At 73.3% G+C, this 56,859-nt stretch carries 49 protein-coding genes, 1 tRNA gene and 1 pseudogene (1 of these 51 only partly in view); 23 read left to right on the top strand and 28 right to left on the bottom strand.

Annotated features, from left to right (window positions below):
- Positions 1-335, top strand: partial view of a histidine phosphatase family protein gene (locus B073_RS0132225; protein ID WP_018542207.1) — the 3' portion only. Its footprint begins 259 nt before the window's first position; only the last 335 of its 594 coding nucleotides appear in the window; the start codon falls outside the window, past its left edge; the stop codon is at positions 333-335.
- A 43-nt stretch (positions 336-378) separates the two neighbouring features.
- Here the strand turns inward: B073_RS0132225 and B073_RS41880 are convergent, their stop codons facing one another.
- On the bottom strand, positions 379-1,812 hold the full coding sequence (locus B073_RS41880; RefSeq protein ID WP_018542206.1) for a hypothetical protein: 1,434 nt from the start codon (positions 1,810-1,812) through the stop codon (positions 379-381).
- A gap of 279 nt (positions 1,813-2,091) precedes the next feature.
- Between B073_RS41880 and B073_RS0132215 the strand changes: the two genes are divergently transcribed.
- Entirely contained in the window at positions 2,092-2,565 is a 474-nt protein-coding gene (locus tag B073_RS0132215; RefSeq protein ID WP_051094317.1) for a hypothetical protein, read from the top strand.
- Positions 2,566-2,638: 73 nt separating this feature from the next.
- Here the strand turns inward: B073_RS0132215 and B073_RS0132210 are convergent, their stop codons facing one another.
- The 4 genes from B073_RS0132210 to B073_RS0132195 form a co-directional block, all read right to left on the bottom strand.
- Positions 2,639-3,886 (bottom strand): glycosyltransferase, encoded by a 1,248-nt coding sequence (locus tag B073_RS0132210; protein WP_018542204.1) that lies wholly within the window; start codon positions 3,884-3,886, stop codon positions 2,639-2,641.
- Positions 3,887-3,998: 112 nt separating this feature from the next.
- Entirely contained in the window at positions 3,999-5,447 is a 1,449-nt protein-coding gene (locus B073_RS0132205) for a sugar transferase (RefSeq protein WP_018542203.1), read from the bottom strand.
- Positions 5,444-6,625, bottom strand: a complete 1,182-nt coding sequence (locus tag B073_RS0132200) for a glycosyltransferase family 4 protein (protein ID WP_106732024.1) — start codon at positions 6,623-6,625, stop codon at positions 5,444-5,446. Before B073_RS0132200 ends, B073_RS0132205 begins: the two co-directional genes overlap by 4 nt.
- A gap of 61 nt (positions 6,626-6,686) precedes the next feature.
- Positions 6,687-7,670, bottom strand: a complete 984-nt coding sequence (locus B073_RS0132195) for a hypothetical protein (protein WP_018542201.1) — start codon at positions 7,668-7,670, stop codon at positions 6,687-6,689.
- A 238-nt stretch (positions 7,671-7,908) separates the two neighbouring features.
- Between B073_RS0132195 and B073_RS0132190 the strand changes: the two genes are divergently transcribed.
- Together B073_RS0132190 and B073_RS0132185 are read left to right on the top strand one after the other, a co-directional pair.
- Positions 7,909-8,217: a chaplin gene (locus B073_RS0132190; RefSeq protein ID WP_018542200.1), complete on the top strand. Its 309-nt coding sequence runs from the start codon at positions 7,909-7,911 to the stop codon at positions 8,215-8,217.
- A gap of 154 nt (positions 8,218-8,371) precedes the next feature.
- Positions 8,372-9,232, top strand: coding sequence for a spermidine synthase (locus B073_RS0132185; protein ID WP_018542199.1), 861 nt, complete (start codon positions 8,372-8,374; stop codon positions 9,230-9,232).
- A 7-nt stretch (positions 9,233-9,239) separates the two neighbouring features.
- On the opposite strand, the gene B073_RS0132180 is transcribed toward B073_RS0132185, so the two are convergent.
- Entirely contained in the window at positions 9,240-9,833 is a 594-nt protein-coding gene (locus B073_RS0132180; protein WP_018542198.1) for a hypothetical protein, read from the bottom strand.
- 203 nt (positions 9,834-10,036) lie between these two features.
- Here B073_RS0132180 and B073_RS46865 point away from each other — a divergent pair, with 203 nt between their 5' ends.
- From B073_RS46865 to B073_RS0132155, 5 genes are all read left to right on the top strand, one after another.
- Positions 10,037-10,198, top strand: a complete 162-nt coding sequence (locus B073_RS46865; protein WP_018542197.1) for a hypothetical protein — start codon at positions 10,037-10,039, stop codon at positions 10,196-10,198.
- Positions 10,199-10,283: 85 nt separating this feature from the next.
- Positions 10,284-10,976, top strand: a complete 693-nt coding sequence (locus tag B073_RS0132170) for a response regulator transcription factor (RefSeq protein ID WP_026247925.1) — start codon at positions 10,284-10,286, stop codon at positions 10,974-10,976.
- The gene (locus B073_RS0132165) at positions 10,973-11,158 is read left to right on the top strand and encodes a hypothetical protein (RefSeq protein WP_018542195.1); all 186 of its coding nucleotides are present in this window, start codon (positions 10,973-10,975) and stop codon (positions 11,156-11,158) included. Before B073_RS0132170 ends, B073_RS0132165 begins: the two co-directional genes overlap by 4 nt.
- A complete protein-coding gene (locus tag B073_RS0132160) occupies positions 11,155-12,609 on the top strand; it encodes a sensor histidine kinase (RefSeq protein ID WP_018542194.1) in 1,455 nt (484 codons plus the stop codon). Before B073_RS0132165 ends, B073_RS0132160 begins: the two co-directional genes overlap by 4 nt.
- 151 nt (positions 12,610-12,760) lie before the next feature.
- A complete protein-coding gene (locus tag B073_RS0132155; protein ID WP_018542193.1) occupies positions 12,761-13,831 on the top strand; it encodes a chitinase in 1,071 nt (356 codons plus the stop codon).
- Between the two features lie 132 nt (positions 13,832-13,963).
- Here B073_RS0132155 and B073_RS0132150 read toward each other — a convergent pair whose 3' ends face one another.
- Entirely contained in the window at positions 13,964-14,872 is a 909-nt protein-coding gene (locus tag B073_RS0132150; protein WP_026247924.1) for a helix-turn-helix domain-containing protein, read from the bottom strand.
- A 162-nt stretch (positions 14,873-15,034) separates the two neighbouring features.
- Between B073_RS0132150 and B073_RS0132145 the strand changes: the two genes are divergently transcribed.
- Positions 15,035-15,685: an NAD(P)-dependent oxidoreductase gene (locus B073_RS0132145; protein ID WP_018542191.1), complete on the top strand. Its 651-nt coding sequence runs from the start codon at positions 15,035-15,037 to the stop codon at positions 15,683-15,685.
- 79 nt (positions 15,686-15,764) lie between these two features.
- Here B073_RS0132145 and B073_RS0132140 read toward each other — a convergent pair.
- The 3 genes from B073_RS0132140 to B073_RS0132130 all read right to left on the bottom strand — a co-directional run bounded on the left by B073_RS0132140 (position 15,765) and on the right by B073_RS0132130 (position 17,838).
- Positions 15,765-15,840: transfer RNA gene (locus B073_RS0132140), tRNA-His, on the bottom strand.
- Positions 15,841-15,946: 106 nt separating this feature from the next.
- On the bottom strand, positions 15,947-16,567 hold the full coding sequence (gene orn / locus B073_RS0132135) for an oligoribonuclease (RefSeq protein WP_018542190.1): 621 nt from the start codon (positions 16,565-16,567) through the stop codon (positions 15,947-15,949).
- Between the two features lie 5 nt (positions 16,568-16,572).
- Positions 16,573-17,838 (bottom strand): helix-turn-helix domain-containing protein, encoded by a 1,266-nt coding sequence (locus B073_RS0132130; protein ID WP_026247923.1) that lies wholly within the window; start codon positions 17,836-17,838, stop codon positions 16,573-16,575.
- A 1,023-nt stretch (positions 17,839-18,861) separates the two neighbouring features.
- Between B073_RS0132130 and B073_RS0132125 the strand changes: the two genes are divergently transcribed.
- Entirely contained in the window at positions 18,862-19,383 is a 522-nt protein-coding gene (locus B073_RS0132125; protein WP_018542188.1) for a universal stress protein, read from the top strand.
- 414 nt (positions 19,384-19,797) lie between these two features.
- Here the strand turns inward: B073_RS0132125 and glmS are convergent, their stop codons facing one another.
- Together glmS and B073_RS0132115 are read right to left on the bottom strand one after the other, a co-directional pair.
- Positions 19,798-21,624, bottom strand: coding sequence for a glutamine--fructose-6-phosphate transaminase (isomerizing) (glmS, locus tag B073_RS0132120; protein ID WP_018542187.1), 1,827 nt, complete (start codon positions 21,622-21,624; stop codon positions 19,798-19,800).
- Positions 21,625-21,697: 73 nt separating this feature from the next.
- Positions 21,698-21,973, bottom strand: coding sequence for a hypothetical protein (locus B073_RS0132115; RefSeq protein ID WP_018542186.1), 276 nt, complete (start codon positions 21,971-21,973; stop codon positions 21,698-21,700).
- Positions 21,974-22,210: 237 nt separating this feature from the next.
- Between B073_RS0132115 and B073_RS0132110 the strand changes: the two genes are divergently transcribed.
- Complete coding sequence (locus B073_RS0132110) at positions 22,211-23,812, top strand: beta-N-acetylhexosaminidase (RefSeq protein WP_018542185.1); 1,602 nt, start codon at positions 22,211-22,213, stop codon at positions 23,810-23,812.
- A 54-nt stretch (positions 23,813-23,866) separates the two neighbouring features.
- Here the strand turns inward: B073_RS0132110 and B073_RS48410 are convergent, their stop codons facing one another.
- From B073_RS48410 to B073_RS0132085, 6 genes and pseudogenes are all read right to left on the bottom strand, one after another.
- Entirely contained in the window at positions 23,867-24,220 is a 354-nt protein-coding gene (locus tag B073_RS48410; protein WP_018542184.1) for a hypothetical protein, read from the bottom strand.
- Between the two features lie 196 nt (positions 24,221-24,416).
- Positions 24,417-24,671 (bottom strand): annotated as a pseudogene (locus B073_RS48405) (methyltransferase domain-containing protein); the annotation flags it as partial.
- Positions 24,672-24,994: 323 nt separating this feature from the next.
- Positions 24,995-25,948 carry an ATP-grasp ribosomal peptide maturase gene (tgmB, locus tag B073_RS0132100; RefSeq protein ID WP_018542181.1) on the bottom strand — a complete coding sequence of 318 codons (954 nt, stop codon included), beginning with the start codon at positions 25,946-25,948 and terminating at the stop codon, positions 24,995-24,997.
- Entirely contained in the window at positions 25,945-26,256 is a 312-nt protein-coding gene (tgmA, locus tag B073_RS0132095; protein ID WP_018542180.1) for a putative ATP-grasp-modified RiPP, read from the bottom strand. The genes tgmB and tgmA overlap by 4 nt, the downstream gene beginning before the upstream one ends.
- A 128-nt stretch (positions 26,257-26,384) precedes the next feature.
- Positions 26,385-26,603 carry a hypothetical protein gene (locus B073_RS0132090; protein ID WP_078508279.1) on the bottom strand — a complete coding sequence of 73 codons (219 nt, stop codon included), beginning with the start codon at positions 26,601-26,603 and terminating at the stop codon, positions 26,385-26,387.
- Positions 26,600-26,875, bottom strand: a complete 276-nt coding sequence (locus B073_RS0132085; RefSeq protein ID WP_018542178.1) for a hypothetical protein — start codon at positions 26,873-26,875, stop codon at positions 26,600-26,602. Before B073_RS0132085 ends, B073_RS0132090 begins: the two co-directional genes overlap by 4 nt.
- Before the next feature lie 271 nt (positions 26,876-27,146).
- Between B073_RS0132085 and B073_RS0132080 the strand changes: the two genes are divergently transcribed.
- On the top strand, positions 27,147-28,379 hold the full coding sequence (locus tag B073_RS0132080; protein ID WP_018542177.1) for a tetratricopeptide repeat protein: 1,233 nt from the start codon (positions 27,147-27,149) through the stop codon (positions 28,377-28,379).
- Positions 28,376-28,897, top strand: coding sequence for an NUDIX domain-containing protein (locus B073_RS0132075; protein WP_018542176.1), 522 nt, complete (start codon positions 28,376-28,378; stop codon positions 28,895-28,897). Before B073_RS0132080 ends, B073_RS0132075 begins: the two co-directional genes overlap by 4 nt.
- Positions 28,898-28,969: 72 nt before the next feature.
- On the opposite strand, the gene B073_RS0132070 is transcribed toward B073_RS0132075, so the two are convergent.
- Genes B073_RS0132070 through B073_RS0132055 form a run of 4 tightly spaced genes read right to left on the bottom strand, consistent with a single transcriptional unit; the run spans position 28,970 to position 34,774 of the window.
- Positions 28,970-30,121: an acyl-CoA dehydrogenase family protein gene (locus tag B073_RS0132070; RefSeq protein WP_026247922.1), complete on the bottom strand. Its 1,152-nt coding sequence runs from the start codon at positions 30,119-30,121 to the stop codon at positions 28,970-28,972.
- A gap of 8 nt (positions 30,122-30,129) precedes the next feature.
- Entirely contained in the window at positions 30,130-31,101 is a 972-nt protein-coding gene (locus B073_RS0132065; RefSeq protein ID WP_018542174.1) for a hydroxymethylglutaryl-CoA lyase, read from the bottom strand.
- Complete coding sequence (locus B073_RS41870) at positions 31,098-33,137, bottom strand: biotin carboxylase N-terminal domain-containing protein (protein WP_018542173.1); 2,040 nt, start codon at positions 33,135-33,137, stop codon at positions 31,098-31,100. The genes B073_RS0132065 and B073_RS41870 overlap by 4 nt, the downstream gene beginning before the upstream one ends.
- A gap of 20 nt (positions 33,138-33,157) precedes the next feature.
- Entirely contained in the window at positions 33,158-34,774 is a 1,617-nt protein-coding gene (locus tag B073_RS0132055) for a carboxyl transferase domain-containing protein (RefSeq protein WP_026247921.1), read from the bottom strand.
- 144 nt (positions 34,775-34,918) lie between these two features.
- Between B073_RS0132055 and B073_RS0132050 the strand changes: the two genes are divergently transcribed.
- From B073_RS0132050 to B073_RS0132040, 3 genes are all read left to right on the top strand, one after another.
- Positions 34,919-35,593, top strand: coding sequence for a TetR/AcrR family transcriptional regulator (locus B073_RS0132050; protein ID WP_018542171.1), 675 nt, complete (start codon positions 34,919-34,921; stop codon positions 35,591-35,593).
- Positions 35,594-35,710: 117 nt separating this feature from the next.
- A complete protein-coding gene (locus B073_RS0132045; RefSeq protein WP_018542170.1) occupies positions 35,711-36,868 on the top strand; it encodes an acyl-CoA dehydrogenase family protein in 1,158 nt (385 codons plus the stop codon).
- A 20-nt stretch (positions 36,869-36,888) separates the two neighbouring features.
- A complete protein-coding gene (locus B073_RS0132040; RefSeq protein WP_018542169.1) occupies positions 36,889-37,785 on the top strand; it encodes an acyl-CoA thioesterase in 897 nt (298 codons plus the stop codon).
- 110 nt (positions 37,786-37,895) lie between these two features.
- Here B073_RS0132040 and B073_RS46860 read toward each other — a convergent pair whose 3' ends face one another.
- On the bottom strand, positions 37,896-38,102 hold the full coding sequence (locus tag B073_RS46860; protein ID WP_158690278.1) for a hypothetical protein: 207 nt from the start codon (positions 38,100-38,102) through the stop codon (positions 37,896-37,898).
- 444 nt (positions 38,103-38,546) lie between these two features.
- On the opposite strand from B073_RS46860, the gene B073_RS46855 reads away from it, so the two are divergent.
- Positions 38,547-39,830, top strand: a complete 1,284-nt coding sequence (locus B073_RS46855; RefSeq protein ID WP_078508278.1) for a Tat pathway signal sequence domain protein — start codon at positions 38,547-38,549, stop codon at positions 39,828-39,830.
- A 59-nt stretch (positions 39,831-39,889) separates the two neighbouring features.
- The gene (locus tag B073_RS41865; protein ID WP_018542166.1) at positions 39,890-40,345 is read left to right on the top strand and encodes a GNAT family N-acetyltransferase; all 456 of its coding nucleotides are present in this window, start codon (positions 39,890-39,892) and stop codon (positions 40,343-40,345) included.
- A 55-nt stretch (positions 40,346-40,400) separates the two neighbouring features.
- Here the strand turns inward: B073_RS41865 and B073_RS0132020 are convergent, their stop codons facing one another.
- On the bottom strand, positions 40,401-41,192 hold the full coding sequence (locus B073_RS0132020) for a phosphatase (protein WP_018542165.1): 792 nt from the start codon (positions 41,190-41,192) through the stop codon (positions 40,401-40,403).
- Between the two features lie 200 nt (positions 41,193-41,392).
- Between B073_RS0132020 and speB the strand changes: the two genes are divergently transcribed.
- Entirely contained in the window at positions 41,393-42,364 is a 972-nt protein-coding gene (gene speB / locus B073_RS0132015) for an agmatinase (RefSeq protein ID WP_018542164.1), read from the top strand.
- A gap of 77 nt (positions 42,365-42,441) precedes the next feature.
- Here speB and B073_RS0132010 read toward each other — a convergent pair whose 3' ends face one another.
- From B073_RS0132010 to B073_RS0132000, 3 genes are read right to left on the bottom strand one after another with little or no spacing between them, the layout of a single operon-like run.
- Positions 42,442-43,080, bottom strand: a complete 639-nt coding sequence (locus B073_RS0132010) for a TetR/AcrR family transcriptional regulator (protein WP_018542163.1) — start codon at positions 43,078-43,080, stop codon at positions 42,442-42,444.
- On the bottom strand, positions 43,077-45,320 hold the full coding sequence (locus tag B073_RS0132005) for a YhgE/Pip domain-containing protein (RefSeq protein WP_018542162.1): 2,244 nt from the start codon (positions 45,318-45,320) through the stop codon (positions 43,077-43,079). Before B073_RS0132005 ends, B073_RS0132010 begins: the two co-directional genes overlap by 4 nt.
- The gene (locus tag B073_RS0132000) at positions 45,292-46,059 is read right to left on the bottom strand and encodes an ATP-binding cassette domain-containing protein (protein ID WP_018542161.1); all 768 of its coding nucleotides are present in this window, start codon (positions 46,057-46,059) and stop codon (positions 45,292-45,294) included. The genes B073_RS0132005 and B073_RS0132000 overlap by 29 nt, the downstream gene beginning before the upstream one ends.
- 234 nt (positions 46,060-46,293) lie before the next feature.
- Here B073_RS0132000 and B073_RS0131995 point away from each other — a divergent pair, with 234 nt between their 5' ends.
- From B073_RS0131995 to B073_RS0131985, 3 genes are all read left to right on the top strand, one after another.
- Positions 46,294-49,143, top strand: a complete 2,850-nt coding sequence (locus tag B073_RS0131995; protein ID WP_018542160.1) for a discoidin domain-containing protein — start codon at positions 46,294-46,296, stop codon at positions 49,141-49,143.
- Positions 49,144-49,284: 141 nt separating this feature from the next.
- Positions 49,285-53,280, top strand: a complete 3,996-nt coding sequence (locus B073_RS0131990; RefSeq protein WP_018542159.1) for an ABC transporter ATP-binding protein — start codon at positions 49,285-49,287, stop codon at positions 53,278-53,280.
- A gap of 102 nt (positions 53,281-53,382) precedes the next feature.
- Positions 53,383-54,801 carry a S28 family serine protease gene (locus B073_RS0131985; protein WP_018542158.1) on the top strand — a complete coding sequence of 473 codons (1,419 nt, stop codon included), beginning with the start codon at positions 53,383-53,385 and terminating at the stop codon, positions 54,799-54,801.
- Between the two features lie 110 nt (positions 54,802-54,911).
- Here B073_RS0131985 and B073_RS0131980 read toward each other — a convergent pair whose 3' ends face one another.
- The gene (locus B073_RS0131980) at positions 54,912-56,732 is read right to left on the bottom strand and encodes a glycoside hydrolase family 3 protein (protein ID WP_018542157.1); all 1,821 of its coding nucleotides are present in this window, start codon (positions 56,730-56,732) and stop codon (positions 54,912-54,914) included.
- Positions 56,733-56,859 lie beyond the last annotated feature (127 nt).

Raw genomic sequence — 56,859 nt, 5'->3', positions numbered from 1 at the left:
TCGACTACGGCGCGTACGAGGGGCTGACGCCGGCGCAGATCAAGGCGGACCGGCCGGACTGGCTGATCTGGCGGGACGGGGTGCCGGCGGGCGAGACGCTCGCCGAGGTCTCGGCGCGGGCCGACGCGGTGGTCGACTGGGCGCGCTCGGCCGACCGCGATGTGCTGGTCTTCGCGCACGGCCACATCCTGCGGGTGCTGGGCGCGCGCTGGCTGGGCCTGGACGTCTCCTTCGCGGCGCGGCTCCGGCTGGCGCCGACGTCGCTGTCGGTGCTCGGCTGGGCCTACGGCGAGCCGGCCGTGGAGAGCTGGAACGAGACCGGCCACCTGGACTGAGCCGGCGACGCACCCGGCGGGGGCGTGGCCGCCGCCCCGGGATTCAGGCCGGCCGGCGTCCGGTGGGCCCGCTCGCTGCGGCCGCCCGGTGCCGCCGCAGGAATTCGGCGACCGGGCCGCAGCTGCGGTACGGGCGGAGCGCGGCCGCGACGCCGTCCAGCATCGTCCGGATCCGGGCCGAGCGGACCTGTTCCAGCAGGCCGAGGGTGCGCAGGGCGGCCGCGGCGGCCTCCTCGGCGGCGCCGCCGGCCGCGAGGTTGCCGGCCAGCTCGGTGCTGAACAGCGCGATGTTGCGGGTGAAGTGCGGGTCCTGCCGGGCCACCGCGTGCCGGGCGTGGTCCGCCGCGCGCCCGTGCTCGCCCAGCGCCGCCCAGCACTGCGCCGTGAGGCCGGCGAGTTCGGCCTCGCCGTAGAAGCTCATCCACTCGGGGTCGTGGTCGCCGGGGCCGGCGGCGAAGAGCCGCTCGGCGCGGGTCAGGGCCTGGGTGCAGCCGGTGCGGTCGCCGAGCCCGGCCCAGCCGCCGGCCTCGCGCAGCGCCAGCAGCGACCGCAGCCGCGGCGAGCCGAGCCGTTTGGCGGCCTGCTGGGCGGCCTGCGCGGCCCGTACGGCCTCGCGCGGTCGGCCGGCGTCGCGGGCCAGGAAGGCGGTGTTGCAGAACGCGTGGGCCTCCAGCGCGGCGTCGCCGCAGACCCGGGCGGTGGACAGCGCCTCGGCGTAGTGCGAGCGGGCGTCGTCGAAGCGGCCGGAGTCGTGCGCCAACCAGCCGACGGAGATGGCGAGTTCGCCGGCGCCGGTGTGCAGCCGGTCGTAGACGGCGCGGCGTTGGACGCCGGCGTCGAGCAGTTCGTAGGCGGCGCGCAGGGGTTGGACGGCGCGGTGGTAGAGGCCGTCGGCGCCGTGCCGGTCGTCGAGCAGGCGGATCCGGCGGACGGCTTCCTCGACGGCGGTGGCCTCGGTGGCGCCGGCCCGGGCGCCGGGTGCGGTACGGGGTCCGGGCACGGCCGCCGACGGGGGGAACGGTGCGTGCGCCGGGGGACAGAGGCCGGCCAGGCCCAGGGCGGCAGCCGGGCCGCCGGTGATGAACGCGCGACGTAGCACGTCGCTCTCCTCGCAGTTCTGGATACGGGTATCGCGGTGGTCGGGGTCGGTCGCCAGGGACGCGGCGCCGTCGGTACGCGCCCCCCGTCCGCGTACCGTCTCCCGCGGCTCGAACCCCATGTCGGGCAGCGTCAGCCCGGGGAACATGTGCCGGAACACCCGTTCGTAGGCGTAGTTCGGGCACCGGATCTCCCCGGACTCGACGCGGCCCACATAGCGGGCGTCGCACGAGACCTGCTCGCCGATCTCACGGGCGGCCCGTCGGACCGCCGCCGCGAACTCGCCGGGCGACAGCCGGCCGCGCAGCTGTCGGAAGGCGGAGTTCGGGCGGGCGGATACGGTGCGGGACGACGCTGAACGCTGAGCTTGCGACGTCATGGCGGACCTCTCCGTGCCCCAGGGCCCGCCCGGTGTTCACGGCCGGGTCCGACCCCGATCCACCGGCAGGCCCTCCTCCGTGCCATCGTGTGACCTTGCCGCGTCCTGGCGGTGCGGCGGGACGACGGTACCGGCTGTGACGGCTCCGCCACCCTGAGTTTGGCTACAAACCGGAATATCTCACCCGCGATCCGCCATGAAGTGCCATCCTTTGCAGCGTTCCGCCGCCGTAGCTGTTGACGCGTTTCTCCGTTGAAGTCGGTGTAAAGGGTGTGGCGCGTGCAGGAGGAGGGGTTCTCCGTGTGGGAGACCGGCGTCAGCAGGGGCGGCAAGGAGTCCGCGGGCCGGGCCGCGGCCCGCGAGGGGCGCACCGCCCCGGGGAGCGTCGCCCGGCCCTGTGACCTGGTCACGGTCCCGGCCCGGCAGGGGCTGGAGGCGGTGGACATCCTGCGGCTGCGGGACGGCGTCGGCCCGGTCCTGCACGACGGTGCCTGCGACACCCTCGGCTTCCTGGTCCCGCCGGGGACGGCCGACGGCTGGGACGTGCCGGGCAGCGCCTGCACGCAGACCTCGGGGCGCGGGATCTCCCTGGCCGGGCCGGACGGCGGGCCGGTGCCGGAGCCGCCGGTGCAGGGGACCGGCTGGCTGGTGCCGCCGGAGGGGGCCTACGCCGACGCCACCGACCCGGTGGTGCTGCGGGCGGCGCTGGGCGAGGCGGCCCGCACGATCGAGGCGGTCGACCGCTGCCAGTGAGGCGGCGGTGGTGTGACACGCGGCGGCGGGACGGCCCGGGGCCGTCCCGCCGCCGCGCACCGCTGCCGGCCGGTCAGCGCTGGGAGAGCGAGTGCCCGTCCGGGGCCGGCGCCGGGGAGGGGTCGGGCAGCGAGAAGCCCGGGGGCAGTCCCGGCGGGCCGGCGGGCAGGGTGGCGGGTTCCGGTGCCGGACGGTTCCGGCGGGCCGCGGCCAGGGCCTGCTCGTAGACGGCCGTCAGTTCCCGGGCGCTGCGGTCGATGTCGTAGCGGTGCACCACCGGCGGCACCGGCAGGCGGCCCGGTTCGGTACGTCGCAACTCCCTGAGCGCGGCGGTCAGTTCGTGGACGCCGTGGCCGAAGCGGCGGGCGCCGGGGGCCTGGTCCGCGGGGAGGTCGTCGACGGCCGGGCAGCTGCCGTGGAGGACGTGCAGTCCGGACGCCAGGGCCTCCAGGGCGGCCAGGCCGAACGCCTGGTCGGGGGTGGGCGAGACGAAGACGTCGATGGCCGACAGCATGCGGGGGACGCCCGGTCCGTCGCCGGGGACCGGTCCGGGCTCGCCGCCGTCGGCGCCGAGGAGGTGGATGCGGTCGCCGGAGCCGAACTGCCCGGCCATCCGCCGCAGCGGCTCCAGCTCGGGCCCGTCGCCGGCCAGCAGCAGGTGGACGCCGGGCAGCTGGGTCACCGCCCGGACCAGGACGTCGAACCGCTTGCCGGGCACCAGCCGGCCGGCGCCGCCGACCACGAAGGTGTCGGGCGCCAGGCCGAGCCGGGCCCGGAGGGTGGCCCGGGCGGCCGGGTCGTAGGCGAAGCGGTGCGCCTCGATGCCGTTGGGCACCACGTGGATCCGCCGCTCGGGGACGCCCCAGCGGCGGAGCCGGGCGGCGACGGTGTCGGAGACCGCGACGGTCGCCGAGCCCAGCCGCTCGGTGGCCCGGTACAGGGTGCGGACGCCGCGGGTCAGCCGGCGGCCCTCGATGACGGCGTCGCCCAGCGAGTGCTCGGTGGCGACGACCGCGCGGACGCCGGCCATCCGGGCGGCGACCCGGCCGTAGACGCAGGCCCGGTAGAGGTGGGTGTGGATGACGTCGGGGGCGGTGTCGCGGATCAGGGCGGACAGGCGGGGGAGTACGGACAGGTCCCGGTTGCCGGTCATTTCGAGGTGGGTGACGGGGGTGCCGTCCGCCTCGATGGCCTCGGCGAGCGGGCCGGGGGTGGTCAGGGTGACGACCTCGCAGTGGGCGGGCAGCCGGCGCAGCAGCAGCCGCAGCTGCTGTGCGGCGCCGCCCACTTCGAGGCCGGTGATGACGTGCAGGACTTTCACCGGATCCCTCCAGGGGTAGCGGCCAGGGTGGCCTGGTCAGCGGCCGGGTCGGCCTCGTCGGGGGCGGGCGCACGGCGGTGCGGCGGGGGCGGGGTGCGGGCGGCCGGCGCGGTCATCGGGACTCCCGGCGCGGCCGCGGCCGGAGCGCGGCCCGCAGCAGGATCCGCAGGTCCAGTCCCGGCGACCCGCCGTCGATGTAGAGGTTGTCGAAGCGGGCCCGTTCTTCGGCGGGGGCGCCGTCGCGCAGCCCGTGCACCTGGGCCAGGCCGGTGAGGCCGGGCGGCATCCGGTGCCGGGCCGCGTACTGGGGGTGGCGGCGGGCGAACTCCGCGGCCCGGGCGGGCCGTTCGGGGTGCGGCCCGACCAGGCTCAGGTCGCCGCGCAGCACGTTCCACAGCTGCGGCAGCCCGTCCAGGGAGGTGCGGCGCAGCCACCGTCCGAGGCGGCCGGGCCGGGCGCCGGGGCGGGCGGTGCGGAACCGCAGCACGGCGAAGCGGCGGCCGTCCCGGCCCAGCCGCTCCAGCCGGCGGATCGCACCGGGCCCGTCCGCGAGCCGCAGCGCCAGCGCACAGCCGAGCAGCAGCGGCGCCGTCAGCAGCAGTGCCGCCGCCGCCAGGACGAGGTCCCCGGCCCGCTTGGCGGGTCCGCCGGGCCGGGGCCCGGCGGTCTCCCACGGCCGGCAGGCGAAGCCCCACAGGTGGCCGGTGCCCGGTCCGGCCGGTCGGCCGTCGCGGGCCGCGGCGGCGCCGGCCAGCCAGACGGCCGTGCCCTGGCCGAGGAACCGGCGGAGCAGCGCCGCGGCGTACGGGTCGCTCTGCGGCGGCTGCAGGAAGACCGCGTCGCGGACGGTGTGGCGGATGACGGCGAGGGTGACCGCCTCGGACGAGCGGAGCGCCGGCGGCACCGCGCCCACCGGGTCGGTGTACGGGGCGGCCGGACCGGTCGGTACCACGCCCACCGGGCACAGCCCGTACTCCGGGTGCGCCCGCAGCGCCGCGGCCAGCTGCCGGGCGGCCGGTTCGGGGCCGACGAGGAGGGCCGCGCGGGGCCGGCGCCGGGCGGCGGCCCGCCGTACCCGGTACACCACGGCCCGCCCGGCCGCGGCCAGCACGGCCTGGGCGGCCACCGCGGCCGGCAGGGCGACCGGGCCGAGCGCCTGTCCGGGCCGGAGCGCGGCCAGTGCCGCGGCCGCCGCGCACCAGGTGGCGGCGGCCCGGCCGAGCAGCGGCCCCAGTTCGTCGAGGGCGGCCGGCGCCGGGCTCGGGCGGTAGTGCCCGGCGCGGAAGGTGAGCAGCAGCAGGAGCGGCACCAGCCCGGCGAGCAGTGCCGGGTCGGCGCCCACGAGGAGGGCGGCGCCGGCGGCGGCCAGGGCGTCGGCCGCGGCCGGCAGGGCGGGGGCGGCCCGGCGCGGTGCGGTCCGGGCGGGGAGGACGGGCGGGGCCGGCGGCACCGGTGGGGCGGCCGGGGCGGCGGGGCGGGGCAGCGCGCCGGCCGGCGGACCGGGGCGGCTTCCGGCGCTCCCCGTGCCGGCCGGGGGCGCGTCCGCGCGCTCGGCCGTCATCGTCCGTCCCGTGCCAGGGCCAGGGCGGGCGGCACGGCGAGCAGTTCCCGGTACAGGTTCAGCACCGCGCCCGCTGTGCGCTGCCCGTCGTGGGCCATCCGTACGTGGTCCCGCAGCCGCTCCCCGAGCGCGGTGCGCCGGTCCGCGTCGGTCAGCAGGGCGGTGACGGCCCGGGCCAGCGCGACCGGGTCGTCCGGCGGCACCAGGCAGTCGTCCGCGGCGTCGCCCGGCAGGCACTCCCGGGCTCCGCCCACGTCGCTGAGCACCACGGCCCGGCCGCAGGCCATCGCCTCCAGGGGGACCAGCGCCATCCCCTCCCACCGGGACGGCACCACCACCAGGTCCGCCGCCCGGTACCAGGTGACGGGGCTGTCGGCGGCGCCCGCGAAGACCACCCCGGGCGGCGCGGCCCGGCGCAGCGCCGCCAGGTCCGGCCCGTCGCCGACCAGCGCCAGCCGGGCGTCCGGCACCTTGGCCGCCACCGCGGGCCAGGCCCGCAGCAGCGTCGCCTGGCCCTTCTGCGGGCACAGCCGCGCCACGCACACCACCAGCGGCGCGCCGGCCGGCACCGTGTCGTGCAGTGCGGGCAGCGCGGTCCGCAGGGTCTCCCGGGCCTCGTCGTCGGCGGGCGAGAAGCGCCGCAGGTCCACGCCGTTGGGGATCACCACCCACCGGCCGGCGACCCCGGCGGCCGTGCCGCGGGTCCGCTGCGCCTCGCTGACGCACAGCATCCGGTGCGTCCAGCGCGCCGCGCGCCGCTCCCAGACCGGCGCCGCCCGGGCGATCAGCCCGCCGACCGCCTCGAACGGCCAGCAGTGCGGCTGGTGGACGGTCGGGATGCGTCCGCGCACCGCGCGCCGGACGGCGAACCCGGCCCGGGCACCGTGGACGTGCACGAGGTGCGGGCCGGTGTGCCGGACCAGCCGGGCCAGCCCGCGCGACGCGGACAGCGCCGTCGCCAGGGTGCCGCGGGCACGCCACAGCACCACCTCGGCGCCCGCGGTCGCGGCCTCGGCGTGCAGGGTGCCGCCGGGCGGCGCGGCCACCACCACCCGCAGTCCGGCCGCGACCTGGGACCGCACCAGGCCGGCGACGACCCGGGCGATCCCGCCGTCGACCGGCTGGGACACATGGAGGACCGTGAGCCGCTCCTGGGACGGCGGGTCTTGTGGCGGCACGCGCACTGCTCCCCTGATTACCGAGCTGTCAGAACTCCGCGGGAATTGCCGACGCCGCCGCTCAGCGCCCGAGATCGGCCTGGACGAAGAGCGCGCCGAGCAAATAACCCGCCTTTCGGGTGGTGAAGCGGAATGCCAGCCGATCGCCCCCGGACCGGAGCGCCGGCGTCAGGTCGAAGACCTCGGAACCGAAACCGAGGCCGTGCCGGTAAGCGGGTGCGCGGGGCGCCCGCCGACCGAAATCCAGAGCGGCCGAACGGACCGCGCGATTCACCGGACCGGCGGAATCGTGCCGCGCGACCGGAGTAATGCGACCGGCCCGGGCCGAGATTTTTCCGTGGTTTTCCCGTGTTCCGTGGTAAGCCACGACGCCGGCCCGTCCCCGGGAATGCTCCGGAATGCCCAGCCCGGCCAGTTCCACCGCGAACGTCCGGCGACGGCCGCCCAGCGGCTCGAATCCGTCCCACAGCGCCAGCCGCCGCAGCGGCTCCTTCGGGTTCTCGTAGGCGGCGACCAGCACCCAGCCGCCCCCGGTCCCGGCCCGTGCCCGGCAGCTTCCGGTGGCCGCCCGCGCCACCGTGTAGGTGCCGGCGCCCCCGCGCCGCACCAGGGCGGTGACGTCCGCACCGGCCTGGTAGTCGTCGTGGCGGGCGGTGGTGCGGCGGCCGATCGGGGCGTCCGCGCGGACCTGCTCGTAGCGGCCGTGGGGCCCGGTGAGGAGCACCTGACCGGCGTCCCCGGCCGCGCGGTGCCCGCCGGCCCGCAGGTCGCCGCCCCAGTAGAGCCGGGCGTAGCGCACCCGGGAGCCGGCCGGCAGCCGGAGCCGGGCGCTGCCGGCGCCCCGGCACGCCCGCCGCCGCACCGCGCCATGGCCGGTCCGCGCGATACCGCCGTGCCCGGTGAGGTGGAAGCGCTCGGCGAAAGGAATTCGGGAGGATTCCCCGGGCAGCGGGGCGGCCGCGGCCGAAGTCAGCGCGGCCGACAAAGCCAGGGCCGCGAGCGCGCATACGGCGCCGCGCCCGGTCCGCTCCCTCGACTTCGGCATGTCGTCCTCTCCGACGTCCGACCCCGACTCCGACTTCAATCAGTCAAACAGGAGAGCACTCTGGCAGAAATCATGTTGGAAATCGCGGCAGGCGCGCCGCAGTGCCGACCGGGTTTTCCGCCGCCCGCCTGCCAGCCAGTCAGCCTAATGAATCCGCTTAAGTGGTAACGCCCGTATCCGTAACCCATATTGTTCGTTGTGTCCGATGCCCCATACGCGAACTGAAAAGGAGAATGGGATGAAGCGGTTCGTCAAGACCGCCGCGATGGCTGCGGCCTCCTCAGCCCTGGTGCTGGGCGGCGCGGGCGTCGCGACCGCCTACGAGGGCGGTCACCACGGCCGTAGCCACCACGGACGGTTCGACGAGGGCGGCCGCCACCACGGCCACGGCGCGCACGCCAAGGGCTTCGCGGCGAAGTCGCCGGGTGTCCTCAGCGGCAATGTCATCCAGATCCCGATCGACATCCCGATCAACGTGTGCGGCAACAGCGTCGATGTCATCGGGCTGCTGAACCCGGGGTTCGGAAACATCTGCGTCAACAAGTGACCCGGTGCCGGTCCGAGGTCACATCGGACCGGCCCGGGCCCCGGCACACCAGGCGGACTGCCCGCGGCTCCGGCCACCGGGCGGTCCGCCGCCTGCTGTTCCATCGCCTCTGACCTGCGGATACCGTCCCGCGGCGGGACGCCATACTGGAGTCATGGCGAGAAGCAGACGCGGGCGCGGCGGCCCGGAATCCGTCACCGGGACGGTCGGCGGCGGGGTCGCGGAACTGCGGCCCGACCGCGACCGGCCGCGCGGCTGGACGCTGCTGATCGACGGCGCCCCGCAGTCCCATGTGGACCTCGACGACCCGGCGCACCTGGAGTTCTCCTACCAGCGGCGGCTCGGCCACATCGCCGACCTGGCCGCCCCGCCCGGCGCGCCGCTGCGCGTCGTCCACCTCGGCGGCGGCGCGCTGACCCTGGCGCGGTACGTCGCCGCGACCCGGCCGCGCTCCACCCAGCAGGTCGTGGAGATCGACGCCCCGCTGGTCGACCTCGTCCGCGCGCGGCTGCCGTTGGAGCGGACCTGGCGGATACGGGTGCGCGGCGCGGACGCCCGCGCCGGCCTGGCCAGGGTCCCGGACGGCTGGGCCGACCTGGTCATCGGCGATGTCTTCGCCGGCGCCCGTACGCCCGCTCATCTGACCAGCGCCGAGTTCGTGGCGGAGGTCCGTCGGGCGCTGCGGCCGGGCGGCTGGTACGCGGCCAACCTCGCCGACGGGCCGCCGCTGTCGTTCCTGCGCGGCCAGATCGCCACCGTCCACACCGTCTTCCCGGAGCTGGCGCTGACCGCCGAGCCGGCCGTGCTGCGCGGCCGGCGGTTCGGCAACGCCGTGCTGCTCGCCGCCGACGGGCCGCTGCCGGTCGCCGAGCTGACCCGGCGGGCGGCCGGCGACCCGCACGCCGGCCGGGTCGAACACGGCCGGGCGCTGCGGGACTTCACCGGCGGCGCGGCCCCGGTCACCGACGCCACCGCGGTCGCCTCCCCGGCCCCGCCCGCCGGCGCCTTCACCTGACGGGACATCAACTGCCTTGCTGCGCCGTACGGTTGGTGATCTGTACGAACGGCGGGTGGCCGTTCCAGGAGCAGACCACCGAGGAGTGCGAGCCGCCGCCCGTGAAGTCCACCCGGAGCCACCCCTCCTGCTTCCACACCTGCATCTGCCAGCCCGCGTTGGGCGTCGCCGACACCAGCTCGGCGGAGTCGGCCCCCAGGGAGAGCACCACCCGGCCGCCGGCCGTGGCATAGCTGCGGACCCGGTCGCCGGCGGACGCCGGGGCGCCGCCGCCGGGGGTGTCGGAGGGGGTGGGGGAGGGGCTGCCGAGGGGGCGGGACGGGGGGCTGGTCCGCGGCGGCCGGTCGTCGTCGGAGGGGGAGGAGGAAGGGCTCGGGGACGGTGAATCGGAGGGCTTGGGCCGGTGGGTGGAGGAGACCTGCGGCAGGGCCGAGGCCGCCACCTGGTCGGACAGCGGCAGCGCCCGCGGCGCGTCGTACGCCGTGCCGGACAGCACGGTGTGCACCCCGAACCACGACAGCGCGACCGCGGCGCCGGTCGCCAGCGTCCACGCCGCCGCATGGACCAGACCTCGGCCCCGTCCCGAACTCCCTCGCTCCATGCGCCCTATGGGACCACGCCGGCCGGGCGGAAGGACAACCCCGTGCACACGGGCTTGACGGCCGGTGGACGGGAGCGCCGCTCCGCTCGCCCGGCCCGCGGCGGCACCACCGCAACCGCCACAAGAGGGATGAGGCGTATAGAGACGGACTATTCGGGGCAGAGTGAGCGCACCATCACCCCTGTCGCCGGGAGGCTCCTGAAATGCGCCGTATCGCAGCCGTCGTCGTCGGAACGCTCATCGCGCTGGGGGTGTTCACCGCACCGGCGAGCGCCGACCCGGACCCCATGACGGGGAGCGGCGCGTACGGCACCCAGCTCCTCGACCAGCAGGCCGGCGACACCAGCATGGTGATGCCGCACTAGGCGCGCTCCGGCACCTCCGGCCCTGCGCCGCCCGGTTGTCAACCGTGCGCGGGGCAACTCCCCCGTATGGCGTACGGTGCCGCCCATGGTTCGAGTGCTCGTGGTCGAGGACGACCAGTTCGTACGCTCCGCGCTCATCCGGCACCTGACCGACGCCGGGCACGCGGTGCGCAGCGTCGGGACGGCACTGGAGGCGCTGCGCGAGGTGGCGCAGGTCGGCTTCGACCTGGTCGTCCTCGACCTCGGTCTGCCCGACCTGGACGGCGGCGAGGCGCTGAAGATGCTGCGCGGCCTCACCGACGTCCCGGTGATCATCGCCACCGCCCGGGACGACGAGGCCGAGATCGTCCGGCTGCTCAACGACGGCGCCGACGACTACCTCACCAAGCCGTTCTCGGTCGAGCACCTCTCGGCCCGGATGGCGGCCGTGCTGCGCCGCTCCCGGGGCGCGGCGCCCGGCGCGGAACCGCCCTCACGGGTGATCCGGGTCGGCGGGCTCGCCATCGACCCGCTGCGCCGCCAGGCCGAGTTGGACGGCGCCGCTCTCGACCTCACCCGCCGCGAGTTCGACCTGCTGGCCTTCCTCGCCGAGCGCCCGGGCGTGGTCGTCCCCCGTCGCGAACTCCTCGCCGAGGTCTGGCGGCAGTCCTACGGGGACGACCAGACCATCGACGTCCACCTGTCCTGGCTGCGCCGCAAACTGGGCGAGACCGCCGCCCGCCCCCGGTACCTGCACACCCTGCGCGGCGTCGGCGTGAAGCTGGAGCCGCCCCGATGAGCGACGTACGCGAGGCCGCTCGGCCGCAGGCGACGGTGAGAGTCGCGCCGCTGCGCCTCGTGGGCGGAGAAGCGAAGGATCGGACGCTGGGCGACGCGCGCGAGGCCGCTCGGCCGCAGGCGACGGTGAGAGTCGTGCCACTGCGTCTCGTGGGCGGCGCGGCGGACGGTCTGAAGCCGTGAGGTGGGCCCTGGTCAAGGTGGCTCTGGCGGTCACCACGATGGTCGTGGTCGCGTTCGCGGTCCCGTTGGGGCTGGTGGTCCGGGAGATGGCGTCCGACCGCGCCTACGGAGGCGCCGAGCGGCAGGCCGCCGCCCTCGGCCCCGTCCTCGCCATCACCACCGACCGCACTCAGCTGGAACGCGCCCTGGCCAGCGCGGAGACCGGCCCCGGCAACCGGATCGGCATCCATGTGCCGGCCGGCGGCGCGGGCGGCGGCCCCGCCGAGATCGGCGCCCGCCGGGCCGCCCCGGCCGATGTCGCCGCCGCCGTCCGCCTCGGCCGGGCCTCGATCGCCGAGGTCCCCGGCGGCACCTCGCTGCTCCAGCCCACCGCGGTCGCCGCCGGCATCGCCGTCGTCGAGGTGTACGTCCCCGACGACGCGCTCACCAACGGCGTGGCCACCTCCTGGGCGGTGCTGGCCGGTGTCGGCCTGGCGCTGGTCGTCGGCTCGGTCGCGGTCGCAGACCGGCTCGGCACCCGGATGGTGCGCCCCGCCGAGCGGCTCTCCGCGGCCGCCCACGACCTGGGCCGGGGCGACCTCGGCGTCCGCGTCCGGGAGGACGGGCCGAAGGAACTGCGCTCGGCGGCCAGCGCCTTCAACTTCATGGCCGACCAGGTCGTCCAACTCCTCGCCAACGAACGCGAACTGGCCGCCGACCTCTCGCACCGGCTGCGCACCCCGCTGACCGTGCTCCGGCTCAACGCCGCCTCCCTCGGCGACGGCCCGGCCGCCGAGCAGACCCGCGCCGCCGTCGAGCAGCTGGAGCGCGGGGTCGACCAGATCATCCGCACCGCCCGCGCCCAGCGGGAGCACACCGTGCAGGCCGCCGCCGTGGTCGGCTGCGATGCGGCCGAGGTGATCCGCGAGCGGATGGACTTCTGGTCGGCGCTGGCCGAGGACGAGGGCCGTACCGCCCGGGTCGCCGGCGCGGACCGCCCGGTGCGGGTGCCGGTCGCCCGCGCCGACCTCGCCGCGGCCCTGGACGCCATGCTCGGCAACGTCTTCCGGCACACCCCCGAGGGCACCGCCTTCGCCGTCGACGTGCACAACGCCGACGACGCGGTGATCGTGTTGGTCTCGGACGCCGGCCCCGGCATCGCCGACCCGGCCGCCGCGCTGCGCCGCGGCCACGGCGGCGGCGGGGCCGGCTCCACCGGCCTCGGGCTGGACATCGTGCGGCGGCTGGCGGAGTCCACCGGCGGCGACGTCCGGATCGGGCGCTCGGTGCTGGGCGGCACCGAGGTGCGGGTCTGGCTGGCCCTGGGCGGGCGGCGGGACCGGCGCGGCGGCCGGCGCGCCCACCGGCTGCGGCGCCGGATCGGTGCCCGGGTGTTCGGCACCCGGGGCCGGCGGGCCGCCCGCGCCGCCGCGCCGGGCGGCGGCACCCCGGTCCGGGGCGCCCGCTCTTAACCGGCCCCTTCCGCTTCCTTAAGGCCGCCATAATTCCGCCAACCGCCGTACGGAACCCGGCATTTGTCCGTTTCGCTGCCGCTAGCGTGCGGGACGCGCCTCCCCCTCGGTGCGCCCCCTTGACCCCCCATGTGACGACAGGCAGGACGACATGAGTTCCTCGGCACACCGGCGCCGGCCGAGCCGCCGGACCAAGCTGATCGGCGCGGCGGTGGCCGGCGCGCTGGCGGCCGGCGGCGGGTTCGCCGTCGCCGGCGTCGCGCTGGCCACCAAGGCACCCCGGCCCGCCACCGGCACCGCCACCGGCGCCCCGACCGGCACCGCCGCCAAGGCCGGCTTCGCCCCGTACGTCGACACCTCGCTCACCCCCGCCTACGACCTGACCGGCACCGCACAGAAGACCGGGGTGAAGCACTTCACCCTCGCCTTCCTCACCTCCGGCGGCGGCTGCGTCCCCAAGTGGGGCGGCACCGGCGACCTCGGCGGCGACGCGGTCGCCCGGCAGATACCGGCGCTGCGCAAGGCCGGCGGCGACGTCCGGGTCTCCTTCGGCGGCGCCAACGGCACCGAACTCGCCGCCGCCTGCTCCTCCGCGTCCGACCTCGCCGCCGCGTACGGCAAGGCCGTCGACCGGTTCGAGCTCACCAAGGTGGACTTCGACATCGAGGGCAGCGCGCTGCCCGACACGGCCGCCAACACCCGCCGCGCCCAGGCCATCGCCCGGCTGCAGAAGCAGCACCCGGACCTCGACGTCTCCTTCACCCTCCCCGTGATGCCCGAGGGCCTCACCCAGGACGGCGTCAACCTCCTCGCCAACGCCAAGCAGAACGGCGCCCGGATCTCCGCCGTCAACATCATGGCGATGGACTACGGCGCCTCCTACCACGGCAACATGGCCACCTACGCCACCCAGGCCGCCACCGCCACCCAGGCCCAGCTGAAGAAGGCCCTCGGGCTGAGCGACGCGGACGCCTGGCGGACCGTGGCGGTCACCCCGATGATCGGCGTCAACGACGTCCAGGGCGAGGTGTTCAGGCCCGCTGACGCCACCACCCTGGTGAAGTTCGCACAGAGCAGGCACCTGGCGTGGCTGGCCATGTGGTCCGCCACCCGCGACCGGCCGTGCCCCGGCGGCCCCGCCAACTCCGCCCAGCCGACGTGCAGTTCCCTCGACCAGGCCCCGCTGGCCTTCACCAAGGCGTTCGGCGCCTACACCGGCTGACCCCCCACCGGTCCGGGCCCACGGGCGCCCCGGACTGCCCCCGAGGCGGGGCGCGACGGCACCACCCCCCCACCCGTCGCGCCCCGCCGCCTCTCTTCGCCGCGCCGCCTCTTCGCCGCGTACGGCGGCAGCTCAGCCGCCGCCCCGCACGGCGTCCCGGAACGCGATCGGCGTGAGCCCGGCCTGCCGCTGGAAGAACTTGCTGAAGTTGGTGGCGTCCGCGAAACCCAGCCGGTCCGCGATCCGCGACGCCGGCTGGTCGCCGTGCGCCAGCAGCCGCTTGGCCTCCAGCACCACCCGCCGGTCGATGAACTCCTTCGCCCCGACCCCGGCCGCCGCCTCCGTGGCCCGCGACAGGGTCCGCGGCGCATAGCCCAGCGACCGCGCGTAGTCCGCGACCCGGCGGCTGCGGGCGAACCCCCGCTCCACCGCGTCCCGGAACCGCAGATACGTCTCGCTCGCCTCGCACGTCCCGTCTTCCGGGCCGTCCGCCGGGCCGCCCGGATGCGCGGCCCGCAGCACCAGGACGGCCAGCAGATGCCGCAGCACCTCCAGGTGCACCTCCAGCGGCAGCCCGCCCAGCGCCCCGAACTCCCGGTGCAGTTGCCCCAGCGCCTCGTCCAGCGCCCGGGCCGCGGCGCCCTCGGGGTGCCGCACCACCGGCCCGTACCAGTCCTCGATCCGGGCCGCGGCCGCGGTCGCCGGGTCCAGGAACCCCGACTCGAAGAGCACCAGCCGCCCCTCCGCGCCCGTCAGGTCCCCGAAGTGCTGCACCTGCCCGGGCCGCGACCACAGCAGGTCGCCGGGGGTCAGCAGATGCTCCCGGAAGTCGACGCAGTGCACCAGCCGCCCGCGGTCCACGAGCAGCAGATGGTGGAAGCCGGGCCGGTGCGGGGTCGACAGCCGGCAGGCGTCCGCGCGCCCGCGCAGTTCGGCGAGGGTCAGCACCTCCACCCCGGCGGGCCGCCCGGCCGGCGCGGAGAACGCCACCTCGCGGATCGCCTCTGCGTCCTCTCGGGGGTCCTGTCGCTTTCTCACCATGACCCGTCGCCTCGCTACCCCGGAATCTCCCGCTGATACCCCTAGCGTAGGAGACGTCAGCACGGCTGATGGCGGAAAACGGCAGCCACATCCGGCGGCCGGAACACCGCGCTCCGCACCCGGGCGCACCCCGCCCGCACCGAACCACCGGGAGAACCCACCATGTCCAAGATCGCTCTCTTCGGGGCCACCGGCACCATCGGCAGCCGCATCCTCGACGAGGCCCTGCGCCGCGGCCACCAGGTCACCGCGGTCGTCCGCGACCCGGCCAAGGTCACCACGACCCACCCGGCCCTCACCGTGCTCTACGGCGACGCGCTCGATCCGGAGTCCGTCGCCGAGGTCGCCAAGGGCCAGGACGTGGTGGTCTCCGCGGTCGGCGGCGGCGACGGTCCGGGCCACATCGCCACCATCCGGCCCGCCGCCGAGGCACTGGTCGCGGGGCTGCGGACGCTGGGCGAGGACGCCCCCCGCCTGATCGCGGTCGGCGGCGCCGGCTCGCTCCGCAAGCCCGACGGCGTCCAGGTCTGGGACACCGAGGGCCTCCCGGTCCCGCTGCTCCAGATCATGCACGCGCACGGCGACGCGCTGGACTTCTACCGCACCGTCTCCGACGTCCGCTGGACCAACCTCAGCCCGGCCGCCTCCATCGAGCCCGGCGAGCGCACCGGCACCTACCGCACCGCCCTCGAGGACCTGCTGGTCGCCGCGGACGGCAGCAGCCGGATCTCCACCGAGGACTACGCCGTCGCGCTCCTCGACGAGGTCGAGCAGCCCCGCCACATCGGCGAGCGCTTCACCGTCGCCTACTGAGCACCGGCGCCGCCCCCACGGCGGCACCCGGCCGGGAAACACTCGAGGCCCCCGATCCGAAGATCGGGGGCCTCGACAGTGGGGTGAGTAACGGGACTCGAACCCGCGACATCCTGGACCACAACCAGGTGCTCTACCAGCTGAGCTATACCCACCAAGACCGGTGCTGTGTGGTTCCTTTTCCCCACCGGCTGAGAAAAAGTGTACAGGTTCCGGAGGGGTGCTCGCTCCCGGGTTTCGTACCCCCGGGAGCGAGCTGCGTCACGGTGCCGCCGACTCCGGTTCGGCGGGCAGCTTGTGCTTGGCCGCGATGGCCTTCGCGGTCTCCGAGTCCGGCCCCGGCTGGGGCACGAACACGGCCTCCCGGTAGTAGCGCAACTCCGCGATGGATTCGCGGATGTCGGCCAGCGCCCGGTGGTTGCCGTTCTTGTCCGGACTGTTGAAGTACGCCCGCGGGAACCAGCGCCGGGCCAGTTCCTTCACGGACGACACATCGACGATCCGGTAGTGCAGGTAGCTCTCCAGCGTCGGCATGTCGCGCAGCAGGAAGCCGCGGTCGGTGCCGACGGAGTTTCCGCACAGCGGCGCCTTCCCCGGCTCCGGCACATGCTGCCGGATGTACTCCAGCACCTGTGCCTCGGCCGCCTCCAGCGTCGTCCCGGCATCCAGCTCGGCCAGCAGCCCGGAGGCGGTGTGCATCTGCCGCACCACCTCCGGCATGGTGGTCAGCGCCTCGGCCGGGGGACGGATCACCACATCCACCCCGTCACCCAGCACGTTCAGTTCCGAGTCGGTGACCAGGGCGGCCACCTCGATGAGCGCGTCGTTCGCCAGCGAGAGTCCGGTCATCTCGCAGTCGATCCACACCATGCGGTCGTTCATACGTCTCACCCTACGGGGCGCTCCCGCTGACCGGGCAGTACGGGCCGGGCGGCCCCCCGCCCGACCGGGGTCTCCGGGAGCCGCGCGGCGTACCCCTCCGGTGCCGCTTTGCCCGCGTCGGCCACCTCGGCCAGCGCGTGCCCGGCCAGCGCCGCGGCGGAGAACCGCTCGCTGCCCAGCGTCGCCCGCTCGCGCTCGGGACGCTCGGCCCGCTCCGGGCGCAGCGCGGGCTCCGCTGCGCCGCTCTGCGGCCGGCGGGCGCGGTAGGCCGCCCGGTAGGCCGCGGGCGAGGCGCCCAGCTGCCGCCGGAAGTGGCCGCGCAGCGCGACCGGCGAGCGGAACCCGCAGCGGCCGGCGACCTCGTCCACCGAGTAGTCGGAGGTCTCCAGCAGCCGTTGGGCCTGGAGGACCCGCTGGGTGATCAGCCACTGGAGCGGAGCGCTGCCCGTGAGGGAGCGGAACCGCCGGTCGAAGGTGCGCCGGCTCATGTACGCCCGCGCGGCCAGCGTCTCCACGTCGAACTGCTCGTGGAGGTGCTCCAGAGCCCAGGCGACGACCTCGGCGAGCGGGTCGGCGCCGATCTCCTCAGGTAATGACCTGTCCAGGTAGCGCTGGTGCCCGAGGTCGGACGCGGTCCGCCGGGGCGGGACGACCAGCCGGCGGGCCAGCGCGTTGGCCGCGTCGGCGCCGTGGTCGGTGCGCACGATGTGCAGGCACAGGTCGATGCCGGCGGCGGTGCCCGCGGAGGTGAGCACGTCCCCGTCGTCGACGAAGAGCTCGCGCGGGTCCACATGGACGGACGGGTAGCGCTTGGCGAGCGTCGGCGCGTACATCCAGTGGGTGGTGGCCGGCCGGCCGTCGAGCAGTCCGGCCGCGGCGAGGACGAACGCCCCCGTGCACAGCCCGACGATCCTGGCCCCTTCCTCGTGCGCCCGGCGCAGTGCGTCGAGCGCCGCGGGCGGCGGGGCCTGGGTGATGGAACGCCAGGCCGGTACGACGACCGTCCCGGCACGGGAGATCGCCTCCAGCCCGTAGGGGGCGGAAAGTTCGAGCCCCCCGGTCGTGCGCAAAGGCGCGTCTTCGCCCGCGCACACAAGTAGCCGGTACCTCGGAACGCCTGCGTCTTGGCGGTCGATGCCGAAGACCGAGAGCGGAATGGAGCTCTCGAAAATGGGACCGCCGCTGAAGAGGAGCACCGCGACTATTTCGCGGCGTCGTCGGGCGGCGAGCTTGCGTGCGGCATCTGGTACGGCAGCGGAGTCCTGGCTCATGGCGCTTAAGCCCCCCTCGGTCGTCTCGCCCTCTCGGTCCTGCACAGTTCCCCCGCCGTCACTGACCAAGATCGAATCTACTGTGTCCCGTGAGGATGGAGTGCCAAGTTCACCACCCGCTGGTATGTCGATATGGCAACTTGGCGCGAAGCATTCGATCACGAAGCGTTCCACTCGTCGGGCCTGCATGGGAAGTGCGCGTCTCGGCTCTGCCCGTTCGCACTAGGGCACAACCATGCCCGCCGGTCCTTTCCTCCCTGCTCACACCTGGGTTGTGGGGGGTCCGGGGCACCATGGGGATCCGGACCGGAAGTTGGCTGAAAACGGTCGTGCACAGACTTGCGGACGCCTCAACCGACCGGCGTGCGCCCCTGGTAGAGGTGTCCGCCCCCTTGCACTCTGGTCCTGTTACGTCCCGTTCCGTCCCCTCGATGTCTCATGCCTCCGGCACCGGGCTGCGGGTCTGTGCACCCGGACCGCCGCAACACTCCGCGTCGAGCGGGTCGCCGCCTCGGGGTCGACGGCGGCGCCGGGCGGGCCGGTCCGGACGGGCCCGCCCGGCACGCGCGGAACGGGGCGCCGGTGCGCGGCCGGACGCGCCCGGGAGTACGGCGCGGCTCACCGGGTCGGGTGATCTACGGTGCGGCGCCGGCGCGGTGGGGATCACCGCGGACGGGCGGCCGCCGCAGCGCCGTCGGTGATCACGGGGCGTCGCCGGGGGTACGTACGGGGGCAGGACGGGGCATTGCCATCCGCGCCACGCTCCGGCATGCTCCGGGGAACGCTTGCGGCCCCGGACCGCCCCGTGCGGGCGCCCGATGGCCCGTGGGCGTTCTGGGCAGTGGAGGAGTAGCGCCGTACTCTTGGGGTATCGGCTTGGAAAGATGATTCCCAGTCGTATCGTTCCTCTTTGAACTATGGCTCCCGCTCCTTGATCGAGCCGCCCAGGTCAACTGCCGGATCAAGTCAATCGCCGTTCCCCGTTCGCCCCTCCGCAAAGAGGACGTTCTCGTCGAGACACCCATGGCCGGTCACGAAACCCCCGAACCCGCGGACCGCAAGCAGGTCGCCGATCCGACGGCGGACCTCGAAGCGGCGGAACAGAAGCGCCACTCCTGCGATCCCGCCTTCCGGCACGGCGTCGTTGTCGGCTTCGACGGCTCCACGTCGAGCGAACGCGCGTTGGCGTATGCAATCGGTATGGCGCGGCGCCTGAGCTCCGGCCTGATCCTCGTCCACGTGGCCAACCGGCTGCCGACGACGGTGTGGGCGGGCTGCGAACCCCCGGTCTTCGTCGACGTCCCCGACCACCGCACCGAGGTGCTCGGGCTGGAGCTCGCCTGTGCCGACCACCTCTCCGAGGTCCCCTGGATCCTCGTCGAGCGCGGCGGCGACATCTGTCACGAGCTGGAGGAGGTCGGCCGCGAGTACGAGGCCGACGCCATCGTGGTCGGCTCCACGCACGGCCTCGTCGGGCGGATCTTCGGCTCGGTGGCCGGCCGGCTGGCGCGCCGCGCCCAGCGCCCGGTCATGGTCATTCCCTGACGCCCGCACCGGTCCCGCACCCGACCGAACTCCCTTACGCGCGCCCCCCGTTGATCGACTCTCCTCGCCATGTCCACAGTTGAGGGGGCGTCATGGGGATTGTGGGCAGCGGACGTCCGGTTGCCGCCGGGAGGTTGGCGGTGCGTGGGCGACGGGTAGAAAACGGTCACCGCGACGTGCTGCCGGCCGGGAGGTGACGGATCCCGGGGCGGTGGCATCCCGCCGGCGTAATGGGCGACGCCGGCGAAGGGGAGGCGCCGGCCCCGCGTGCGTATGGTGGCACGCACGCGGAGCCGGCTGTCCCCCCTTTGCGCCTAAGCCGGCGCCGCTTTCGCGGAGGTGGTTGCCCGCCGTGGGGGTTGCTCAATTGTCGCTTCGGTGGGACGGGGGATTTTTCCCACCAGCGGGTTGGGGCTACTCCACCGTTACGGACTTGGCCAGGTTGCGGGGCTTGTCGATGTCCCGGCCGAGGGCCAATGCCGTGTGGTAGGCGAGGAGTTGGAGCGGGATGCCCATCAGGATCGGGTCCAGCTCGGGCTCGTTCTTCGGGACGATGATGGTGTCGTCGGCCTTCTCCTGCTCCTGGTGCGCGACGGCCAGGATGCGGCCGCTGCGGGCCTTGATCTCCTCCAGGGCGGCGCGGTTCTTCTCCAGCAGGTCGTCGTCCGGGACGATCGCGACGGTCGGCATGGCGGGCTCGATGAGCGCCAGCGGGCCGTGCTTGAGCTCCGAGGCCGGGTACGCCTCGGCGTGGATGTACGAGACCTCCTTGAGCTTCAGGGACGCCTCGCGGGCCACCGGGTAGCCGCGCACCCGGCCGATGAACATCATCGACTTGGCGTCGGCGTAGCGCGCCGACAGCTTCTTGATCTCGTCCTCGCCCTTGAGGATCTCGTCGATCTGGCCCGGCAGCTTGCGCAGGCCCTCGATGATCCGCTTGCCGTCCGCGACGGACAGGTCGCGGATGCGGCCCAGGTGCAGGGCGAGCAGCGCGAAGGAGACCACCATGTTGGTGAAGCACTTGGTGGAGACCACGCAGACCTCGGGGCCGGCGTGCACGTAGATGCCGCCGTCGGTCTCCCGGGCGATCGCCGAGCCGACCACGTTCACCAGGCCCAGGACGCGGGCGCCCTTGCGCTTGAGCTCCTGGACGGCGGCCAGCACGTCGTAGGTCTCACCGGACTGGGAGACGGCGACGTAGAGGGTGTCGGGGTCCACGACCGGGTCGCGGTAGCGGAACTCGGAGGCCGGCTCGGCATCCGAGGGGATGCGGGCCAGCTCCTCGATCATCTGGGCGCCGATCTGGCCGGCGTGGTACGAGGTGCCGCAGCCCAGGATCTTCACCCGGCGCACCGCGCGGGCCTCACGGGCGTCGAGGTTGAGACCGCCGAGGTGGACGGTGGAGAAGCGGTCGTCGATCCGGCCGCGCAGCGCCCGGTCCACCGCCTCCGCCTGCTCGGAGATCTCCTTGTGCATGTAGGTGTCGTGGCCGCCCAGGTCGTACGACTCGGCCGCGTACTCGACGGTCTCCGGCGTCGCCGTCGTGCGCGAGCCCTCGGTGGTGTACGTGCGGTAGTCGTCGGCCTTGAGGGTGGCCATCTCGCCGTCGTCGAGGGTGACGACCTGGCGGGTGTGCGAGACCAGCGCGGCGACGTCGGAGGAGACGAACATCTCGTGCTCGCCGATGCCCAGGACGACCGGGGAGCCGTTGCGGGCGACCACGATGCGGTCGGCGAAGTCGGCGTGCAGGACGGCGATGCCGTAGGTGCCCTCGATGTGGCGGAGCGCCTCGCGGACCTTCTCCTCCAGCGTCGGGGCGGTGGAGCGGCCGACGAGGTGGGCCAGGACCTCGGTGTCGGTCTCGGAGGCGAAGACCACGCCGTCGGCGGTCAGGCGGGCGCGCAGGTCGGCGGCGTTGTCGATGATGCCGTTGTGGACGACCGCGACCTTGCCCTCGGAGTCGAGGTGCGGGTGGGCGTTCTCGTCGGTGGGGGCGCCGTGGGTGGCCCAGCGGGTGTGCGCGATGCCGGTGGTGCCGGCGAAGCGCTTCGGCAGCCGCGACTCCAGCTCGCGGACCCGGCCCTTGGCCTTGGCGGTCTTCAGGCCCGCGGCCTTGCCGGTGCCGCTCGCGTGGATGGCGATACCGGCCGAGTCGTAGCCGCGGTACTCCAGGCGCTGCAGGCCCTCAAGGAGCAGCGGTGCGACGTCGCGCTTGCCGATGTATCCGACGATCCCGCACATACAGTGACCCTCTTCTCGTTGGCGTTCATGGGTGCCCGGCCGTCCGCGGCCGGCTCTGGTCCGTCTCCGGCGGTCAGCCGTAGACCAGGCGGCGCAGCTGGCGCAGCGAGAGCGGCGGCGGGGACACGGCGCGGTGCGGCAGCTCGTGTGCGATCCGCTCGAAGATCGCCTCGTTCCGCAGCCCCTGGGACTGCAGCTCGCGGTGTCTGCGGCGGACGAACCCCTCCGTCGTCTCGTCGAAGTACGCCAGCACGTCCAGCACCACCCGGGCGGCCTCGCCGCGCTGGAGCGGCGTGCTGCGGACCAGGTGGTCGATGAGGTCCTCATGGGACGGACGGCGTTCGAGCACCCGTAGATACTGCGGGGCCGCGGCGCGATTCGCAAGAATTCTGCCCGATATCGGGCAGGTATCGCGGATCACGTCGGGAAACCGGTCTGCACCTTGACCGGTACCCGGGCCCGCGGTACGCATGGTCACCGTCCGGTCGCGCCATGCCATGCGGACCGTGCGCCCGCGCCGGGACGCGCCGCCCGCCGAACGCCCCGCGGCACCCGCCGCCGACCCAGTTCGCCGAAGGGACCGTCCATGAGACGACGCAGACTCCTGATCTCGCTGCTGCTGGTCGTGGCGGCCGGGACGGTGACCACCGCGGCCGTACCGCAGCGGTACGCCGCGGCCGCCGCCCCCGTCCCACTCGACCGGGTGATCCCGGCGCCCGCCTCCGTCCGCCCGGCCGGCGGCGCCTACACGCTCGGCGAGCGCACCCGCATCCGGGTGCCCGGCAACTCCGGCGAGGCCCGCCGGATCGGCGGCTACCTCGCGGACCTGCTGCGGCCGGCCACCGGCCTCCCGCTGCCGGTCACCACCCGCGGCGGCCCGGACGGCATCGTGCTGCGGCTCGGCGGCCGGGACACCCGCGGCCTCGGCGCGGAGGGCTACCGGCTGACCTCCGGCGGCCGCGCGGTCACCATCAGCGCCGCCCGCCCCGCCGGCCTCTTCCACGGCGTCCAGACCCTCCGCCAGCTGCTGCCGGCCGCCGTCGAGAAGCGCACCCGCCAGCCCGGCCCCTGGCGCGTCGCCGGCGGCACCCTCACCGACACCCCGCGCTACGCCTACCGCGGCGCGATGCTCGACGTCTCCCGGCACTTCTTCACCGTCGCCCAGGTCAAGCGCTACATCGACCAGCTCGCCCAGTACAAGATCAACCAGCTGCATCTGCACCTCTCCGACGACCAGGGCTGGCGGATCGCCATCGACTCCTGGCCGCGGCTGGCCACCTACGGCGGCTCCACCCAGGTCGGCGGCGGGCCCGGCGGCCACTACACCAAGGCCGACTACCGCGAGATCGTCCGCTACGCCGCCGACCGCTATCTGACCGTCGTCCCCGAGATCGACCTGCCCGGCCACACCAACGCAGCCCTCGCCTCCTACGCCGCCCTCAACTGCGACGGCCAGGCGCCGCCGCTCTACACGGGCACCAAGGTCGGCTTCAGCTCGCTCTGCGTCCCCAAGAAGATCACCTACGACTTCGTCGACGACGTCGTCCGGGAGATCGCCGCCCTCACCCCCGGCCGCTACCTCCACATCGGCGGCGACGAGGCGCACTCCACCAGCCACGCGGACTACGTCGCCTTCATGGACAAGGTGCAGCCGGTGGTCGCCAAGTACGGCAAGACCGTGATCGGCTGGCACCAGCTGACCGGAGCGCACCCGGCCAAGGGCGCGCTCGCCCAGTACTGGGGCTACGACCGGACGGGCGCGGCGGAGCGCGCACAGGTCGTCGACGCCGCACGGCACGGCACCGGCCTGATCCTCTCGCCCGCCGACCGCGCCTACCTCGACATGAAGTACGACCGGGACACCCGGCTGGGCCTGGACTGGGCCGGCTACGTGGACGTGCGGCGCGCCTACGACTGGGACCCGGGCCGCTACCTGGCCGGCGCGCCCGCCGCGGCGATCGCGGGCGTCGAGGCCCCCCTGTGGTCGGAGACCCTTACCTCCTCGGCCGACATCGAGTACATGGCCTTCCCCCGACTCCCCGGAATCGCCGAACTGGGCTGGTCCCCGGCCCGGACGCACGACTGGTCGTCCTATCGCGAGCGGCTGGCCGCGCAGGGGGCGCGGTGGGATGCGCAGGGGGTGCGTTATTACCGGGCGGCGGGGGTGCCTTGGGGCGACGGGCGGTGAGCGGACGCCTGCCGGCGCAGCGTCGGCCCCTGCCCGAAGCCTTTCCCGGCGCGGTCAGACCTCGGACCAGGAGACGGTCTGCCCCTCGGGGGTGACGACGACCTCGAATCGTTCGAGTGCGGGGGCACCGTCGGCGCGCCAGCGGGCGACGTGTGCCTCCACCGCATCCCAGAGACGGACCGGTCCACCCTGGCGAACGGTCCAGCCGTCCCCTTCCTGGGCAAGGGATGCCCACGCACCGGTGGAGACGTCGAGGAGGACGTGCTCGGTGCGCCCGTTGCGGTCCAGGCTGATGCGCTGCGCCCTGGGGGCGGCGAGCTGGGCGACGAAGCGGGTGTTCCAGTCGTCCAGTACGTCCGGCGCGAGCGAGGTGGGACGTTCGTCCCCGTCGTCCAGGTCGGGCAACATACCGAGCGGTGGGGGGTAGTTGGGGGCGGGCGAGCATGAAGGAGATCTGTCCGCCGAGGAACCGGCCGCGGGCTGTGCCGTCCTCGCCCACGGTGAGGCGGGCGAGTTCGGAGGAGTACAGCCAGCCGCACAGGGTGGCGAGGATGATCCCGCCGGGCCGGGTCTGCTCGACCCAGGTGTACGGCAGATCGATCACGCAGCACGTGGCGATCAGTCGGTCGTAGGGTGCGCCGTCGGGGGCACCGGCGAGACCGTCTCCCGCGATGATGCGGGGGTGGTAGCCGGCGCCCCCGAGCGCGCCCCGGGCGCGGCTCGCTACGTCTTCGTCGACCTCCACGGAGGTGACGTGGTCGTCGCCGAGCCGGTGGCAGAGAAGCCCGGTGGAGTAGCCGGTGCCCGTGCCGATCTCCAGCACCCGGTGATCGTCGCCCACTTGAAGGTCTTCGAGCATCCGCACCACCAGGCCGGGCATGGTGCTCGACGAGGTCGGGGCGCGTAGGATCTCGCCGCGGATGTCCCGGGGGACGATCGTCCCGGCGATCTGGGTGACGAGAGAGTCGTCGTCGTAGCAGCGTGTGAGCCAGCGCGGGTCATCGGGCATGACCGGGCGCCATGCCGTAGGTGCAGAGTCGGCTACCTGCTCGAAGAAGCCGCCGCGAAGGAATGCGTGGCGGGGTACTTCTTCGACGGCGGCCCGCCACGGGGCGGTGCGAAAGTGGCCGCCGGCGGTCAGTCGGTCGGCGAGGGCCACGCGAAGGGCCTTGTCGTGGTCGGTCACACGGTCTTCCTTTCGAGCAGATCGGCCATGGCCGCGACCATGGGCAGGCCGGTCTCCGGCCCCAGCCACGCCCACTGTCCGGACGGGTTGCACTCCAGGAACCACCATTGCCCTTCGTGGTCGACGGCGAAGTCGAAAGCGCCGAAGACGAGCCGGAAGTGGGCGAGATACGCACCCAGGGCCTTGGTGATGTCCTGGGGCGGCCTGACGACCGAGTAGGTGAGCCGGCTGTAGTCGGTGCGCCAGTCCAACAGGTCCGAGTCGATGCGCACGGCGAAGATCCGGTCGCCGATGACGGTCACGCGGATGTCGGCGGCTTTGTCGATGCGCTGTTGGAACAGATGGGCGGTGCCGCCGACGGCCTCGTCGATCTCGTCCACGGTGACGTCGGCGACCTTCACCGTGCAGGAGACGCCGTCCTCGTCGCGGTAGAGGGGTGCGGAGAGCGGTTTGTAGAGCACCGGCCCATGCCGCCGGATGAAGCTCTTGGCCGCGTCGGGGTTCGAGGTGATCAGGGTGGGCGGGAGCCGGAACCCGGCTGCCGCGGCGGCGGAGAGTCCGGACGGCTTGAACTCCGCGTCGCCGATGCGGTGGGGGTGGTTCACGTACAGGCAGCCGGGCAGGGCGGCGATCACGCCGCCGAGGCCGTAGCGGGCCTGGGTGACGGCGAACCGTGCGGTCTGCTCGTCCAGGTGCGGGAAGGTGAAGCCGGAGGGACGGCGGTAGTACAGCGATCGCACGCGCCCGAGGTCGGCGGTGCGCGACGGCGTGGTCAGGGTGCCTGTGAGGCCGTCGCCGGTGAAGGTGGCCGCGACCGACACGGTGGCGGGGAAGTCCCCGGAGTCGAACCGCACGACCGGGACGCCCCGGCCGTGCAGCTCGTCGATCACCAGGTCGGTCGTGGGGTCGTCCAGATTGGTGACGACCAGAACCGGACCCGGATACGTCACTGGTCGCTGTCGTTTCCGGTGTCCTGGTCACCGCCGCCGGCCCCGCCGGGGCCCGAACCGTCGGACGGATTACCGGTGTTGGTGGGAGGGTTGGTGCCCGTGCTCGTCCCGTGTCCCGGCATCATCATCGGCCGCCCGGTAGCGTCGAAGTAGCGGCCGGTCTGGGTGGCGGGGTCGAGTTCGACGCGGGCGTAACCGAGGGCGAACGCGGGGTACGGAGCCATGCGGCGCAGGCCCCACGGGGCGGGTGTGACATGACCGGACGGGAGCGGCGTCCCGGTCGGGAGCCGGTCGGAATGAGCGAACATGCGATTCCCTTCGTCGGCTGGTTCGGATTTGTAGGGGCCTGCCGGGGCTCAGCGTGCCGTTACCTCCTCGCCCTTGGCCCGGCCCGGGCGTGGGGGCGGCGCCTACTTCGGTGCGGCGTGGCGGACGCTCACGGCTGGATCCACTCGCCGCGCCGGGCGACCACCGGGTACGACACGAGGTCGCTCCGGCCGACGCGTAGACACTCCCGGCTGGCAGTGCCGTACAACGGACGCAGCAGCCATACCGGTTGCTGGGTATTCAGGCCGGCGATGTCCGTGCACACCCACTTCGTGCCGGACACGGCCGCGACGACGAGATCGCCGACCTCGGGACGCACGCCGCTCATGGTGCCGCCGCCTTGGCAGGCATGGTCTCGGCGAGCGCGGCCTCGATCTCCTCGTCGGCGGCCCGGCGCAGCGCTCCCGGCTCGGCCTGCCACGCCGGGGTGGACCCGACGAGCGGCACCACCAGAACGCAGACGCGGCCCGAGCATGCGGGCGGGTATGCCTTCGGATCCGCCACTCTGCCGACGGCGTTGGCGACGACGTCGTGGACGACGGTGCCCGGCGGGTAGGTGCTGACACTCTGCCGGGTCTGAACGGTGCTGTGCGTGGTCATCGCGGCCTCGGTTCGCTCGCGGGGGGCTGGGGTGCGCTGGGTCCCGCTGGCCTTGGGGAGACGCCAACGGGTGGTCCGGCCGCCGGTGATGCACAGCGGGTGCGCTCCCGGGGCGGCTGATGGGTAGTCAACTCCGCGTAAGGGCTGATAGGAGACTCCAGAACGTGACTCCAACACGGAGTCATGTCAGGGTCGTTAGCCTTGGTATCGGTTCACTCGCTACTCGGGGGAGCTGCTGATGGGCCTTCCGTCGCCAGACCCACGTGAAGTCATGGCCGGTCTGCTGGGGGACGACCGACTGCTGCGTGCCTGCACCGAGCGGGACATGGGTGCCGTGTTCCGCATGCTCAACAGCCGGGGTGTCAGCACACGGCGGATCGCCGGAGCCGCTGACATCACGCAAGGGCGGCTCTACGACTACATGAACGGCAAGAGCCGGGTAGAGAAGCTCAGCTTGTTCGAGCAGATCGCGGATGCCTTCCATATTCCCGGTCATCTGCTGGGGCTGGCCCGCCGGCCCTGGGAGCCCGCCCCGGCCGACGTCGTGCACCGGCGGGCCGACCGTCCGCCGCCGGATGGCGACGACCTGGTGGCCATGGATCATTTCCGCAGTGCAGACCGGCAGACCGGCGGCGGGCGTCTGTATGGGGCGGTCGTGCGGCATCTCAGTGATCGGGTGGCTCCTCGGCTGGTGGACGCCGACAGTGGGCCGCAGGTGTTCGCGGCGGCAGCGGCGCTGACCGAGTTGGCTGGGTGGATGGCCCACGACTCCGGCCACGACGACCGTGCTGGCCGCCATTTCGCACGCGCGCTACCCCTGGCCCGCGCCTCCGGTGACCTCCCACTGGCCGCGAACGTCGCCGCGAGCAACAGCCACCTGGCCCTCCAGGCCGGGGAGGCCGCCAGGGCCGCCGCCTGGGCCCGGACCGGGCTCGACCTCGCTACCCAGGGACCACGTGTTCCCGCGTTGACGGCGCGGCTGCACACGATGCGGGCGCGCGCCCTGGCTGCCGCCGCGCAATGCATCCCGGCCGCGCGTGCCCTCGACGCCGCCCGACGCGATCTCGAAGGAGTGGCCGACACCGATCATCCGTGGCTGAGTCCGTTCGACGCAGCCGCCCTCGCGACGGAATCGGCGCTGATCCTGCGCGATCTGGACCAGCTCGACGAAGCCCTGACCTACGCTGAACGTGCCGTGGATCTGCGGGAGGCGGGCCGGGCACGGTCGCTGGCGCTGAGCCGGATCACCCTGGTGGATGTCCACGTTCGCCGGGGCGACATGGACGCCGCCGTGAGCGTAGGTGATGACCTGCTCAGCACGAGTCCCACCCTGGGCTCCGTCCGGGTCATGCAGCAGCTTGATGCGCTTCGCCGGTTGCTGGAGCCGTACAAGGCGTACGAGCCGGTGCGCCAGTACCTGGTGCGGTTCGACGACGCGCGCAGGGCCAGAATGCTGCTCCTGGCAGACATCATCCCGCCGTCATCGGGAGGCACCCCCGCATGAGGCCCACCGCGCCCGATCCCACTGACGCAGAAGCTTGGAACGCCTACCTGGCCGAGGGCAACGCCAAGCAAGCCCGCAAGCGCGTTGCCGCTGATGTGCTGCTACGCGATCCGGCCGGGCGCGTGCTGCTGGTTAACCCCACCTACAAGCCCTGCTGGGACCTTCCCGGTGGCATGGCGGAGGCGAACGAGCCACCCGAAGACGCGGTGGTCCGCGAACTGACCGAAGAGCTTGGGCTCGCGGTCGTGCTGCGAGGGCTGCTGGTGGTGGATTGGGTCGCCCCGCACGGGCCTTGGGATGACCAGATCGCCTTCATCTTCGACGGCGGAGCGCTTAACCAGGGCCAGGCCGAGGGGCTATGGCCCGCCGACGACGAGCTGTCCGAGGTCGCCTTCTTCACCGCAGAGGAGGCCGGCAGCCGACTCGGCGACCGCATGCGGCGCCGTTTCGAGGCCGCGCTGCTGGCTCTCGACACGGGACGGCCACGATATCTCCGAGACGGCACCCCCGCGGCGTAACGCCCCTTCGGAATCCGTTCGCCCGCCCCCGGGGTTCGCCCACCAGGTGGGCGAACCCCGGATGAAGGGCTGCTAGAACCCCAACTCCCGTGCGATCAGCATGCGTTGGACCTCGCTGGTGCCCTCGCCGATTTCGAGGATCTTGGCGTCGCGCCACATGCGGGCGATGGGGTACTCGTTCATGAAGCCGTAGCCGCCGTGGATCTGGGTGCCCTCGCGGGCGTTGTCGACCGCGATCTCGGAGGAGTAGAGCTTGGCGAGGGCGGCCTCCTTTTTGAACGGTTCGCCGTGCACCAGGCGGGAGGCGGCGTCGCGCCAGGCCAGACGGGCGGTGTGGGCGCGCATCTCCATGTCGGCGAGCTTGAACTGGATGGCCTGGTTGGCGCCGATCGGGCGGCCGAAGGCGTGGCGCTCCTTGGCGTACTTCACCGACTCGTCGACGCAGCCCTGGGCCAGGCCCGTCGCCACCGCGGCGATGGCGATCCGGCCCTCGTCGAGGACGCGCAGGAACTGGGCGTAGCCGCGGCCCTCCTCGCCCAGGAGGTTGGCGGCCGGGACGCGGACGTCGGAGAAGGACAGCTCGCGGGTGTCGGAGGCGTTCCAGCCGACCTTGGAGTAGGGGGCGGCGACCGTGAAGCCCGGGGTGCCGGACGGGACCATGATCGTGGAGATCAGCGGGGAGCCGTCGGGCTTGTGGCCGGTGACGGCGGTGACCGTCACCAGGCCGGTGAGGTCGGTGCCGGAGTTGGTGATGAAGCACTTGGTGCCGTTGATCACCCAGCTTCCCCCACACTCGCGGACGGCGGTGGTGCGGGTGGCGCCGGCGTCCGAGCCGCCGTCCGGCTCGGTGAGGCCGAAGGCGCCGAGCATCTCTCCGCTGCACAGCTTCGGCAGCCACTCCCGCTTCTGCTCCTCCGTGCCGAAGCGGTAGAGCGGCATCGCGCCGAGCGAGACCCCGGCCTCCAGGGTGATGGCCACCGAGGAGTCGACCCGGGCCAGCTCCTCCAGGGCGACGCCGAGCGCGAGGTAGTCGCCGCCCATCCCGCCGTACTCCTCGGGGAACGGCAGGCCGAACAGGCCCATCTGGCCCATCTGGCGGACGATGTCGTAGGGGAAGGTGTGCTGCTCGTAGTAGTCGCCGATCTGCGGGGCGACGACGTCGTGTGCGAACGCCTCGACCGTGCGCCGGAGTTCTTCCAGCTCGTCGGGCAGGCGGTGGTCCAGGGACATGGTCACTCCTTGTGGGACGGTGCCGGCGTGCGGGCGCGGACGGTGCGCGAGGGGCTGGGGCGGCCCAGGACTCCGGCCAGCCAGACGCTGGTCTCGGTCAGCCGGTCCAGGTCGACGCCGGTCTCGATGCCGAGGCCGTGCAGCATCCACACGAGGTCTTCGGTGGCGAGGTTGCCGGTGGCGCTCTTGGCGTACGGGCAGCCGCCCAGGCCGCCCGCCGAGGCGTCGACGGTGGTGACGCCGTGCTGGAGCGCGGCGAAGGTGTTGGCGAGGGCCTGCCCGTAGGTGTCGTGGAAGTGCACGCCCAGCCGGGAGGTGGGCACGCCGGCCTCGTTGAGCGCCGCGAGCAGGTGCTGGACGTGGCCCGGGGTGGCCACGCCGATGGTGTCGCCCAGGCTCAGCTCGTCGCAGCCCAGGTCGAGCAGGGCCCGGCAGACCCGGACGACCTGGGCGATCGGCACCGGACCCTCCCAGGGGTCGCCGAAGCACATGGAGAGATAGCCGCGGACGTGGAGCTTCTCGTCGCGGGCCCGGCGGACGACCGGTTCGAACATGGCCAGTGCCTCGTCGACCGTGCGGTTGAGGTTGGCCCTGGCGAACGACTCGGTGGCGCTGCCGATCACCGCGATCCGGCGGGCGCCCAGGGCCAGGGCGCGCTCCAGGCCCCGCTCGTTGGGCACCAGGACCGGGAGGCGGCGCGGGTCCAGGCCGTCCAGCAGGGGGAACAGCCGCTCGGCGTCCGCGAGTTGGGGCACCCACTTGGGGTGGACGAAGCTGGTGGCCTCGATCACCGGCAGCCCGGCGGCGGCCAGCCTGCGGATGAACTCCGCCTTGATCTCGGTGGGGACGACCGCCTGCTCGTTCTGCAGGCCGTCGCGGGGGCCGACCTCGTGGATCCGCACACGGGTGGGCAGGCCCTCCGCGGGCACCTCCATGGGGAGCCCGGTCGCCGGGGTCGCGGTTGGCTCGCTCATGCGGTGGCCTCCTCGTCGGTGCGCGGGGTGGTGTCGTCCGGGGGCGCGGCGTCCTCGTGGGGTGCGACGACGGCCAGTACCTGGTCCATGGCGACGGTGCTGCCGGGGGCGACGTCCAGTTCGGTGACCGTGCCGGCGTGCGGCGCGGAGATCACGTGCTCCATCTTCATCGCCTCCACCACCAGCAGGCCCTGCCCGGCGGCGACCTCGTCGCCGACGGCGACCTTGACGACGGTGACGGTGCCGGGCATCGGGGCGGCGAGGGTGTCCACGCCGTGCCCGCGGGCCGCCGCGCGCAGCGCCTCGGCCACCGGGTCGTGGTCGGTGACGTGCCAGGCGTCGCCGTCCCGGCCCAGCCAGTCGCCGCCGCGGTGGAAGGTGTGCCGGACGCCGTCGACGGTGACCCGCACCTCGTCGTCGGTGACCGCGAAGTGCTCCGGGGCGCTACCGGGCCGGACGTCGTAGGCCACCGGGTCGTGGCCGGGGACGCGCAGCCAGTGCCGCACCGGGGCGGGGGTGCCGCCGAGCCGGAAGCCGGTGGGGGCGGCGAACGGGTCGCGCCAGCCGCGCTCGCCGGCGGCCGGCTCCAGGGCCGCCTGGCGGACCGCGGCGGCCGCCGCGTAGACCTCGTCCGGCACCGCGGTGTCGACGAGGCCGGCCGCCACCCGCTCGACGAGGCCGGTGTCCAGCTCGCCGGAGACCACGTCCGGGTGGGCCAGCAGCCGGCGCAGGAAGCCGGCGTTGGTGGGCACGCCCAGGGTGACCGTGGCGGCCAGCGCGGCCCGCAGTTTCCGCAGGGCGCTCGCCCGGTCCGGGCCGTGCGCGACGACCTTGGCGAGCATCGGGTCGTAGCGGCTGCCGACCTCGGCGCCCTCGGTGAGGCCGGAGTCGGTGCGCACTCCGTCCCCGGACGGTTCGCGCAGGGTGCGGACGGTGCCGCCGGTCGGCAGGAAGTCGCAGGTGCCGCCCTTGACGGACAGGGTCTCGGCGCAGATCCGGGCCTCCACGGCGTGCCCGGTGAAGGTGAGGTCCTCCTGGGCGTAGGGGAGGCGCTCGCCGGCGGCGACCCGCAGTTGCCACTCGACGAGGTCCAGTCCCGTGATGAGCTCGGTGACGGGGTGCTCCACCTGGAGGCGGGTGTTCATCTCCATGAAGCAGTAGCCGGCGGGGTCCTTGCCGGGGACGATGAACTCGACGGTGCCGGCGCCGCGGTAGCCGCAGGAGCGGGCCGCCTGGACGGCCGCCGCGCCCATCGCGGCCCGGGTGGCCTCGTCCAGCAGCACCGAGGGGGCCTCCTCGACGATCTTCTGGTGGCGGCGCTGGAGGGAGCACTCGCGCTCGCCGAGGTGGAGGACGGTGCCGTGGCCGTCGGCCAGCACCTGGATCTCGATGTGCCGGGGGCGGTCGATCCACCGCTCCACCAGCAGGGTGTCGTCGCCGAAGGACGAGCGGGCCTCGCGGCGGGCGGCGGCGATGCCGTCGGCCAGGCCGGCGGCGTCCCGGATCAGGCGCATGCCCTTGCCGCCGCCGCCGGCCGACGGCTTCAGGAGCACCGGCATGCCGATCTCCCGGGCCGCGGCGGCCAGTTGGGCGTCGCTCAGGCCGCTCCCCGAGGAGCCGGGGACGACCGGGACACCGGCCGCGCGGACCGTCTCCTTGGCCCGGATCTTGTCGCCCATCAGCTCGATGGCGTCCGCCGGCGGCCCGATGAACACCAGCCCGGCGTCGGCGCAGGCGCGGGCGAAGGCGGCGTTCTCGGCGAGGAAGCCGTAGCCGGGGTGGACGGCTCGGGCGCCGGTGCGGGCTGCGGCGTCCAGCAGTCGCTCGATGGACAGGTAGCTCTCGGCGGCGGGAGCCGGGCCGATCCGGACCGCGGTGTCGGCCTCGCGGACGTGCCGGGCGTCGGCGTCCGCGTCGCTGTAGACGGCGACCGAGCGGATGCCGAGGGCGCGCAGCGTGCGGATGACGCGGACCGCGATCTCCCCGCGGTTGGCGACCAGGACGGTGTCGAACAGGCCGGTGTCGAAGCTGGTCATAGGTCCTCTCACGTCCGTGCTCACATCCGGAAGACGCCGAAGCGCGGTTCTGCCAGGGGCGCGTTGGCGCACGCGGTCAGCGCCAGGCCGAGCACCTGGCGGGTCTCCAGCGGGTCGATGACGCCGTCGTCCCACAGCCGGGCGGTCGCGTAGTAGGCGTTGCCCTGGGTGTCGTACTGGGCGCGGATCGGGTCCTTGAAGGCGGCCTCGTCCTCCGCGCTCCACTCCTCGCCGCGCGCCTCCAACTGGTCGCGTTTGACGGTGGCGAGGACGGAGGCGGCCTGCTCGCCGCCCATCACCGAGATCTTGGCGTTGGGCCACATCCACAGGAAGCGGGGGGAATAGGCGCGGCCGCACATCGAGTAGTTGCCCGCGCCGTAGGAACCGCCGATGACGACGGTCAGCTTGGGGACGCGGGCGCAGGCGACGGCGGTGACCATCTTGGCGCCGTGCTTGGCGATGCCACCCGCCTCGTAGTCGCGGCCGACCATGAAGCCGGAGATGTTCTGCAGGAAGAGCAGGGGGATGCCGCGCTGGTCGCACAGCTCGATGAAGTGGGCGCCCTTCTGGGCGGATTCGGAGAACAGGATGCCGTTGTTGGCGACGATGCCCACCGGGTGACCGTGGAGGTGGGCGAAGCCGGTGACCAGGGTGGTGCCGTACTCGGCCTTGAACTCGGCGAAGCGGGAGCCGTCGGTGATCCGGGCGATCACCTCGCGGACGTCGTAGGGCGTGCGGGAGTCCACCGGCACCGCGCCGTAGAGCCCCGCCGGGTCGGCCTTGGGCTCCTCGACGGGCCGGACGGCCCAGGGGAGCGGCGGGCGGTCGCCGAGGGTGGCGACGAGGGTGCGGACGATCCGCAGCGCGTGCGCGTCGTCCTCGGCGAGGTGGTCGGTGACGCCGGAGGTGCGGGAATGCACCTCGCCGCCGCCCAGTTCCTCGGCGCTGACGACCTCGCCGGTGGCGGCCTTCACCAGCGGGGGGCCGCCGAGGAAGATCGTGCCCTGGTTCCGCACGATGACCGCCTCGTCGCTCATCGCCGGGACGTAGGCGCCGCCGGCCGTGCAGGAGCCGAGGACCGCGGCGATCTGCGGGATGCGGGCGGCGGACATCCGCGCCTGGTTGTAGAAGATCCGCCCGAAGTGCTCGCGGTCCGGGAAGACCTCGTCCTGCATCGGCAGGAACGCGCCGCCGGAGTCGACGAGATACAGGCACGGGAGGCGGTTCTCCAGCGCGACCTCCTGGGCGCGCAGGTGCTTCTTGACCGTCATCGGGTAGTACGTGCCGCCCTTGACGGTGGCGTCGTTGGCGACGATCACGGTCTCCCGGCCGCTGACCCGGCCGATGCCGGCGATCACCCCGGCGGCCGGTGCGGCCCCGTCGTACATCCCGTCCGCGGCCAGCGGCGCCAGCTCCAGGAAGGGGGAGCCGGGGTCCAGCAGGGCGTCGACGCGGTCGCGGGGCAGCAGCTTGCCGCGGGCGGTGTGCCGCGCCCGGGCCTTCTCGCCGCCGCCCAGTCTGGCCGCGGCCAGCTTCTCGCGGAGCTGCTCGGCCAGCTCGCGGTGCGCGGCCTCGTTGGCCCGCCAGGCGTCGGACGCCGGGGCGTCCGTGCCCGCCAGCACCGGTGCCTGCTCGATGGCCTCCATCGCCATGGGCCCCCTCGCTCGGTCGGCTGCCCGCGGAGCACCGCGGGGTGTGCTCCGGGGCCATGCGCGTTAATGGTCGTTAACTCCTCGCTCTCAGGTTAACGACCACTAACCCGCCTGTCTACAATCGATCGCATGAGTAATGCGCACGCCCCCGCCCCGACCAGCCGCCGCGAGCAGATCCTCAAGGAGGCCGCCCGGCTCTTCGCGGAGCGCGGCTTCCACGGCGTCGGCGTGGACGAGATAGGGGCGGCCGTGGGCATCTCCGGCCCCGGGCTCTACCGGCACTTCGCCGGCAAGGACGCGATGCTCGCCGAGCTGCTCGTCGGGATCAGCGAGCGGCTGCTGGCCGGCGGCCGGATGCGGGTCGAGGAGGGCGGCGAGAGCCCCGCGGCGGTGCTGGACGCGCTGATCGACGGGCACATCGACTTCGCGCTCGACGACCGGCCCCTGATCACCCTGCATGACCGCGAGCTGGACCGGCTGCGGGAGGCGGACCGCAAGCGGGTCCGGCAGCTCCAGCGGCAGTACGTCGAGCTGTGGGTGGAGGTCGTCCGGCAGGTCCACCCCGCGCCCGCGGAGTCCGAGGTGCGGGCGGCGGTGCACGCGGTCTTCGGGCTGCTGAACTCCACCCCGCACCTGGGCCGTCCCGGCTCGCTGCCGGGCCGCACGGAGATGGCGCACCTGCTGCACCGGCTGGCGCTGGGCGCGTTCGCGGCAGTCGATGTGGATGGGGCGGGCAGGGCGGACGAGGCGGGGGTGGTGGAAGTGGACGCCGAGAGCGTCGTGGCCGCGCACCGGGTGGGCTGACGGACCCGCTGCCGCCGGCCGGCAGCGGGTCCGCCCCACCTCTGGACAGTGAACGTGACCGGCCGGTAGCTTTCGCTGAGCAAACGCTTAGTGTGGTGGGTGAAGGAGGCCAAGGGCATGCGCCGGACGGTGTTCAACGAGGATCACGAGGCGTTCCGCGCGACCGTACGCGCCTTCGTCGAGGCCGAGGTCGTACCCGTCTACGACGACTGGTACGCCGCCGGCCAGGTGCCCCGCGACTTCTACTACAAACTCGCCGAGCTGGGCGTCTTCGGCATCCGCGTCCCCGAGGAGTACGGCGGCGCCGGCATCGACTCGCACAAGTTCGAGGCCGTGATGTACGAGGAGACCGCCCGCGCCGGCGTCACCTTCGGCGGCTCCGGCGTCCACGTGCTGCTCGGCCTGCCGTACATCGAGATGCTCGCCACCGAGGAGCAGAAGAAGCGCTACCTGCCCAAGTTCGTCTCCGGCGAGGAGATGTGGGCCCTGGCGATGACCGAGCCCGGCACCGGCTCCGACCTCGCCGGCATGAAGACCACCGCCAAGCGCTCCGCCGACGGCACCCACTACGTCCTCAACGGCGCCAAGACCTTCATCACCGGCGGGGTGCACGCCGACCGCGTCATCGTCTGCGCCCGCACCTCCGCCCCGCGCGAGGACGACCGCCGCTTCGGCATCTCCCTCTTCGCCGTCGACACCACCTCCGCGGGCTACTCCGTCGGCCGCAAGCTCGACAAGCTCGGCCTGAAGGTCTCCGACACCGCCGAGCTGGCGTTCACCGACGTCAAGGTGCCCGCCGAGGACCTGCTCGGCGAGGAGAACAAGGGCTTCTCCTACCTCGGCCGCAACCTCCCCTCCGAGCGCTGGGGCATCGCCTTCGGCGCCTACGCGCAGGCCAAGGCCGCTGTCCGCTTCGCCCAGCGGTACGTCCAGGAGCGCACCGTCTTCGGCAAGACCGTCGCCTCGTTCCAGAACACCAAGTTCGAACTGGCCGCCTGCCAGGCCGAGGTGGACGCCGCCGAGGCGGTCGCCGACCGCGCCCTGGAGGCCCTGGACGCCGGCGAGCTGACCGCCGCCGAGGCCGCCTCCGCCAAGCTCTTCTGCACCGAGGTCGCCCACCGCGTCATCGACCGCTGCCTCCAACTCCACGGCGGCTACGGCTTCATGAACGAGTACCCCATCGCCCGCCTCTACGCCGACAACCGCGTCAACCGCATCTACGGCGGCACCAGCGAGGTCATGAAGTCCATCATCGCCAAGTCCATGGGCCTGTAGGGGCGCGAGGACCCACGCACGTGAACGACGCACTCCGGTCACTGCTCGATCTCCTGGACCTGGAGCGGATCGAGCAGAACATCTTCCGCGGGCAGAGCCGCGCCTCCGTCGTGCCCCGGGTCTTCGGCGGCCAGGTCGCCGCCCAGGCCCTGGTCGCGGCCGGCCACACGGTCCCCGCCGACCGCCCTCCGCACTCCCTGCACGCGTACTTCCTGCGCCCGGGAGACCCCGGCGCCCCCATCGTCTACACCGTCGACCGGATTCGCGACGGCCGGTCCTTCACCACCCGCCGGGTCGTCGCCGTCCAGCACGGCCAGCAGATCTTCCACCTCACCGCGTCCTTCCACGCGGACGAGGAGGGGGCGCTGGAGCACCAGGAGCCGATGCCGGCCGCGCCCGATCCGCTGGAACTGCCCACCCCCGCCGAGGTGTTGCCCCGGCACGCCGAGCGGTACCTCTCGCCGGAGGTCGCCGCGCGGCTGCTGGAGGCCCGGGCCGCGATCGACCTGCGGTACGCCGACGAGCCGCCCTACGCCACCGTCGGCCGGCCGCGCGAGCCCCGCTCCCAGGTCTGGTTCCGCACCCAGGGCAAGCTCGACGAGGCCGGCGACGGCATCCCCCGCCCGCTCCTCGACGTCTGCCTGGTCACCTACGTCTCCGACATGACGCTGCTGGACTCGATCCTGCTGGCGCACGGCCGCGGCGGCTGGGCGGTCGGCGACGTCGTCGGGGCATCGCTGGACCACGCGATGTGGTTCCACCGCCCGCTGCGCGCCGACGAGTGGCTGCTCTACGACCAGGAGTCCCCCACGTCCCGGTCCGGCCGCGGCCTCGGCCAGGGCCGCATCTTCACCGCCGACGGCCAACTGGCGGTGACGGTGATCCAGGAGGGGGTCGTACGGGTGCCGCGGGTGTAGGGAACGGTGTACGACTCCGGGGTGCCACTGCCCATAGGCATGGCCCCCCGCCATCCACCCCCGGCTGCTGGGCCTGCCCTGACCGGGCAGAGCCAGCAGCATTCCTTTCCTCATGAAAAGTCGCTGGCCGCGATCCGTTCGGCACGTGTCCGCATCACCGTTAAAGATGTCGGATCCTGCACCCGCCATTCCCGGATTCCCGGCTTTCGCAGGTATGGGATGCCTTCGCGGATGTCGGTCACGATGGCCATCCGCCCTGGGGCGTATTCGACCTCATCTCCGACTTCCGGCAGTTTCTTGAGCTTCCTGGAACTCACCGCGTGGCCTCCGCGCTCGTGGGGACGCCGAGCAGGACGGTGCACAACCGGCAGGCATGCCGTCCGTCAGGGCCGCTGACCTTCTCCCGCGCCAGGCTGTAGACGCAGTGGCAACACGGGCACGCATTGCCGGTGATCTCGTCGACCGTCCACATCTCCAGGGAAGGGACGGCGTTCCAACCGACGGGGTCGATCCGTGAGGCCCCTGCCGTACAAGGGGCCGGAGCGGCATCGGCGAGGGCGCGGCGAGCGGTTGATGAAGTCGGCATCGTGGTTCAGTCCTCCAGGCGCTGCTGACGTGGGTCCGGTCGGCCTATGACGATCTAACGCCGTGCCGGTGCGATGTGATTAGGGAAATCGGGCGACTTTCTCCCGAGAGTCCCTAGGGCGATTTGGTGAGTCCTTTGGCTGACGAACTGGTGAGCACGGGGCTACCGTGCGTACATGAACACGTCGCGGAACGCGGTTCTTGAGGATTGGATGAAGGAGCACGGTTACAGCGCCAACTCGCTGGCCGAAGCCGTGAATTCGGCGGTTGGTGACCTCACCGGCAGGGTCGGAGGACTGGACGGCTCATCGGTCCGGGACTGGAAGGCGGGCCGCGTACGGTGGCCCAAGTCGGCGACCCGGGTCGCGCTGGAGAAGGTCACGGGTCTGCCCGCCACCGCTTTAGGGTTCGTGCCGCGGGGCCAGAGCCCGTCGCCAGCGTTCGCGCCACCGTCGGAGGACGCCGTGGAGCGCCGTCGCTTCATCGCGGCTGGGACGGCCATGACCGCCGCAGCAGCCACACCTATGCTCGCCGTCAACCACCGCGTCGGAACAAGTGATGTCGAGCGGCTCCAACGACGCTTCAGCGAGATCATCGCGAGCGACCATCGCCATGGCGGACGGCTCGACATCGAGCGGAAGGCCGCGGCGCTCGCCGACGAGGCCCTCGCCCTTCAGCACTCCGGGAGTGCCAGTCAGCGGGTCCGGTCCTGCGTGTACGGCTGCGCAGCGGCCTTTCGGTCCTCGGCCATGTGGGCCGCAATCGACGGTCGCCGCTATAAAGACGCGGTCAGTCATATGCGTGAAGCTCAGGCACTCGCTGAGTTGGCAGCTGACCCGGCAATCAAATTCCGTATCTGGTCGCACGCGGGGACCTTGTACCGGCACATGGGCCGCCTATCCGAAGCCATCGCGGCAAATGACGTAGCCCGAAGTCTGTCGATCGCCCGTCGTGATCCCATGTTCGCTTGTCTGGGGCATGCCCGCCAGGCAGCCAGCTACGGACTCATCGGCGACACGACAGCCGTACGGCGCACCTTAGGTCGCGCTGAGGAAGCGCTTGAACGTGCCGACCCGATCCTTCCCCGACCAGCGTGGATGGCCGCAGTTGGAGATGGTGCGGAGCTGGAAACACTCGCCCTTGCCGCGCATCTCGGCCTTGGCGAGTTCGAGCGAGCAGAGGCGCGCGCACACCGCGGCCTGGCCCTTCTCCGGCCCCAGATGCAGCGTGATCGCGCCCTCAACACCGCCCGTCTTGCGCTTGCCCAACTCGGTCAAGGCGATCTCGAACCGGCAATCGCCACCGCGATGTCCATCCCCACCGAAGCCTTCCTCCGCCATCCGCGCATCGCCAGGTTGGTCGGGGAGTTCGACACCAAACTTCACACTGCCGCGCCTAGAGGTCCGCTTGCTCGCGAGTGGGACCAGTACGCCCACGGTTCCTGGAAGGGCAGCGCATAGCGGTATGGGCCGCGCCCCGCGAGTTGAACGGCGCGAGCGGCGCATCGTCGTCCGAGTCGATGTCTGCCCATCTCTTGTGCGTTTCCCACTACGCCGTCTCGGCCTTCGCCGAGCGACTCGACCGCCACTCCAAGGAACCCGGCTGGGTAGCTGTGCTCGCCTACGATCAGGACGATCCCATTGGCTATGCGTACGCCAACACCATTGACTCCGAAGACCGTTGGTGGAAGCGCGTCAGTCCCGCCCCGTCGGCTGAATACACCGACCGGCATGCCGTGGCCCTGAAGGAAATCGGTGTGCGCATTCCCTGGCGCGGTACCGGCACCGCTCGGCGCATCCACGATGCCCTTCTCGCCGAATGTGACGAGCCGTACGTCACCCTCATGGTCAACCCTGCTGCCGGAGACGGAAAGGTGCACCGCCTCTACCAAGCCTGGGGATACGACGGCATCGGCCAGAGCCAGCCCTCAGCAGCCTCACCGGTCCTGACGGTGATGATCAGGACGGTGCGCTGAGCGTGGCGCCACCGAGGGGAGCCGCTCCGCCCAGGGGCTTCGGTCCAGTGATACCTCAGCCGAGCCTTGCCGCGGCCAGTAGGTAAGCGGTCAACGGATCGTAGTGGCGGGGGCTCAGGACGTGGTCGTCGAGGGGGACGGTGACCTGGACGGTGCCCTCGGACTCGGCGAGGAAGAGGGCCGGGTCGTTGCAGTCGGCGAAGCCGATCGTGGGGATGCCGCGCCGGCCCGCGCAGCCGGCCCAGCCGTGGTCGGCCATGACGAGGTCCGGCAGCGGGCGGCCGGCGCGCTCCAGGCCGTCCAGGACCGCGGCCATCGGCGCCGGGGAGTGGGTGTGCCACAGCGTCGCCCCGCGCTCCAGCATCGCCACGTCGCCGAACTGGAAGACCATCCCGTCGTCGGCCTGCAGCCCGTCGGGGACGACCACGATCTCGCAGTCGCGCTCGCGCAGGGCCTGGGCGGTGGCGCGGTGGACGTCCAGCAGGCCGCCCGGGTGGCCGGTGGCGAACAGCACGCGCTGGCGGTCGGCGGCGGCCTTGCGCAGCACCGCGGCGGCGCGCTCCAGCGCGTCCACCGTCAGCTCCGGGTCGATGGTGTCCTGCCCCTGCCGGTGGTCCGGGTCGTCGTTGACGCCGCAGCGCTCCGCCATCACGGCCAGCACGTCCTGCTCGTCCGTCCAGCGGTCGCCCAGATCCAGGCCGAACCAGTAGTGCCGGTCGCCGTTCGCGAGCCGGCGGTAGTGCAGGAGGTTGTTCTCGCGGGGCGTGGCGACGGCCCCCGCGATCCGGGTCCGGACGAGATGGTCGATGAGTTCGGCACGCGAGGGGGCCGCAGCGGCTATCGGCATAGCGACATTGTGCCCGTAGGGATCTCCGGGGGCGGGGCGTTCCACGGCCCGGACACCGACGGACAACGGGGGCGGCACAGCGGGGTGCGGCGCCGCGAAGGGGAGCGGCGGCGCATGGGTGGACAGAATGTCGAACGGACATCTGGCGGGGGTCGCAAATGTCCATGTGCCGGTGGGGGGCCGGTGCCTACGCTCGCGCCATGACCACCGCATCGCACGGGCCCGTGGGCCCCGTCGACTCCTCCCGCATTCCGCGCTACGCCGGGCCCGCGACCTTCGCCCGGCTGCCCCGCCTCGACGAGGTCGGCGGCCGGACCGATGTCGCCGTCGTCGGTGTCCCCTTCGACACCGGCGTCTCCTACCGCCCGGGCGCCCGCTTCGGCGGCAACGCGATCCGTGAGGCGTCGCGGCTGCTGCGGCCCTACAACCCGGCGCAGGACGCCTCGCCGTTCGCGCTGGCGCAGGTCGCCGACGCCGGGGACATCGCGGTCAACCCGTTCGACATCAACGAGGCCGTGGAGACCATCGAGGCCGCCGCGGACGACATCCTCGGCACCGGCGCCCGCATGATGACGCTCGGCGGCGACCACACCATCGCCCTGCCGCTGCTCCGCTCGGTCGCGAAGAAGCACGGCCCGGTGGCGCTGCTGCACTTCGACGCGCACCTCGACACCTGGGACACCTACTTCGGCGCCGAGTACACCCACGGCACCCCGTTCCGCCGCGCCGTCGAGGAGGGCATCCTCGACACCTCCGCCCTCTCCCACGTCGGCACCCGCGGCCCGCTCTACGGCAAGCAGGACCTCACCGACGACGAGAAGATGGGCTTCGGCATCGTCACCTCCGCCGACGTCTACCGCCGCGGCGCCGACGAGGTCGCCGACCAGCTGCGGCAGCGCATCGGCGACCGGCCGCTGTACATCTCCATCGACATCGACTGCCTGGACCCGGCGCACGCCCCCGGCACCGGCACCCCCGAGGCCGGCGGCATGACCTCCCGCGAGCTGCTGGAGATCCTGCGCGGGCTGGCGTCCTGCAACCTGGTGTCCGCGGACGTCGTGGAGGTCGCCCCCGCCTACGACCACGCCGAGATCACCGCCGTGGCCGCCTCGCACACCGCCTACGAGCTGACCACGATCATGTCCCGGCAGATCGCGGACGCCCGGGGCTGACCCCCGCGCACAGCACGACCGCCGGCGGGCCCCTGGCCCACCGGCGGTCTCTTCACGTACGGGTCACGACCCGCCGCTCACGCCCCCACGCGCCCCTGCACCAGTTGGGACAGGGCGGCGTGCACCTCCTCGACCGACCGCTGGGGCTGGAACGACTGCCAGTCCAGCGCGGCGACCAGCACCATCCCCAGCAGCGCTGAGGCGGTGAGCGGCACATCGAGTTCGTCGCTCAGCTCCCCGGCGCGCACCGCGTCCCGCAGCACCGACTCCACGACCGCCAGGGCGCGGCCCCGGACGGAGGTGAGGGTGGCGCGCCAGGTGCGGTTGGTGCGCCACAGCTCGGCGACGTAGAGCTGGGTGAGGGCGGGGGAGCCGGCGATGAAGTCCAGGCCGGCGCGGATCATCGCGTCGAGGGCGTCGACCCGGCTGCCGCCGCGGGCCACGGTGTCGTCGGCGGCGGTGCGCAGCGAGCCGGCGAGCAGATCGACGCCGTCCCGCAGCAGCTCCTCGTAGAGGACGTTCTTGCTGCTGAAGTTGTAGTAGACGGTGCCCTTGGCGACGCCCGCGCGCTCGGCGATCTCCTCGACCGTGGTGGCCGAGAAGCCCTGTTCGGCGATGAGCGTGACGGCGGCGTCGAAGAGCCGGCGGCGGGTCGGCGTGCGGCGGGGGGCGGCGCCGGAGATGACGCCGCCCCCGTTGCCGGAGCGGGTGCTCACAGGCTGAGCTCCGGGTGCAGGTCCTTCATCCGCACGACCTGGCGGCTGCGGGCCGCGAGGGCGGTGAGGGCCAGCGCGCCCACCGTGAACGCGGCGAGGACGATGCTGCCCTGCCAGACGATGTCCAGGTCGCCGCCGGTGATCAGCCGGCGCAGGCCGTCGACGACGTAACTCATCGGCAGGAAGGGGTGGATCCAGGAGAAGAACCCCGGGCTGGTCTGCACCGGGTAGGTGCCGCCCGCCGACGTCAGCTGGAGCATCAGGACGACCAGCGTCAGCACCCGGCCGGCCGGCCCGAAGAAGGCGCTCAGCAGCTGGATGAGGGCGGTGAAGCAGGCGGTACCCAGCATCAGGAACCCGATCGTGGCACCCGCGCGCTCCATCTCCAGTCCAAGTGCCCAGTGCAGCACGGCCATCAGGGCCAGCACCTGGACGACGCCGATGGCGAACGCCGGCAGCCAGGAGCCGAGCGCGATCCGCCAGCCGGGCGCGCCCGCGGCCAGCGCCCGCTTGCCGAGCGGCGCCAGCAGCATGTACGCGACCATCGCGCCGACCCAGAGGGAGAGCGGGATGAAGTACGGGGCGAGGCCGGTGCCGTAGTTGGGCGCCTTGTGCATCGACTTGGCGGCCAGCTTGACCGGGTCGGACATCACGTCGGTGCGGGTGTCCCGGTCCTTCTTGTCGTAGTCCGGGATCTTGGCGACACCGCTGTGCAGCCCGGTGGCCAGCTGGTTGGCGCCGTCCTTGAGCTTGTAGAGCCCGCCACTGAGCTTCTCGGCGCCGTCGTGGGCGGTGCCGAGGCCGTCGTGCAGCTGGCCCGCGCCGTTGGCGAGGTCACCGGCACCGTTCTGCAGCCGGCCCGCGCCGTTCTGAAGGTCGCCGGCGCCGTTCTGGAGCCGGCCGGCACCGTCGGTGAGGGCACCGAGACCGCCGGCGAACTGCCCGGCGCCCTGGGCGACCTGGTGCGCACCGGCATTGAGCTTGTTGAGCTGGGCGAGCTGACCGTCGGCGTTCTTCACGATGTCGGGCACCTGGTCGGCGACCATCTGGGCACCCTGCTGCACCTCGCGCAGCTTGGCGCGCAGCTGGCCGAAGTCCGCCTGGGCGATGGCGTTGTCGACCTTCTTCGCCAGGTCGGCCCCGTCGGCGGTACCGACCGCGATCCCCTTCAGGCGCGCGCAGTCGGCGTCGGTGTTCCCGCCGGTGCACCGCGCCTCGTACAGCGCCTGGGCGTCGTCGGCGTTCTTGCGCGCCTGGGCGGCGGCCTTGGACGAGTTCGCGGGGAGCTTGGACAGGAAGTCGTCCACGTCCTCGGTCACCTTGACGACGAACCGTGCGCCGTCGGCGATCTCCTTGCCGTGCTGCTTGAGGTAGGGCAGGTCCTTCTTGGCGAGGCCGCCGATCTGGTCGACGAGTTGCTGGGTGCCGTTCGCGACCTGGCTCGCGCCCTGGCTGAGCTCCTTGGACTTGGCGGCGGCCTGCGAGACGCCGTTCTGCAGCGTGCCGAGGCCGTTGTTGAGGTCCCCGGCGCCCTTGCCGAGCGTGCCGAGGCCGTTGCTGAGGTCCCCGGCCCCCTTGTCCAGCTTCCCCGCCCCGTCGTTCAACTTGCCCAGCCCGTCGGCCAGTTCGCCGGTCTTCTCCTTGGCGGTGCCCAGCCCGTCGTTGACCTTACCGGCGCCGTCGGCGGCCTTGGCGGTCTCGTCGTGCAGGTCCGAGAACGACACGAAGATCTTGTCGAGGAAGGCCCGGCTGGACTTCGCCGAGGTCTTGGCGCGGATCTCGGAGAACACCGTCTTGGAGATCGAGCCGACGATGTAGTTGTTGGCGTCGTTGGTGCGGACCTGAAGGGCGCCGGTCTGCGGGTCGTCGCCGCCGCTGGAGGCGATCCGCTCGCTGAAGTCCTTGGGGACCGTCAGCGAGAGGTAGTAGTCGCCCTTCTCCAGGCCCTTGGCGGCCTCGGCGGCGCTGACCTGCTCCCAGTCGAAGGTCTTGCTGTCCTTGACGTTGCGGGCCAGGTCGGCGCCGGCGGTCAGCTTCTTGCCGTCGGCGGTGGCGCCCTGGTCCTCGTTGACGAGCGCGACCGGGATCTTGTCCAGGCGGCTGTAGGGGTCCCAGAAGGAGCAGAGGTAGAGCGCTCCGTACAGCAGCGGGATGAGCATCAGGGCGACCAGGCCCAGCCGGGGGAGTTTGCCCCGGCCGAACCGCCGCAGCTCAAGCGCGGCCAGTCTCGGCGAACGCATGCGCCGCTTCCTCCTCGTGGGTGTCGGGCCGGTGGGTGTCGGGGGTGGTCGGGGCTGCCGCGGCGGTGGAGACGCGCAGGGCGTCCGCCGGGGCGTCGGAGGCGACCGCGACCACGGTGGTGCCGCCCAGCGCCAGGTCCCGCAGCATCTGCCAGGCGGCGGCGCGCTCGTCGGAGGAGAGCTTGAGGTCGAGGTCGTCGACGGCCAGCAGGTGCGGGCGGTGCATCACCGCGAGCGCCACCGACAGCCGCAGCGCCTCCAGCCGTTCCAGGTCGCGGACGCAGGTCCGCAGGCCCTTCGGCAGGGTCTCCGGGTCGAGTCCGGCGGCCGCCAGCGCGGCGTCGACCAGCGCCTTGGCGGCCTCCTTGCGGCGGCGCCCGAAGAGGAGCGCGGCGCCCCGGTGGCCCAAGAGGGCCTGTTCCCGGAGGTGTTCGGCGACGGTGAGGGCGGGTTCGAGGTCGGCGATGCCGGGCACGTGCGCGATCGCGGTACGGCCGCGGACCGTCCCCATGCGCTTGGGCAGCGGGAAGCCGGCGACCGTGGCCTGGCCCTCGGCGATCCGCATCCGTCCGGTGAGCGCGAGCAGCAGGCAGGTACGGCCGGAGCCCGACGGACCCTGCACCGCGATCAGCGACCCCGGGTCGGCGGTGATGTCGACGCCTCGAAAGGCCCACCCGCGTGGGCCCTTCACTCCTATTCCCCGGGCGTTGACGGCCGCCCCCTGGCGGGTGGTCTCCACAACCCCTCCTTTTGATCTGACTGGTCAGTCTAAAAGTGTGCCGTACGCGGGCCGCATTGACCAATCCGGGACCGCGCACGGGGCCGGAAAGCATCGGTCGCGGCCGGAAATCGATGGATCGTGCATTTAACGGTGACCGCCGTCACCGGCGGCTCGTAGGGTGCGCTGACGTTGGGCAGAGCCGAGGCTGGGTCCGTGCCTCGGGGTGCGTACCGGCCGCAGGGACGGAGCAGCATGGACCACACGGAACCGACGGCGCCCCAGGGCGCGCGAAACGACGACACGGCGCACCCGGAGCCGCCGACCGCCCCGCCACGGGCAACCCGCAGGCGACGCGGGACACTCGCCGCCCTGATAGCCGGCACCCTCGTCGCGGCCCTCGCCCCGGCGACCGCCGCCACCGCCGGGACCGCCGCACCGGACCCCGCCCCGCCCGCCTCCTGCACCGCCGACGGCTGGGCCGCCACCGCCACCGCCATCGACCCCAAGGACAGCCACCACGCCTACGTCGGCAACGGCTACCTCGGCCAGCGGGTCCCGCCCAACGGCATGGGCTACGCCGCCCCCGGCGGCACCACCGGCTGGCCCCTGAAGACCCCCGAGTACGACGGGTCCTTCGTCTCCGGCCTCTACGCCAAGGGCCCCGCCGACCTCCAGAGACGCCAGGCGATAGCCGCCCTGCCCACCTGGACCACCCTCGACGTCACCACCGGCGGCCCGCACCCCGAGACCTTCTCCTCGGCCACCGCACCCGGCCGCATCAGCCACTACCGCCAGACCCTCTCCCTCCGCTGCGGCTTCGTCCGCACCTCGCTGACCTGGACCGCCGCCGACGGCCGGGCCACCGACCTGGTCTACGACGTGCTCGCCGACCGCGCCGACGCGCACACCGCCGCGGTCCGCCTGCGAATGACCCCGCACTGGAGCGGCCGGACGACCGTCACCGACACCCTCGACGGCCGCGGTGCCCGCCGGATGAGCCCCACCGCACCGGCCCCCGGCGACCGCACCGCCCGCCCCGGCACCGTCTCCGTCGGCTTCCGCACCGACGGCACCGGCACCGAGGGCGCCGTCGCCTCCACCCTGCGCGCCGGCCACGGCATACCCGACGCCCGCCCCCGCCCCGAGCCGCCCGCCGAGGCCACCGGCTCCGGCGCCACCACCGCCGAACAGCTCAGCGCCCACCAGCGCCTGACCTTCCCGGTCCACCGCGGCCGCACCTACGAACTCACCAAGTACGTCGGCGTGGACACCGCGCTCACCTCCCGCGGCCCCCGCACCGCCGCCGAGACCGCCTCCCGCCGCGCCGCCGACGCCGGCTGGGCCGACCTGACCGCCCGCCACCGCGCCGCCTGGCAGAAGCTCTGGCGCAGCGACATCGAGGTCGCCGGACAGCCCGAGCTCCAGTCCTGGATCCGCTCCGCCCAGTACGGACTCCTGACCGCGACCCGCGCCGGCAGCGCCAACAGCATCGGCCCCACCGGCCTGACCAGCGACAACTACGCCGGCGAGATCTTCTGGGACGCCGAGACCTGGATGTACCCCGGACTCCTCGCCACCCACCCCGACCTCGCCCGGTCCATCGTCGACTACCGCTACCGCACCCGCGACGCCGCCCGCGCCAACGCCCGCCGCCTCGGCTACCAGGGCCTCTTCTACTCCTGGACCAGCGGCGGCACCGGCGACCTGTGGACCGAGTGCCACAGCTGGGACCCGCCGCACTGCAAGACCCAGAACCACCTCATGGGCGACATCTCGCTGGCCGCCTGGCAGTACTACCTCGCCACCAAGGACACCGCCTGGCTCAAGTCCCGCGGCTGGCCCGTCCTTTCCGGCATCGCCGACTTCTGGGCCTCCCGCGCCACCCGCAACCCCGACGGCAGCTACTCGATCAAGAACGTCGCCGGCCCGGACGAGTACAGCAACGGCGTCGACGACGCCGTCTTCACCAACGCCGGCGCCGCCACCGCCCTGCGCGCCGCCACCCGCGCCGCCACCCTCCTGGGCCGGCCCGCCCCCGCCGCCTGGAAGACCGTCGCCGACAAGCTGCGCATCCCCTACGACGGCAACCGCAAGACCTTCGAGCAGTACGCCGGCTACAAGGGCACCACCATCAAGCAGGCCGACACCGTGCTGCTGATGTACCCGCTCCAGTGGCCGATGACCCGGCAGCAGGCCGCCGCCACCCTCGACTACTACGCCGCCCGCACCGACCCCGACGGCCCGGCCATGACCGACTCGGTGCACGCCATCGACGCCGCCGCCCTCGGCGAACCCGGCTGCGCCACCTACACCTACCTCCAGCGCGCCATCAAGCCGTTCGTCCGCGGGCCGTTCGCGGAGTTCTCCGAGGCCCGCGGCGACAAGGCCGGCGCCGACGACCCGCACGCCGGCCGCCCCGCACAGGACTTCCTCACCGGCAAGGGCGGCTTCCTCCAGGTCTTCACCAACGGCCTGACCGGCCTGCGGATGACCGAGGACCGGGTGCGCCTGGACCCGATGCTGCCGCCGCAGCTCGCCGCCGGCGTCACCCTGCGCGGACTGCACTGGCAGGGCCGCACCTTCGACGTCGCCCTCGGCGCCCACCAGACCACGGTCCGCCTCACCTCCGGCCCCGCCCTGCCGCTCGCCACCCCCGAGGGCGACAAGCTCGTCAGCCGCGGCGTCCCCGCCGTCCTCAAGACCCGCCGGCCCGACCTCGCCGCCACCACCGACGCCGCCCGGTGCACCACCGCCACCGCCACCTCCGAGGAACCCGGCATGTACGCCGGCGCCGCCGTCGACGGCAACACCACCACCGCCTGGGTCCCGGCCGCCGCCGACGGCACCCTCACCGTCGACCTCGGCCGCACCGTCACCGTCGGCCGCATCACCCCCCACTGGACCGCCACCCGCCCGACGTCCTACACCGTCCAGGTCTCGCGCGACGGCCGCCACTGGACCGGCACGGGCACCGGCGCCGCGGGCCGCAGCAGCGCCCGCTACGTCCGCGTCGTCGTCCACGGCGACCACCGCCCCGCACCCGGCGGCAAGCCCGCCCCGCGCCCCGGGATCACCGAGCTGACGGTGACACCGGCGCAGTGACCGGAGCCCGGGATCCCCTACGGGATCCCGGGCCCGCCCTGCGGGATCTCCCGGATTTCTCGCGCCGGACTGTTACGGCGGGATGAAATCCGGGACCACCGGCGTTGGCCCGTGCGGTAGACGACGCATGGGAGGCATCGGGTGGCGGGGACGGACACGGCACACAAGGGCTGGACACGGCGGCTGGGCCGGGACTGCTGGCACCACCGCAGGGACGTCCTGCTGGCGCTCGGCGCCTCGCTCGCCGGGATGGCGGTCATGGGCCTCGTCCCGCTCATCCCCAAACTGATCATCGACGACGTGATCGTCCGGCACGAGCAGCCCCTCGCCCCCTGGGCCACCCTCCTCGTCGCCGCCGCCCTCGTCGTCTACGCCCTCACCTACCTCCGCCGCTTCTACGGCGGCCGGCTCGCCCTGGACGTCCAGCACGACCTGCGCACCCGCATGTTCGACGCGATAGCCCGGCTCGACGGCCGCCGCCAGGACGAACTCAGCACCGGCCAGGTCGTCGGCCGCGCCACCAGCGACCTCCAGCTCATCCAGAGCCTGCTCTTCATCCTCCCGATGATGATCGGGAACGTCCTCCTCTTCGCCGTCTCGCTCGCCGTGATGGCCGTCCTCTCCCCCCTGCTGACGGTCATCGCGCTGGCCGTCGCCCCCGCCCTGTGGCTCATCGCCCGCCGCAGCCGCACCCGCCTCTTCCCCGCCACCTGGTACGCCCAGGGCCAGGCCGCCGCGGTCGCCTCCGTCGTGGACGGCGCCGTCTCCGGCGTCCGGGTCGTCAAGGGCTTCGGCCAGGAGGAACAGGAGACCGGCAAGCTCCGCGCGGTCGGCCGCCGGCTGTTCGCCGCCCGGCTGCGCACCGTCCGCCTCAACGCCCGCTACACCCCCGCCCTCCAGGCCGTCCCCTCCCTCGGCCAGGTCGCGATGCTGGCACTCGGCGGCTGGATGGCCACCCGCGGCCACATCACCCTCGGCACCTTCGTCGCCTTCTCCACCTACCTCGCGCAGCTGGTCGGCCCCGTCCGGATGCTCGCCATGATGCTCACCGTCGGCCAGCAGGCCCGCGCCGGCGTGGAGCGGGTCTACGAACTCATCGACACCGAACCGACCATAGAAGAGCACCCGGACGCCCACGCCCTGCCCGCCGACGCCCCCGCGACCGTCGTCTTCGACCACGTCACCTTCGGCTACGGCGCGCACCACGACCCGGCCGACGACAAGACCACCGACCGCCCGGCCCGCCCCGTGCGCCCCGTCCTCGACGACTTCTCGCTGCACATCGACGCCGGCGAGACGGTCGCCGTCATCGGCGCCTCCGGCAGCGGCAAGTCCACCGTCTCCCTGCTGCTGCCCCGCTTCTACGACGCCACCGCCGGCCGCGTCCTCGTCGGCGGCCACGACGTCCGCGATCTCACCCTGGAATCCCTGCGCGCCGCCATCGGCCTCGTCCCCGAAAGCAGCTTCCTCTTCTCCGACTCCGTACGGGACAACATCGCCTACGGCCACCCCGAGGCCACCGACGAGCAGATCCACGCCGCCGCCCGCGCCGCCCAGGCCCACGACTTCATCACCGCGCTGCCGCACGGCTACGACACGGAAATCGGCGAACAGGGCCTGACCCTCTCCGGCGGCCAGCGGCAGCGCATCGCCCTGGCCCGCGCCATCCTCACCGACCCCCGGCTCCTCGTCCTCGACGACGCCACCTCCGCCGTCGACGCCCGCGTCGAGCACGAGATCCACGAGGCACTGCGCGGCGTCATGGCCGGCCGCACCACGCTCCTGATCGCCCACCGCGCCTCCACCCTGGCACTCGCCGACCGGATCGCGGTCCTCGACGGCGGCCGGCTCGTCGACGTCGGCACCCAGGAGGAACTCGCCGGCCGCTGCGCCCTCTACCGCCGGCTGCTGACCGACCCCGAGGAGCTCGGCGGCATCCCCCACGACCCCGCGGGCACCGCGGCCGCCACCGACGGCACCCGCGGCGCCTTCGACGGCGAGTACGCGGCATCCGGCACCGCCACGCTGCTGGAGCCCGCCACCGACGGTGACCGGCCGCACCCCGACACCACCCCCCGCCGCCCCGAAGCCCTGATCGACGCCGACCCCGACGCGCCCGCCGACCCCGACGCCGCGGCCGCCACCGGCGGCATCACCCCCGAACTCTGGGTCCGCCGCGAGGAAGCGGCCGAGGCGGGCGCCGCCGGCCCCGCCCCCCGCGGCACCCCCGCCACCGGCCCCGGCATCGCCGCCGCCATGGCCGGCACCCCCTCCACCCCCGAACTCCTCGCCCAGGTCGCCGCGCTGCCCCCGGCCGACGACACCCCCGACATCGACGAGGCCGCCGCCGTCCGCCCCGAGCGCTCCTACGGCCTGCGCCGCCTGCTGCACGGCTTCGGCCGCCCGCTCCTGGTGGCCCTCCTCCTCGTCGCCGTGGACGCGGTCGCCTCCCTGCTGCTGCCCGTCCTGATCCGGCAGGGCATCGACGACGGCGTCCGCCGCGGCATCCTCGCCGGCGTCTGGACCGCCGCCGGGCTCGCACTGGCCGTGGTCGCCGTCCAATGGGCCGCCCAGATCGGCGCCAACCGCATGACCGGCCGCACCGGCGAACGCGTCCTGTACTCCCTCCGCCTGAAGATCTTCGCCCAGCTCCAGCGCCTCGGCCTCGACTACTACGAGCGCGAACTGACCGGCCGGATCATGACCCGGATGACCACCGACGTCGACGCACTGTCCACGTTCCTCCAGACCGGCCTGGTCACCGCCGTCGTCTCGGTCCTCACCTTCTTCGGCATACTCGTCGCCCTCTTCGCCATCGACGTCCAGCTCGCCCTGCTCGTCTTCGCCACCCTGCCCCCGCTCGCCCTGGCCACCTACGCCTTCCGCAGGCGCAGCGTCAAGGCGTACGAACTCGCCCGCGAACGGATCAGCACCGTCAACGGCGACCTCCAGGAGAGCGTCGCCGGACTCCGGATCGTCCAGGCGTTCCGCCGCGAGGGCCACGGCGCCGAGCGCTACGCCGCCCACAGCGACGCCTACCGCCGGGCCCGGGTGCACGGCCAGTTCCTGATATCCGTCTACTTCCCCTTCGTCCAGCTGCTGTCTTCCGTGGCGGCCGCCCTCGTCCTGATCGTCGGCGCCGGCCGCGTCGGCGGACACACCCTCACCGCCGGCGCCCTGGTCGCCTACCTCCTCTACATCGACCTGTTCTTCGCCCCCGTCCAGCAGCTCTCCCAGGTCTTCGACGGCTACCAGCAGGCGTCCGTCTCGCTCGGCCGGATCCGCGAACTGCTCGCCCAGCCCACCTCCACCCCGCCCGCCGAGCACCCCCGCCCCGTCCCCGCGCTCCGCGGCGACCTCACCTTCGAGGACGTCCACTTCCACTACGGCGACCACGACGAACCGGCCCTGACCGGCATCGACCTCACCGTCCCCGCCGGCCAGACCGTCGCCTTCGTCGGCGAGACCGGCGCCGGCAAATCCACCCTCGTCAAGCTCGTCGCCCGCTTCTACGACCCGACCTCCGGCACGGTCCGCGTCGACGGCACCGACCTGCGCGCACTCGACCTGACCGGCTACCGCCGCCGGCTCGGCGTCGTCCCCCAGGAGTCCTACCTCTTCCCCGGCACGGTCCGCGACGCCATCGCCTACGGCCGCCCGGACGCCACCGACGCCGAGGTGGAGGCCGCCGCCCGCGCCGTCGGCGCACACCCCATGATCGCCACCCTCGACGGCGGCTACCTCCACCCGATCGCCGAACGCGGCCGCAACCTCTCCGCCGGACAGCGCCAACTCCTCGCCCTGGCCCGCGCCGAACTCACCGACCCCGACGTCCTGCTGCTCGACGAGGCCACCGCCGCCCTGGACCTGGCCACCGAATCCGTCGTCAATCAGGCCACCGAAAGGCTCACCGGCCGCACGACCGGAACCCGCACCACCTTGATCGTCGCCCACCGCCTCACCACCGCCGCCCGCGCCGACCGGGTCGTGGTCCTCGACCACGGCCGGATCGTCGAGGACGGCACCCACACCCAACTCCTCGCCCGCGACGGCCGCTACGCACAGCTGTGGCGGACCTTCACCGGCGAGGCGGAGGCACCCCCGTCGAAGGCCGGGGGAGAACCCCTCACGGTGTGATCGGTGTGATCGGTGTGATTGCGGCGCCTCAATGGGGGCTGGTGGCGCCCCCGCCGCGCGGATAGGTTCGGCCCGACCTCAGTCACCCCAAGGGGAGGGCCCATGCGCAAGGGCAGAAGACGGCTGCTGACGCTCGCCGTACTCATAAGTGCGGCGAGCGTCGGCGCACCGGCGGGAGCGGCCACCACCGCCGGACCGGCCGCCACCGACATCAAGGACCGGATCCTCGCGATCCCCGGCATGCACCTCATCGAGGAGAAACCGGTCGACGGCTACCGCTACTTCGTCCTCGACTACACCCAGCCGATCGACCACCGGCACCCGGAGAAGGGCACGTTCCAGCAGCGGCTGACCCTGCTCCACAAGTCCGTGCACCGCCCGACGGTGTTCTTCACCTCCGGCTACAACGTCAGCACCACCCCGTCCCGCAGCGAACCCACCAAGATCATCGACGGCAACCAGGTCTCCCTGGAATACCGCTACTTCACCCCGTCCCGCCCGGTGCCCACCGACTGGAAGAAGCTCGACATCCAGCAGGCCGCCACCGACCAGCACCGCATCTTCCAGGCCCTGCACGCGATCTACCCCGACAACTGGATCGCCACCGGCGGCAGCAAGGGCGGCATGACCGCCACCTACTACCGCCGCTTCTTCCCGCACGACATGAACGGCACCGTCGCCTACGTCGCCCCCAACAACCCCGACCGCGACGACACCACCGCCTACGACCGCTTCTTCGCCACCGTCGGCACCCCCGAATGCCGCGCCGCCGTCGGGAAGATCGAACGCGAGGCCCTGCTCCGCCGCGACGAGATGGTCAACCGCTACGAGAAGTGGGCCGGCGAGAACAAGCGCACCTTCACCCTCATCGGCACCGCCGACCGCGCCTACGAAGTCCTCGTCACCGACCTGGTCTTCGGCTTCTGGCAGTATCAGCCCGCCCAGACCGCCTGCGCCCAGGTGCCCGCACCCACCGCCTCCACCGACACCCTGTGGACCTGGATCGACAAGGTCGGCGGCTTCGACTCCTACACCGACCAGGGCCTGACGAAGTTCCAGCCGTACTACTACCAGGCGGGCACCCAGCTCGGCGAGCCCAAGTACCACTACCCCAACCTCCGCGGCCTGCTGCGCTACCCGGGCATCAACAACTCCCGCAACTTCGTGCCCCGTTCGATCCCCATGCGCTTCGACCGGCGCGCCATGCCCGACATCGACCGCTGGGTCCGGCACCACGCCAACCGCATGATGTTCGTCAACGGGCAGTACGACCCGTGGAGCGCCAAGCACTTCGAACTCGGCCGCGGCGCCCGGGACTCGTACCTCTTCACCGTGCCCGGCGGCAACCACGGCGCCGGCATCGCCCAGCTCAAGGACGCCGACCGCACCAAGGCCACCGCCGAACTGCTCACCTGGGCCGGGCTCCCGGTGCCCGCCGACGGCCGGGCCGTCGCCCAGGCCCCGGCCGACAGCCGCCTCGACCGGTCGCAGCTCTCCCGGAGCACGACCCTGCGGCCGTGACGCGGCCGTAGGCCCGCGCCGTGCCTGCCCAGCGGCGCTCGGACGCCCGGCAGGCACGGCGGGTGCGTGTCCTCGCCCCGGGAGGACACGCACCCACCGGCCCGACACCCTCAGTACCGCAGCCCGTGCCCGATCTGGTACAGCGCGCTCTGCGGCGCGTCCGCGCGCATTATCGGCACCGGCAGCCGGCCCACCGGATCCCGCCGCCCGGCGATCACCCGGGCCGCCGCCCGCAGCTCCACATCCGTCCACGAGTAGCTCGCCAGCGCCGCCGTCACCCCGTCCAGCAGGGCGATGTCGTACGGATTGCGGATCGCCAGCTGCACCACCGGCTTCCCCGTGGCCAGCAACTCCGCGACCAGCGTCCGCTGCGCCGACGACGCGGTGACGTCGTACGTCGCCACCACCGCCGCGTCCCGCCGGCCCAGCGCCGCCCGCGCCCGGGCGATCACCTGCCGGGACGGCGCCGTCCCGGTCGACAGCGCGGTGGCCTCGAACCCCAGCCGGCTCAGCTCCCGGGCCAGGACCTCGGTCGGCGGACCGCCGGTGCCGGACGGCGCGGCCGGGTCCACCCCGGCCACCAGCAGCCGCCCGGTCCGCCGCCGGGACAGCGGCAGCACCCCGTCGTCGTTCCGCAGCAGCGTCGTGGTGCGGTCCGCGATCCGGTCCGCGGCGACCCGATGGGCCCGCGTCCCCACCACCCGGTCCACCTGCTCCCGCGAGGTGTACGGGTCGGCGAACAGCCCCCGGCGCTCCTTCAGCAGCAGGATCCGCAGCAGCTTGGCGTCGATCTCCCGCTCGCTCAGCTCCCCGTCCCGCAGCGCCCGGACGACCGCGGTGTGCGCGACCGACAGATCCGGGGGGTTCAGCAACTGGTCGACGCCGGCCCTCAGGGCCAGCACCGGCACCCGGTCGTCCCCGTATTTCACCCGGACGCCCTCCATGCCGAGCGAATCGGTCACCACCACCCCGTCGTACCCCAGCCGCTCCCGCAGGATGCCGGTCACGATCGGCCGGGACAGCGTCGCCGGATCGCCGCTGGGGTCGAGGGCCGGCACCACGATGTGCGCCGTCATCACCGAGTCGATCCCGGCGGCGATCGCCGCCTTGAAGGGCGGCGCGTCCAGCCGCTCCCACTCCTCGGCGGTGTGGTGGATGTACGGCAGCCCGACATGGCTGTCGGTATCGGTGTCGCCGTGCCCGGGGAAGTGCTTGGCGCAGGCCGCCACCCCCGCCCCCTGGTAGCCGCCCACCTGGGCCGCGACCATACGGGCCACCGCCTGCGGGTCGGCCCCGAAGGAGCGGACGCCGATGACCGGGTTGGCGGGGTTCACATTGACGTCCGCGTCCGGCGCGTAGTCCTGCCGAAGGCCCATCGCCCGCAACTCCTGCCCGGAGATCCGCCCGGCCGCCCGGGCGTCCTCCACGGACCCGCCGGCACCCAGCGCCATCGCCCCGGGCAACAGCGTCGCCGGCGCCCCGATCCTCGCCACTATGCCGTGCTCCTGGTCCGTGGAGATCAGCACCGGGACGGGCACGCGCAGGTCGGCGGCGGCATCCTGGATGCCGTTGGACAGCTCGGCGATCTGGTGCGGGTCGCGGGTGTTGTGCGCCCAGCCGAAGTAGATGATGCCGCCGACGTGGTAGGTGGCGATCAGCTCGGCGGCGTTGTCGACCCCGATCTCCTTGCGGTTGGCCTCGACGTCGGCAGGGTCCGGATCGGTCGCGGACTCCCCGTACACCCGCATCACGAAGAGCTGCCCGGCCTTCTCCTCCGGCGTCATCCGGGCGATGATCCGGCGCAGCCGGTCCAGGGTGGCCGGCGAGGGCGGCGGGGCGGGGGAGGGGAGGGCGTGCGCGGGGCCGGCGCCCAGGGCGGCGGTCGCGGCGGCTGCGGCGGCGGTGGTCAGGACGGTACGTCTGGAGTGCATCTGCGCTCCTTCCGGGGGGCTTCCTCGAACGCGTGAAGGAAACTTCCAAGGAGACACGGATAGCCGGAAAACAACTGCCGGTCAATGACGGTGAACCTCGGCGTCGTTCAGCGATTGCGGCGGGGGG

Origin of the sequence: Streptomyces sp. MspMP-M5 (assembly GCF_000373585.1) — a bacterium.
Lineage (GTDB): Bacteria > Actinomycetota > Actinomycetes > Streptomycetales > Streptomycetaceae > Streptomyces.
Note: the sequence above shows the minus strand (reverse complement) of the source record. Positions and strands in the feature narration are given on the sequence as shown.

Bases quoted from the DNA above. Each gene is read 5' to 3' on its own strand.
- B073_RS0132170 (WP_026247925.1), top strand. From the start codon at position 10,284: ATGGTTCGAGTGCTCGTGGTCGAGGACGACCAGTTCGTACGCTCCGCG.
- B073_RS0132090 (WP_078508279.1), bottom strand. From the start codon at position 26,603: ATGAGCGGCGTGCGTCCCGAGGTCGGCGATCTCGTCGTCGCGGCCGTG.
- B073_RS0132185 (WP_018542199.1), top strand. From the start codon at position 8,372: ATGGCGAGAAGCAGACGCGGGCGCGGCGGCCCGGAATCCGTCACCGGG.
- B073_RS0132130 (WP_026247923.1), bottom strand. From the start codon at position 17,838: ATGAGCCAGGACTCCGCTGCCGTACCAGATGCCGCACGCAAGCTCGCC.
- B073_RS0132150 (WP_026247924.1), bottom strand. From the start codon at position 14,872: ATGGTGAGAAAGCGACAGGACCCCCGAGAGGACGCAGAGGCGATCCGC.
- B073_RS0132085 (WP_018542178.1), bottom strand. From the start codon at position 26,875: ATGACCACGCACAGCACCGTTCAGACCCGGCAGAGTGTCAGCACCTAC.
- B073_RS48410 (WP_018542184.1), bottom strand. From the start codon at position 24,220: ATGTTGCCCGACCTGGACGACGGGGACGAACGTCCCACCTCGCTCGCG.
- B073_RS0132155 (WP_018542193.1), top strand. From the start codon at position 12,761: ATGAGTTCCTCGGCACACCGGCGCCGGCCGAGCCGCCGGACCAAGCTG.
- orn (WP_018542190.1), bottom strand. From the start codon at position 16,567: ATGAACGACCGCATGGTGTGGATCGACTGCGAGATGACCGGACTCTCG.
- B073_RS0132050 (WP_018542171.1), top strand. From the start codon at position 34,919: ATGAGTAATGCGCACGCCCCCGCCCCGACCAGCCGCCGCGAGCAGATC.
- B073_RS0132190 (WP_018542200.1), top strand. From the start codon at position 7,909: ATGAAGCGGTTCGTCAAGACCGCCGCGATGGCTGCGGCCTCCTCAGCC.
- speB (WP_018542164.1), top strand. From the start codon at position 41,393: ATGACCACCGCATCGCACGGGCCCGTGGGCCCCGTCGACTCCTCCCGC.
- B073_RS0131995 (WP_018542160.1), top strand. From the start codon at position 46,294: ATGGACCACACGGAACCGACGGCGCCCCAGGGCGCGCGAAACGACGAC.
- B073_RS0132020 (WP_018542165.1), bottom strand. From the start codon at position 41,192: ATGCCGATAGCCGCTGCGGCCCCCTCGCGTGCCGAACTCATCGACCAT.
- B073_RS0132080 (WP_018542177.1), top strand. From the start codon at position 27,147: ATGGCCGGTCTGCTGGGGGACGACCGACTGCTGCGTGCCTGCACCGAG.
- glmS (WP_018542187.1), bottom strand. From the start codon at position 21,624: ATGTGCGGGATCGTCGGATACATCGGCAAGCGCGACGTCGCACCGCTG.
- B073_RS0132065 (WP_018542174.1), bottom strand. From the start codon at position 31,101: ATGAGCGAGCCAACCGCGACCCCGGCGACCGGGCTCCCCATGGAGGTG.
- B073_RS0132110 (WP_018542185.1), top strand. From the start codon at position 22,211: ATGAGACGACGCAGACTCCTGATCTCGCTGCTGCTGGTCGTGGCGGCC.
- B073_RS0132145 (WP_018542191.1), top strand. From the start codon at position 15,035: ATGTCCAAGATCGCTCTCTTCGGGGCCACCGGCACCATCGGCAGCCGC.
- B073_RS0132165 (WP_018542195.1), top strand. From the start codon at position 10,973: ATGAGCGACGTACGCGAGGCCGCTCGGCCGCAGGCGACGGTGAGAGTC.
- B073_RS46855 (WP_078508278.1), top strand. From the start codon at position 38,547: ATGAACACGTCGCGGAACGCGGTTCTTGAGGATTGGATGAAGGAGCAC.
- B073_RS46865 (WP_018542197.1), top strand. From the start codon at position 10,037: ATGCGCCGTATCGCAGCCGTCGTCGTCGGAACGCTCATCGCGCTGGGG.
- B073_RS0132045 (WP_018542170.1), top strand. From the start codon at position 35,711: ATGCGCCGGACGGTGTTCAACGAGGATCACGAGGCGTTCCGCGCGACC.
- B073_RS0132005 (WP_018542162.1), bottom strand. From the start codon at position 45,320: ATGCGTTCGCCGAGACTGGCCGCGCTTGAGCTGCGGCGGTTCGGCCGG.
- B073_RS0132195 (WP_018542201.1), bottom strand. From the start codon at position 7,670: ATGCCGAAGTCGAGGGAGCGGACCGGGCGCGGCGCCGTATGCGCGCTC.
- B073_RS0131985 (WP_018542158.1), top strand. From the start codon at position 53,383: ATGCGCAAGGGCAGAAGACGGCTGCTGACGCTCGCCGTACTCATAAGT.
- B073_RS41880 (WP_018542206.1), bottom strand. From the start codon at position 1,812: ATGACGTCGCAAGCTCAGCGTTCAGCGTCGTCCCGCACCGTATCCGCC.
- B073_RS41870 (WP_018542173.1), bottom strand. From the start codon at position 33,137: ATGACCAGCTTCGACACCGGCCTGTTCGACACCGTCCTGGTCGCCAAC.
- B073_RS0132180 (WP_018542198.1), bottom strand. From the start codon at position 9,833: ATGGAGCGAGGGAGTTCGGGACGGGGCCGAGGTCTGGTCCATGCGGCG.
- B073_RS0132075 (WP_018542176.1), top strand. From the start codon at position 28,376: ATGAGGCCCACCGCGCCCGATCCCACTGACGCAGAAGCTTGGAACGCC.
- B073_RS41865 (WP_018542166.1), top strand. From the start codon at position 39,890: ATGTCTGCCCATCTCTTGTGCGTTTCCCACTACGCCGTCTCGGCCTTC.
- tgmA (WP_018542180.1), bottom strand. From the start codon at position 26,256: ATGTTCGCTCATTCCGACCGGCTCCCGACCGGGACGCCGCTCCCGTCC.
- B073_RS0131980 (WP_018542157.1), bottom strand. From the start codon at position 56,732: ATGCACTCCAGACGTACCGTCCTGACCACCGCCGCCGCAGCCGCCGCG.
- B073_RS0132125 (WP_018542188.1), top strand. From the start codon at position 18,862: ATGGCCGGTCACGAAACCCCCGAACCCGCGGACCGCAAGCAGGTCGCC.
- B073_RS0132205 (WP_018542203.1), bottom strand. From the start codon at position 5,447: ATGACGGCCGAGCGCGCGGACGCGCCCCCGGCCGGCACGGGGAGCGCC.